52 protein-coding genes and 2 pseudogenes (1 of these 54 running past the window's edge) are annotated in these 57671 nt (G+C 43.3%); 33 read left to right on the top strand and 21 right to left on the bottom strand.

The annotated features are described in order from the left end of the window. The 3 genes from F6K57_RS11430 to F6K57_RS11420 form a co-directional block, all read left to right on the top strand. Positions 1 to 552: the 3' portion of a formylglycine-generating enzyme family protein gene (locus tag F6K57_RS11430; protein WP_293067562.1), read on the top strand. Its footprint begins 336 nt before the window's first position; 552 of the gene's 888 nt are visible here — the last part of the coding sequence; its start codon lies off the left edge, out of view; the stop codon is at positions 550 to 552. Between the two features lie 324 nt (positions 553 to 876). After that, positions 877 to 1983 carry an exostosin gene (locus tag F6K57_RS11425; protein WP_293067559.1) on the top strand — a complete coding sequence of 369 codons (1107 nt, stop codon included), beginning with the start codon at positions 877 to 879 and terminating at the stop codon, positions 1981 to 1983. A gap of 369 nt (positions 1984 to 2352) precedes the next feature. Then, positions 2353 to 2505 carry a helix-turn-helix transcriptional regulator gene (locus F6K57_RS11420; protein WP_293067556.1) on the top strand — a complete coding sequence of 51 codons (153 nt, stop codon included), beginning with the start codon at positions 2353 to 2355 and terminating at the stop codon, positions 2503 to 2505. Between the two features lie 125 nt (positions 2506 to 2630). Here the strand turns inward: F6K57_RS11420 and F6K57_RS11415 are convergent, their stop codons facing one another. The 4 genes from F6K57_RS11415 to F6K57_RS11400 form a co-directional block, all read right to left on the bottom strand. Next, a complete protein-coding gene (locus F6K57_RS11415; RefSeq protein ID WP_364302386.1) occupies positions 2631 to 3143 on the bottom strand; it encodes a DUF433 domain-containing protein in 513 nt (170 codons plus the stop codon). 268 nt (positions 3144 to 3411) lie between these two features. Beyond that, complete coding sequence (locus F6K57_RS11410; RefSeq protein WP_293067553.1) at positions 3412 to 5229, bottom strand: DUF262 domain-containing protein; 1818 nt, start codon at positions 5227 to 5229, stop codon at positions 3412 to 3414. Positions 5230 to 5402: 173 nt separating this feature from the next. Beyond that, positions 5403 to 5633 carry an addiction module protein gene (locus tag F6K57_RS11405; protein WP_293067550.1) on the bottom strand — a complete coding sequence of 77 codons (231 nt, stop codon included), beginning with the start codon at positions 5631 to 5633 and terminating at the stop codon, positions 5403 to 5405. A 212-nt stretch (positions 5634 to 5845) separates the two neighbouring features. Then, positions 5846 to 7090: an ATP-binding protein gene (locus F6K57_RS11400; protein WP_293067548.1), complete on the bottom strand. Its 1245-nt coding sequence runs from the start codon at positions 7088 to 7090 to the stop codon at positions 5846 to 5848. A 202-nt stretch (positions 7091 to 7292) separates the two neighbouring features. On the opposite strand from F6K57_RS11400, the gene F6K57_RS11395 reads away from it, so the two are divergent. The 9 genes from F6K57_RS11395 (at position 7293) to F6K57_RS11355 (ending at position 14381) form a co-directional block, all read left to right on the top strand. Beyond that, complete coding sequence (locus F6K57_RS11395; RefSeq protein ID WP_293067545.1) at positions 7293 to 7628, top strand: cation:proton antiporter subunit C; 336 nt, start codon at positions 7293 to 7295, stop codon at positions 7626 to 7628. After that, positions 7625 to 9061, top strand: coding sequence for a cation:proton antiporter (locus F6K57_RS11390; RefSeq protein WP_293067543.1), 1437 nt, complete (start codon positions 7625 to 7627; stop codon positions 9059 to 9061). The genes F6K57_RS11395 and F6K57_RS11390 overlap by 4 nt, the downstream gene beginning before the upstream one ends. Further along, positions 9058 to 9447: a Na+/H+ antiporter subunit E gene (locus F6K57_RS11385; protein WP_075900856.1), complete on the top strand. Its 390-nt coding sequence runs from the start codon at positions 9058 to 9060 to the stop codon at positions 9445 to 9447. Before F6K57_RS11390 ends, F6K57_RS11385 begins: the two co-directional genes overlap by 4 nt. Next, positions 9444 to 9695, top strand: coding sequence for a hypothetical protein (locus F6K57_RS11380; RefSeq protein ID WP_293022291.1), 252 nt, complete (start codon positions 9444 to 9446; stop codon positions 9693 to 9695). The genes F6K57_RS11385 and F6K57_RS11380 overlap by 4 nt, the downstream gene beginning before the upstream one ends. Then, positions 9692 to 9970, top strand: coding sequence for a monovalent cation/H(+) antiporter subunit G (locus F6K57_RS11375; RefSeq protein ID WP_293022292.1), 279 nt, complete (start codon positions 9692 to 9694; stop codon positions 9968 to 9970). The genes F6K57_RS11380 and F6K57_RS11375 overlap by 4 nt, the downstream gene beginning before the upstream one ends. Further along, a complete protein-coding gene (locus F6K57_RS11370; RefSeq protein WP_293067538.1) occupies positions 9963 to 10634 on the top strand; it encodes a DUF4040 domain-containing protein in 672 nt (223 codons plus the stop codon). Before F6K57_RS11375 ends, F6K57_RS11370 begins: the two co-directional genes overlap by 8 nt. Further along, positions 10635 to 11297: a Na(+)/H(+) antiporter subunit B gene (locus tag F6K57_RS11365; protein ID WP_293040820.1), complete on the top strand. Its 663-nt coding sequence runs from the start codon at positions 10635 to 10637 to the stop codon at positions 11295 to 11297. A 955-nt stretch (positions 11298 to 12252) separates the two neighbouring features. After that, complete coding sequence (locus F6K57_RS11360) at positions 12253 to 13617, top strand: mucoidy inhibitor MuiA family protein (RefSeq protein ID WP_293067536.1); 1365 nt, start codon at positions 12253 to 12255, stop codon at positions 13615 to 13617. Between the two features lie 137 nt (positions 13618 to 13754). Beyond that, positions 13755 to 14381, top strand: coding sequence for a DUF29 domain-containing protein (locus tag F6K57_RS11355; RefSeq protein WP_293067533.1), 627 nt, complete (start codon positions 13755 to 13757; stop codon positions 14379 to 14381). A 249-nt stretch (positions 14382 to 14630) separates the two neighbouring features. Here F6K57_RS11355 and F6K57_RS11350 read toward each other — a convergent pair whose 3' ends face one another. Next, positions 14631 to 14774 (bottom strand): hypothetical protein, encoded by a 144-nt coding sequence (locus F6K57_RS11350; protein WP_293067530.1) that lies wholly within the window; start codon positions 14772 to 14774, stop codon positions 14631 to 14633. On the opposite strand from F6K57_RS11350, the gene F6K57_RS11345 reads away from it, so the two are divergent. The 5 genes from F6K57_RS11345 (at position 14773) to F6K57_RS11325 (ending at position 21942) form a co-directional block, all read left to right on the top strand. Continuing rightward, positions 14773 to 14904: a hypothetical protein gene (locus F6K57_RS11345; RefSeq protein ID WP_293067528.1), complete on the top strand. Its 132-nt coding sequence runs from the start codon at positions 14773 to 14775 to the stop codon at positions 14902 to 14904. The genes F6K57_RS11350 and F6K57_RS11345 overlap by 2 nt on opposite strands. Positions 14905 to 15187: 283 nt before the next feature. Then, complete coding sequence (locus tag F6K57_RS11340) at positions 15188 to 16570, top strand: ATP-binding protein (RefSeq protein WP_293022305.1); 1383 nt, start codon at positions 15188 to 15190, stop codon at positions 16568 to 16570. A 174-nt stretch (positions 16571 to 16744) separates the two neighbouring features. Next, positions 16745 to 16945, top strand: coding sequence for a hypothetical protein (locus F6K57_RS11335; RefSeq protein ID WP_293067525.1), 201 nt, complete (start codon positions 16745 to 16747; stop codon positions 16943 to 16945). Between the two features lie 34 nt (positions 16946 to 16979). Further along, entirely contained in the window at positions 16980 to 21824 is a 4845-nt protein-coding gene (locus F6K57_RS11330; RefSeq protein ID WP_293067522.1) for a sugar-binding protein, read from the top strand. Beyond that, positions 21808 to 21942 (top strand): hypothetical protein, encoded by a 135-nt coding sequence (locus F6K57_RS11325; RefSeq protein WP_293022311.1) that lies wholly within the window; start codon positions 21808 to 21810, stop codon positions 21940 to 21942. Before F6K57_RS11330 ends, F6K57_RS11325 begins: the two co-directional genes overlap by 17 nt. A 39-nt stretch (positions 21943 to 21981) precedes the next feature. Here F6K57_RS11325 and F6K57_RS11320 read toward each other — a convergent pair whose 3' ends face one another. The 3 genes from F6K57_RS11320 to F6K57_RS11310 form a co-directional block, all read right to left on the bottom strand. After that, positions 21982 to 22233 carry a hypothetical protein gene (locus F6K57_RS11320; protein ID WP_293067519.1) on the bottom strand — a complete coding sequence of 84 codons (252 nt, stop codon included), beginning with the start codon at positions 22231 to 22233 and terminating at the stop codon, positions 21982 to 21984. Positions 22234 to 22464: 231 nt separating this feature from the next. Beyond that, positions 22465 to 22602, bottom strand: a complete 138-nt coding sequence (locus tag F6K57_RS11315) for a hypothetical protein (RefSeq protein WP_293067516.1) — start codon at positions 22600 to 22602, stop codon at positions 22465 to 22467. Between the two features lie 64 nt (positions 22603 to 22666). Further along, complete coding sequence (locus tag F6K57_RS11310) at positions 22667 to 23077, bottom strand: hypothetical protein (protein WP_364302369.1); 411 nt, start codon at positions 23075 to 23077, stop codon at positions 22667 to 22669. 696 nt (positions 23078 to 23773) lie between these two features. On the opposite strand from F6K57_RS11310, the gene F6K57_RS11305 reads away from it, so the two are divergent. Both F6K57_RS11305 and F6K57_RS11300 read left to right on the top strand, forming a co-directional pair. After that, positions 23774 to 24475, top strand: coding sequence for a hypothetical protein (locus tag F6K57_RS11305; protein ID WP_293022315.1), 702 nt, complete (start codon positions 23774 to 23776; stop codon positions 24473 to 24475). A gap of 254 nt (positions 24476 to 24729) precedes the next feature. Further along, positions 24730 to 24915: a hypothetical protein gene (locus tag F6K57_RS11300; RefSeq protein WP_293067513.1), complete on the top strand. Its 186-nt coding sequence runs from the start codon at positions 24730 to 24732 to the stop codon at positions 24913 to 24915. A gap of 61 nt (positions 24916 to 24976) precedes the next feature. Here the strand turns inward: F6K57_RS11300 and F6K57_RS11295 are convergent. Next, positions 24977 to 26119 (bottom strand): annotated as a pseudogene (locus F6K57_RS11295) (IS630 family transposase). Between the two features lie 147 nt (positions 26120 to 26266). Between F6K57_RS11295 and F6K57_RS11290 the strand changes: the two are divergent. The 5 genes and pseudogenes from F6K57_RS11290 to F6K57_RS11270 form a co-directional block, all read left to right on the top strand. After that, positions 26267 to 27151 carry a hypothetical protein gene (locus tag F6K57_RS11290; RefSeq protein WP_293024372.1) on the top strand — a complete coding sequence of 295 codons (885 nt, stop codon included), beginning with the start codon at positions 26267 to 26269 and terminating at the stop codon, positions 27149 to 27151. A gap of 121 nt (positions 27152 to 27272) precedes the next feature. Then, positions 27273 to 27422, top strand: a complete 150-nt coding sequence (locus tag F6K57_RS11285; protein ID WP_293024374.1) for a hypothetical protein — start codon at positions 27273 to 27275, stop codon at positions 27420 to 27422. A 26-nt stretch (positions 27423 to 27448) separates the two neighbouring features. Continuing rightward, entirely contained in the window at positions 27449 to 27613 is a 165-nt protein-coding gene (locus tag F6K57_RS11280) for a hypothetical protein (RefSeq protein ID WP_293024376.1), read from the top strand. Then, complete coding sequence (locus F6K57_RS11275; protein WP_293024378.1) at positions 27614 to 28501, top strand: hypothetical protein; 888 nt, start codon at positions 27614 to 27616, stop codon at positions 28499 to 28501. A 317-nt stretch (positions 28502 to 28818) separates the two neighbouring features. Next, positions 28819 to 29097 (top strand): annotated as a pseudogene (locus F6K57_RS11270) (Uma2 family endonuclease); the annotation flags it as partial. Between the two features lie 345 nt (positions 29098 to 29442). Here F6K57_RS11270 and F6K57_RS11265 read toward each other — a convergent pair. Beyond that, positions 29443 to 30495: a M42 family peptidase gene (locus F6K57_RS11265; RefSeq protein ID WP_293024380.1), complete on the bottom strand. Its 1053-nt coding sequence runs from the start codon at positions 30493 to 30495 to the stop codon at positions 29443 to 29445. Between F6K57_RS11265 and F6K57_RS11260 the strand changes: the two genes are divergently transcribed. Beyond that, positions 30475 to 30642, top strand: a complete 168-nt coding sequence (locus F6K57_RS11260; protein ID WP_293024381.1) for a hypothetical protein — start codon at positions 30475 to 30477, stop codon at positions 30640 to 30642. The two genes, F6K57_RS11265 and F6K57_RS11260, sit on opposite strands and share 21 nt — an antisense overlap. A 305-nt stretch (positions 30643 to 30947) precedes the next feature. Here F6K57_RS11260 and F6K57_RS11255 read toward each other — a convergent pair whose 3' ends face one another. Further along, positions 30948 to 32048 carry an SGNH/GDSL hydrolase family protein gene (locus F6K57_RS11255; protein ID WP_293024382.1) on the bottom strand — a complete coding sequence of 367 codons (1101 nt, stop codon included), beginning with the start codon at positions 32046 to 32048 and terminating at the stop codon, positions 30948 to 30950. A 425-nt stretch (positions 32049 to 32473) separates the two neighbouring features. Continuing rightward, positions 32474 to 33973, bottom strand: a complete 1500-nt coding sequence (locus tag F6K57_RS11250; protein ID WP_293067506.1) for an S-layer homology domain-containing protein — start codon at positions 33971 to 33973, stop codon at positions 32474 to 32476. A gap of 168 nt (positions 33974 to 34141) precedes the next feature. Between F6K57_RS11250 and lepB the strand changes: the two genes are divergently transcribed. Next, positions 34142 to 34774 (top strand): signal peptidase I, encoded by a 633-nt coding sequence (gene lepB, locus F6K57_RS11245; protein ID WP_293024385.1) that lies wholly within the window; start codon positions 34142 to 34144, stop codon positions 34772 to 34774. Between the two features lie 326 nt (positions 34775 to 35100). Here the strand turns inward: lepB and F6K57_RS11240 are convergent, their stop codons facing one another. After that, positions 35101 to 37812 carry a DUF3536 domain-containing protein gene (locus F6K57_RS11240; protein WP_293067502.1) on the bottom strand — a complete coding sequence of 904 codons (2712 nt, stop codon included), beginning with the start codon at positions 37810 to 37812 and terminating at the stop codon, positions 35101 to 35103. 727 nt (positions 37813 to 38539) lie between these two features. Between F6K57_RS11240 and cax the strand changes: the two genes are divergently transcribed. Together cax and F6K57_RS11230 are read left to right on the top strand one after the other, a co-directional pair. Beyond that, positions 38540 to 39658, top strand: a complete 1119-nt coding sequence (gene cax, locus F6K57_RS11235; RefSeq protein WP_293024387.1) for a calcium/proton exchanger — start codon at positions 38540 to 38542, stop codon at positions 39656 to 39658. Between the two features lie 295 nt (positions 39659 to 39953). Beyond that, positions 39954 to 41147, top strand: coding sequence for a serine/threonine-protein kinase (locus F6K57_RS11230; RefSeq protein WP_293067499.1), 1194 nt, complete (start codon positions 39954 to 39956; stop codon positions 41145 to 41147). A 114-nt stretch (positions 41148 to 41261) separates the two neighbouring features. On the opposite strand, the gene F6K57_RS11225 is transcribed toward F6K57_RS11230, so the two are convergent. Next, entirely contained in the window at positions 41262 to 43466 is a 2205-nt protein-coding gene (locus F6K57_RS11225; protein WP_293067496.1) for a recombinase family protein, read from the bottom strand. A 117-nt stretch (positions 43467 to 43583) separates the two neighbouring features. Here F6K57_RS11225 and F6K57_RS11220 point away from each other — a divergent pair, with 117 nt between their 5' ends. Further along, complete coding sequence (locus F6K57_RS11220; RefSeq protein WP_293067493.1) at positions 43584 to 44975, top strand: proton extrusion protein PcxA; 1392 nt, start codon at positions 43584 to 43586, stop codon at positions 44973 to 44975. Positions 44976 to 45079: 104 nt separating this feature from the next. Here the strand turns inward: F6K57_RS11220 and F6K57_RS11215 are convergent, their stop codons facing one another. The 3 genes from F6K57_RS11215 to F6K57_RS11205 all read right to left on the bottom strand — a co-directional run bounded on the left by F6K57_RS11215 (position 45080) and on the right by F6K57_RS11205 (position 48013). Then, the gene (locus F6K57_RS11215) at positions 45080 to 45637 is read right to left on the bottom strand and encodes an ElyC/SanA/YdcF family protein (RefSeq protein WP_293024394.1); all 558 of its coding nucleotides are present in this window, start codon (positions 45635 to 45637) and stop codon (positions 45080 to 45082) included. Between the two features lie 894 nt (positions 45638 to 46531). Further along, positions 46532 to 47185 carry a DUF2301 domain-containing membrane protein gene (locus F6K57_RS11210; RefSeq protein WP_293024395.1) on the bottom strand — a complete coding sequence of 218 codons (654 nt, stop codon included), beginning with the start codon at positions 47183 to 47185 and terminating at the stop codon, positions 46532 to 46534. 36 nt (positions 47186 to 47221) lie between these two features. Then, on the bottom strand, positions 47222 to 48013 hold the full coding sequence (locus tag F6K57_RS11205) for an SAM-dependent chlorinase/fluorinase (RefSeq protein ID WP_293067488.1): 792 nt from the start codon (positions 48011 to 48013) through the stop codon (positions 47222 to 47224). Between the two features lie 284 nt (positions 48014 to 48297). On the opposite strand from F6K57_RS11205, the gene F6K57_RS11200 reads away from it, so the two are divergent. Further along, on the top strand, positions 48298 to 48942 hold the full coding sequence (locus F6K57_RS11200; RefSeq protein WP_364302353.1) for a DUF1361 domain-containing protein: 645 nt from the start codon (positions 48298 to 48300) through the stop codon (positions 48940 to 48942). A 143-nt stretch (positions 48943 to 49085) separates the two neighbouring features. Here the strand turns inward: F6K57_RS11200 and F6K57_RS11195 are convergent, their stop codons facing one another. The 3 genes from F6K57_RS11195 to gmd form a co-directional block, all read right to left on the bottom strand. Further along, the gene (locus F6K57_RS11195) at positions 49086 to 51269 is read right to left on the bottom strand and encodes a polysaccharide biosynthesis tyrosine autokinase (protein ID WP_293067485.1); all 2184 of its coding nucleotides are present in this window, start codon (positions 51267 to 51269) and stop codon (positions 49086 to 49088) included. Between the two features lie 492 nt (positions 51270 to 51761). After that, positions 51762 to 52706: a GDP-L-fucose synthase gene (locus F6K57_RS11190; protein WP_293024400.1), complete on the bottom strand. Its 945-nt coding sequence runs from the start codon at positions 52704 to 52706 to the stop codon at positions 51762 to 51764. Between the two features lie 177 nt (positions 52707 to 52883). Beyond that, on the bottom strand, positions 52884 to 53963 hold the full coding sequence (gene gmd, locus F6K57_RS11185) for a GDP-mannose 4,6-dehydratase (RefSeq protein ID WP_293067481.1): 1080 nt from the start codon (positions 53961 to 53963) through the stop codon (positions 52884 to 52886). A gap of 794 nt (positions 53964 to 54757) precedes the next feature. Here gmd and F6K57_RS11180 point away from each other — a divergent pair. Both F6K57_RS11180 and hpsE read left to right on the top strand, forming a co-directional pair. Then, positions 54758 to 54991, top strand: coding sequence for a hypothetical protein (locus F6K57_RS11180; protein ID WP_293024404.1), 234 nt, complete (start codon positions 54758 to 54760; stop codon positions 54989 to 54991). A gap of 314 nt (positions 54992 to 55305) precedes the next feature. Next, a complete protein-coding gene (hpsE, locus tag F6K57_RS11175; RefSeq protein ID WP_293067477.1) occupies positions 55306 to 56268 on the top strand; it encodes a hormogonium polysaccharide biosynthesis glycosyltransferase HpsE in 963 nt (320 codons plus the stop codon). A gap of 244 nt (positions 56269 to 56512) precedes the next feature. Here hpsE and F6K57_RS11170 read toward each other — a convergent pair whose 3' ends face one another. Then, positions 56513 to 56860, bottom strand: coding sequence for a hypothetical protein (locus F6K57_RS11170; protein ID WP_229415186.1), 348 nt, complete (start codon positions 56858 to 56860; stop codon positions 56513 to 56515). A gap of 210 nt (positions 56861 to 57070) precedes the next feature. On the opposite strand from F6K57_RS11170, the gene F6K57_RS11165 reads away from it, so the two are divergent. Then, a partial coding sequence (locus F6K57_RS11165; protein WP_293067474.1) for a DUF3370 family protein occupies positions 57071 to 57671 on the top strand: 601 nt, incomplete at its 3' end.

The following is a 57671-nucleotide window of genomic DNA, read 5'->3' as shown; positions in this document are numbered from 1 at the left end:
GTCTCTTGGGATGATGCGGTGGAGTTTTGTGAGCGGCTGTCCCAGTATACGAAACGCCCTTATTGCTTGCCCAGTGAAGCCGAGTGGGAGTATGCCTGTAGAGCCGGAACAAGTACTCCGTTTCATTTTGGCGAGACGATTACTACAGAGTTTGCTAATTACAATGGAACAGATGATCAAGAGGGTCGTTGGAAAGGATCTTATGGTAATGGGCCATTAGGGATTTATCGTAGAAAAACCACCCCAGTAGGAAGTTTTGGACTAGGCAATGACTTTGGACTCTACGATATGCATGGGAATGTTTGGGAGTGGTGTGCAGACCATTGGCATGATAACTATGAAGATGCACCGACAGATGGCACTGCCTGGCAAGATGAACCGGATAGTAATAATGAAAATGATAATAAACATCGGCTGTGGCGGGGTGGTTCCTGCTACACCTTGCCTAAAAACTGCCGTTCTGGGTCTCGCGGCGTCTTTAATCCGGGCTTGAGGCACCTCGTCGGCAATATTGGTTTTCGTGTGGTGTGTGCCCAGGAGTGGACTCAGTAACCCTATGCCCTTTTCCCTCTGTAGAACAGGCTTCCAGCCTGTGATAGGCAGGCAAATTTTTTGGTATGGCAGTTGAAGTAACGGTTAAGACATATTTCTGCTGCGAAGCTCCGTATTCCCTAAGAACTTTCAAGACTAAATAATTTGGCAAAAAGGCATGGATATAGCCTAAAAGTGTGATTTAATGACGTCTAAAGTGTTAGAGGGGTTTTTTAGCTATTAGGTGAGCTTGACCTTGGCGAATTAAATTCACCACGGGTCGCACCTGAGGTACACAGGATTTTTTCCCTGTTCCCTATTCCCTGTTCCCTAGAGCCTAAAATTATGACGTTGAAAATTTTCTGTGACCAGAACTATCTCCCAGAGGGCATGACCTATGAGGCAATTCTATATCCCTTTTGGGGCAAACCTCCAGAAAATCCTGAGGATCCCATTAGTAGTTGTTTTGACCACTATGTAGAGATTGGAAAGTCTCTATTTAAGATGTCGTCTCTGGAGGAAGCAGATATTGCTATTGTACCAGTTAATTGGGCACTATGGAATTCTGAATTGGAAGATAAAGCCAGACAATTAGCAGAAAACGTTAAATTAGCAGGCAAGCCCTTAATCAGCTTTTTTGGTGGGGCTTCTTCCCATCTTAACTTACCGATTGAAAGTGATTTTGTATTCCGTCACTCCCTCTATCGCTCCCTGAGAAAAAACACCGATTTTACCCTACCTCACTGGAGCGAAGACTTTGTTGAAAACTATCTTGACAACAAAATCAATATCCGCCAAAAACGCTTAAAACCTGTAGTTGGTTTCTGTGGATATGCCGTCAAACCAAATACCAAAACCAATTTAAACGTTTTCTGCTCTAGAGTCAAAAAGAATGTCTTGAACTCGAAAACTAGTATCCCTCCCTATAATTGGGGACATGTGTTAAGACGTCGAGCCCTAGATATCTTAGGCAAAGACCCTAACATAATCACAAACTTTTTGATTAGAGAAAGCCCAGTTTTCTTAAATCAACCGGATTTCAAGTTGAAGCAAAAGCATCGGCTGGAATTTGTGTATAACTTAATAGACAGTGACTATATCTTCTGTTGCCGTGGCTCAGGAAACAATTCCTTTCGTTTCTATGAAGCATTGTGCTGTGGCAGAATTCCAGTTCTTGTAGATACCGATTGTGTGCTTCCCTACGACTTTGACATTGATTGGAAGAAATACTGTGTTTGGATAAAGGAGAATGAACTTCATTTAATTGGCGATAAAATTGCTGAGTTTCACGACAATCTATCATCCCGGGAATTTGTAGATTTACAGTATGAGTGTCGCCGGATTTGGAAAGAACGAGTATCTCCAGAAGGGTTCTTTAGTAATTTCCACCGTCATCTGCCTATAGCAAAGGGAACAGGGAATAGGAAACAGGCAACAGTAGGGTGCATCTGATATAGCGCTACGCGCAAGTCAGAAGTTAGAAGTCAGAAGTCAGAAGTCAAAAGTAAGCTAGGACTATGTTTCGGAGTTTAGGAGCGATGCAGCGCGGTCTTGGGGGTTTCCCCGGAGACAAAACCTTAGATAGTGGAGCCTTTATAGTTAGCAGGTTATGCAGAAAAGGGTTAAATATTTTTTAATAAGGCTCCACTATCTTACGGTAAATTCAAACCACTCGCGCTTTGCATCAAGACAATGTCAAACATCTAAATGCGTAGTGCTATTTTTGTAAAAAAGAAGGGAAGTGTGGGGCGGGGGCGCGGGAATTTTATTATAATTTTTGCCTAATTTCATAAAAGAGAAACTACTAGGTAAGTTTGCACCATGAAAGTCACAACTAAACTAGCACAATTAAGAGCTAATTACGGAAATATCAGTTACGAAGAAATTTCTGAATCTACGGGAATCGATCGGCAACAATTAAGGGAACTAGAAAATGGAGAAGCGAATGCGATGAAGCGAAGCGTTCGCTCTTAGCGGAAGCTTTCACTACCCTCGCTCAACTCTGTGCTTTCTTTCACTGTAGTCCCAACGATTTATTGATAGTAGACTGGGAGGGGGAAGAAATAGCCCCACCTACTGCTGAATAAATAGAGAAAGCTTCACAGATAATCAAACAGGCATTTGCCCGTGCTGAGGCGATGCAACCCCGTTCTCCGGAGGAAATTTGGGATAGTTTTGAAGGGACTATCGAGGGAATTTAATCGATAAAATTGACGCTTGATTTTCCAGGCTTTTAATTTAGCGCGAACCGCTTCTTGTCCAGGTAAGGGAGGTTTTTTAGCAATCTGCTCAAAACGCTCCCGATTTTTTTCTTCCCAATAGTCTCGAATCTCTTGAGCTATCTTCAAAACGGTTTGATACTCCGCTTCTACTTCCCTACGGTGATTATCAATATAGGATAAGGCTGCATCAAGTTGCTCATCAGTTATAGAGAGCCAGTTTCCTATTAATTTGGGTGTCCATCCGGCCTCAAGATGGCCGATGATATCATAAATTGTAATGCGCGTACCTGCTATTGTCAGTCCCCGTTCTGTACGAATAATGGCGGCTTCGCAATTTTGGTGATCGGATACTGGAGTCATGCTCACTTCAGGTGTAGGTTTTGCTTTCATTGTATCTGACAAATAATGTTTAAACCTTGCTGAATCAAGATATGAATATGAGTGGGGTGGGCATCCTGCCCGCCCGGAAAATGAAACGGGCAAGATGCCCGTTCCACAGCAAGATGCCTATTCCAGAAAACTATTAAAATTATCCTGCATTTATGCAACACCCAATTAATTTTTTCCTTACTGAAGAAGGGAAGCGCAATCACAGACTGAACCTATGATAGAAATAGTATCTGTAATTTATAATGTTTAATTGAGATTGCAAGTACTCTCAAGCTTTGTGGAATCGTCTAAATAAATCTGGGAATTCTGTAGGCATAACCTCTTCAACGTTTGACCCAATTCGCTGATAGTATTTGTCGCCATATATAACAGGGTCTCTGCTTGCGCTTAGGCTGAATATGATTACGTCTTTCTCGTAATAACGCACTAGTTTAATATTTCTACCAATATTATTTTGTAAAGACTCTTCAATAGGTTGAGATTTAACTTTTTGTACTAACCATTTGAAAAAGTTATCAAGATTGTCTTTCAGCCTTTCAGCTTCATGACCTATGCCAGTAATTTTGAAGTTTTTATAGTTTCTACTTTCAATACCATATAGTTCCTCAATTCTTCTGGCATCCCTATCAGTATCGGCTACACCAACACACACATAACCAGTTGCCTTAGGTAAGGAATTAGCCATTGCAGTGAGGGTTTTTATAATCTTTTTAAAATTATCGTGATCAAATTCTCCTTTTCCATCTAACTTTGTAAAGCCTTGCTTAAAATCATACAAAGTCTGCTCAGTTTTAGATTGTGTGAGTAATGTCTCAAACTCGATAAGCCAATTATCAGTAGCAGGATCAATCTTTTCTCTCTTCCTGAAAGCATCTCTAATGATGCCTTGCACTGCTCTTATGTTATGAGTCTTGTTAATCGCACTCCACGTACCACCTCTAGTTATATCGATATGTTTTCCGATATTCTTTAGCTTTTTTGCTAGTTTTGCATAGTCGGCAACTTCCATCTTATCAATAAACATTAATTCATACAAACTTAGAAAAATAGTTTGAAAGTATCGAGGAGAGGTTTGAGGACTTGGATCTAATATAAGTTCATTAAATTTTAGACCACATTCATCTAATATTTTGCGAATTTGATCGTAGACTTTAAGAAATTGTTCTTTGATACGTTCAGGATTTTTTTTCTGAATTGTAGTTTCTATATCATCCTTTCTATAACTTGGCTTTAATCCATAATATTGATCTAAAACTTCAGAGCTGCTTTTTGAAACATCTTTATCTTTATCTTTAAATAAGGCTATATATGCAATAAGATCAGCTACTATCTCTTCATCTTTCGATTCTCTAACCATTTCTTTGTTAATAATATTGTTTCTTACCCAAAAAATATCGTCAACTTTTATTCCGTAATCTAAGTTTTTATTTGTAATACTTATATATTTCATGTCATTGAGAAGCAAGATATCTGAAGCAGATGTATCACTTCTTATTTCACTAGATAAAGTTCTCACTAAATCAGGAAAATAAGCAGTTGCTCCAGCAGCTCTTAGCTCCTGTCTAGAAAGATATCTTCCGTTTGAGTTAATTCTTCTAAATATTTCATCAACTTTTTCTTCATCATCAAATGAGTAAACAGAGATAGGCAGTATATAGCTAGCAATTATTTCACAAAAACTCCTCTCTAGAATAGGTTCCTTCTGGTTTAATAAACCTTTGTCGAGACGAGATTTAGACTCCACCATTGTTGCCAGGTCAAAGTACTTGTCATCAATATCGAACTCGCCTTCGATGAAAGAAGTAATCGCATTTAGCCTTTGCATGCCATCTATAATTTCAAAGACAGCAGATTGTTCTCTTTCAGTCTCGGCCAGCAAAATGATAGGTACTGGAAAGCCTTTGAGAATCGAATCTATAAACGCTCTTTTTTCCTCGATTGTCCAAACAAGCTTTCTCTGATATCTTCTATTTACATAGAAAATCTTGTTTATGTAAAAGTTGTAAACTCTTTGAATACTTTCACTTCTTATAGAAAGTTCTCTTTGAACAGAAGAAGCAGGAATATTAATTGGCGAATTAGACATAGCCTAAAGTCCTACCTTGAAACTTGATTAAGTATATATGGCACGTGGCACAGGAAATACCCAACTCTAGGTTAGCTAGGGTTGATGATCGAAAGGACTACTGTTGTTATTTAGCTTTCAGCACCCTTGAACTCTGTTATAGCACTACCAGGCTGCTGGGTGAAAGACATATTTCATGGCTCCAGAAGTCGCCTCACTCTAGCTAACCCTTCCTCTCCAGGAATAGGCTGAAGCATACCACTTCGGATTTCATCTCGACGCTTCTTAGCTTCACCTACCCAAAGTGTTTGCAGTTTCTCGTCTACATCAAACTCAAGACTTTCAACCAGCTTCTCTGCCAACAATGCTCTCCATGCACTGGGCAAAGATAAAGCTTCTTTGATTACTTGCTCAACAGAGACCATAATTTATATCAACTCCGGTTGAATACTGATCATAAAAGTGTGGGGAGATCGGGAGATGGGGAGATTTTTATTAAGGGGAATTATCCTGACATGATATTACTAGAGCATAGATAATACCCAGAGTGTAGCAAAAAAGTAGTAAATATAACACAGAATAAAAATGCTATTGGCCGTAGGCCACGCTACTTGAGGTGCGTCTACTGAATTTGAGATCAACTTAAACGCTGGCAAAGCCATAAAGCAAACAAAGGTAAAGCCAGTCGGTAGCCTTGCTCAGAGCCATAAATTAAACCTTTGTGCTGCAACCCAGCGATCGCTCCTTGGAGAGAACCCCCTCTTGATAGGTAATGCTTCTGAATATAATCTCGACTTTGTGGCTTGTCGGTAGGGTCTAGAGCCAGGGATTCTAAAAGATGGGCTTGATTAGCTGGAAGCAGCATCAGTAATGACTCGAAGACCATGGATAAGTCCGCTAGCAGTTCTTGGATGGCCTGCTGAACATGGCCATCACGAATTAGCCCATCAGACACTCGTACGGACTTGAGGCGTCGCACCAGTGCCGAAGCATCACCGAAGTGCCCTTGCACCGCATTGACAAAGATTTCCAGTGCTTGCGATCGCGGATCGAAGGTCAGCCGTTGGGTATGCAAAACTTCAGTTACCCAAGCCGCAACGACATCATCAGCTAAAGGAGCCAGCTGCACAATTTCCAAATTATTCCTCGGTTCATGGGGATAAATGCTGGTTTCTGCGATTGTTGCCACCAACACATAACTTACCTGAGTCTGACCCTCGATCTGTTTCCGCAAACATTTTTCCCACACCCCATGACGATCCCAAGAGCGAATGTGGGGGAAGCTTTCCAAAATCAACACTACCCGTTCCCCCTCAGATTCAGCTAACTTTTGCAGGAGATCGAGTAATACTTCAAATGCTTTCCGTTGCAGCTCTTTGCTCTGGATCCGAACTGGTTTAAGTTCCTCTGTGCCACTGCCTTCATCTTTCAGGACAAATAATTCCGCTGCCTTACCTTCAATCCAATCTGTCATTACAGCTTGAATCGTCGCCATTGGAAAGGTCTGGTTTATGCTCTCCCACAGCAGTTGCACAAAGCGCTGACCATCGGTAACCCGAATGCAGTCAACCTCCAGGATTTTAACTCCAACTTCCCGTGCCGCCCGCCTTACCAAAGTGCGCCGTCCGCTTCCGGGCACTCCCACAATCAGCAGATTGCCATCACGGGCTAAAACATGAGTGATGCGCTGGAATTGTGCTTGCCGCCCAACCAATTGAAATGGTACTGATAAATCCAAAAGATTCACGGCTAATGCATCCCGATCCCAAGTGTAGACATCCTTCGGCGGCACACCTTCAGTAGTTGGCAAGCCCCCAACTGTATCGCTGGCATCCTCAGGGCTGAGGTTAACCATTGATTTGCCATCAGTCGATTCTGTCATTTGCTATTGCCCGTGTTTTTCCCAATCCCAAGCTCAAAGCAAAACCTTGGTGTGGGATGAGTCTATGGTGTACCTTGGAACTTATCAATAGTGTCAATCGTTCCTAGCACTATTAAAACGTGCTATATATTTTATAGCACTGTTCGACAGTATCATTGTATAAAGATAATTACCACCAACCCTTACCCAATAGGCAATTCCCGTGTTAGAAGCATTCATATTTGCCACAATATTGTGCGGATTTTTCGGCATCATCCTTAAAAAGAACCTGGTTATGAAAATCATCTCTATGGATATCATGAGCACGGGGGTGATTGCCTATTACGTGTTGGTTGCATCCCGAGATGGTTTATTCACACCTATTCTTTCAAAGGTCGAAAATAGGGCTTACGCAGATCCAGTTCCCCAGGCAGTGATCTTAACAGCGATTGTGATCGGCTTTTCGATTCAAGCCTTAATGCTAGTAGGTGTTATGAAACTGGCACGGGACAATCCCACCCTGGAAAGCAACCAGATCGAGAAGAATAATACGCCATGAGTACCATTACCATTGCCTGGATTGCCCTACCGCTATTTGTGGGATTCAGCATTTATCTCCTCCCCAAACTTGACCGATACCTAGCCCTAGGGGTTGCCATTCTTTCGGTTGAATATGGGACACAGCTATTTCTCACAAAATCGCCATTAACCCTACAGCTGCTGGATAGTTTCGGTGTCACATTACTAGTTGATCAATTAAGCGCCTTTTTTATCTTGACCAATGGGCTAGTAACCGCAGCAGTAATCCTTTACTGTTGGCAAAGTGGTAAAACAGCTTTTTTTTATACCCAGACCATTATCTTACATGGCAGTGTCAATGCCGTATTTATCTGTGCAGATTTCATCAGTTTATACGTAGCATTAGAGGTCATCAGTATTGCTGCGTTTCTGTTGATTGCCTATCCCCGAACCGACCGATCAATTTGGGTAGCCTTGCGCTATCTTTTTGTCAGCAATACAGCCATGCTGTTTTATCTAGTTGGCGCGGTTCTAGTCTATCAGGCACATCATTCCTTTGCTTTTGAAGGGTTGCGCGGAGCACCTCCAGAAGCCCTTGCCCTGATCTTTGTGGCACTGTTAGTCAAGGGGGGAATATTTGTATCAGGATTGTGGTTACCCTTGACCCACTCCGAATCTGAGAGCCCAGTGTCGGCATTGCTATCGGGAGCTGTGGTCAAAACGGGAGTCTTTCCACTGTTGCGTTGTGCTCTAATTGTCGAGGAACTTGCTCCCATCGTCATGATATTTGGAGTGGGGACAGCACTTCTGGGAGTAGGCTATGCCGTCTTTGAAAAGGATACCAAGCGTATGCTGGCGTTTCATACCATTTCCCAGTTAGGCTTTATCCTTGCCGCACCTGAAGTCGGTGGCTTTTATGCCCTGACTCACGGCCTGGTGAAAGGGGCGCTTTTTTTAATCGCCGGTGTTTTGCCCAGCCGTAACCTCAAGGAATTGCAACATCAACCGATTAATACCCAAATCTGGATTGCTCTGGCTATCGCTAGCTTCTCAATTTCCGGCTTTCCCTTGTTGTCAGGCTTTGGGGCAAAGGTGTTGACCATGAAGAATCTAGTGCCCTGGCAAGTTATCGGTATGAATATTGCTGCCCTAGGAACAGCCATATCCTTTGCAAAATTCATCTTTCTGCCCCATGGGGATACCAGCCAAGGGAAGGTAAAGCTCGATTTTTGGTTAGCGATGATACTGTTGCTCGGTGGACTGATTGCTGCCAATGGTGTGTACTACCAGGCATACAACTTTGCCAATATTACTAAACCCCTGGTAACTATTGCCCTGGGATGGTTGGCATATTTTTTGATTTTCAAACGATCTGTAATCAAGCTGCCCCGTGTGCTTGAGGAATTTGATCATCTAATTGGGGTGATGAGTCTGATGTTAGTATTACTATTCTGGATGGTGTTTCAACCATGATTGGGCATCTAAATCTAATTTTACGACTGGTTATCTGGTTTTTGCTGACTGCTAATCTAAGTCTGCCAAATATCATCATTGGGATTGCGATCGCATTTTTATTACCAGGACGCCCCAAAACCCCAGAAGCCTTAAAGGATTGGCTGCGGGTGCTTGGTGAAGTGATAGTAGCGATTCCCCAGGCATATATTGAGGCATTTGAAATCATGCTTCGTCCCCATAAGCACGAAGATGTGATCATGGAAGGAGTCAAACCCCAACGGACCCCTGGGCTGATATTCCTAGATATATTCCTGATCACCTTTACACCAAAAACCATTGTGTTGAAATACCACCAAGATGGCAGGTACGAAGTACACCGGGTTAGACGGAGGAAACAACGATGACGCTGATCCTGATTGCCATGATTCTGGCTCTGCTCATCCCCATTTATGAGGCTTGGCAAGATGATGATATTTGGCAAAAAATGTTGGCATTTGCGAGTATTGCCACCAAGACATCCATCATGATCCTGATGGTATCTGTCTTGCGCGATGATTGGATGATTGGTGTTGTCGGAGTCATCATCCTGAGTGTGGGGAATGCTGGATTAATGTTACTGGCACACGTAATTAAACGAATGAGTGATGTATGATTAATGCACTGAGTTACACTTGCATAGGTGTCGGAATCGTCTTCTGGTTTTGGGGAACCATTCCCCTGATCGGTCACCGATCAGTATTATTCAAGCTGCATAGTCTTTCAGTGGCAGATACCCTCGGCTCGATGAGTATCATCGTCGGGCTGCTGCTGAAGATACCCAGTGAATGGCCGCTGCTGATTCTCGCCATTATCTCCTTGGCGATCTGGAATACAGTGCTGGGATATGTGTTGGCTTACTGTTCCAGTAGTGGGGGTGATAATGACTGATAACTATATCTATGTCATAACCGCTCTGCTGCCTTTGTCCGCGTGCATGCTGGTATTTCAGGTCAATCCATACCATGCTCTGGTGATCCGAGGCATACTGGGAGCGGTGGCGGCTTTGGTCTATGCAATGTTTGGGGCAGCCGATGTGGCTTTGACCGAAGCATTGGTGGGTACAATGCTAGCCATTACCCTCTATGCGGTTGCGGTGCGTTCATCCTTAACCATGCGTCTTGGAGTAATCCCAGACAGGCCAGTGGAGGCAGATGGAGAGTCTTTAGCAGACAGCAAGACCAAACCGGATTTTGGGGAACTGATGGATGACTTACGCACAATCCTGAGCAAACACTATATGCGCCTTGAGCTGGTAACCTACACAGATAGGCAGAGCTTGCACCGGGCGCTGTTGGCAAAAGAAGTCCATGGGACCTGTACCGAAGATGAGAGATGGCTCTTTGAGCAAGACCAGAGGGGATTAGCTCCAGGATCTACCCAGAAGGCATCACCACAGGATGATCAAGACCAGGTAGCGCAAGAGTATGAAACCCTACCTTATCACACCCAGACCAGGGTTCAACGCCTCTATGAAATCATGCAAAGTGAACTTTCATTATCGGCGACAAGCCTAACTTATGTAAATATACCAGAGGCAGGGAAAGATCATTAAATGAAATGGATTTACATTGCAGCAGGGATAGCGCTGTACGTCAAATTTATGGTTTTGCCGAATCCGGCGGCAGACTTATCAGATCTCTCTATCGTCGAATCCGTTGTCCAAGATACTGGGGTGCCCAATGCCGTTTCGGGTATCATTTTCCGGAATCGGCTTTATGACACCATCTTTGAAGTGGTGGTATTTACCATCGCGATCATGGGAGCTAAATTTCTACTGGCCGATGAAAAGCCCTTCTGCACGATCTATCAATTTACCGATAAACCATCCATTGTTCTAGCGCGTCTGGGAGCGACGATTGCTGCGTTGGTAGGTATCGAGCTGGCGATTCGGGGGCATCTGAGTCCAGGAGGTGGCTTTGCGGCTGGGGTGGCGGGGGGAACCGCAATCGGTCTGGTTGCCATTACCTCATCATTCCAGTGGATGCAGGCAGTCTACAAGCGCTGGCAAGCTGCTAGGTGGGAAAAGGTTTCAGTTCTGATTTTTATTGTACTGGCAGTTATAACGTTGACGGGAGTAGAATTACCCCACGGGGAGTTGCAGACACTTGTCAGCGCTGCCATCATCCCCATACTCAATATCCTGGTTGCAGTAAAAGTTGCTTTGGGTTCGTGGGCAGTTATTTTGGTTTTTATTCATCATCGGGGATTGCTGTGATCGATTATTTCTCCCTACACCCGTTCGGGCGTTGCTGAATCTTCTTTTGAATATAAGTAGAGTGGGCATCCTGCCCGCGCGAAAATATAGCAGAAGTCAGAAGTCAGAAGTCAGAAGTCAGAAGTCAAACTCTTGCGCTTACTTAGGTTTGAGACTTTTGTCATGTCCGCGCCTGCCCTGGCGACTGCTATATATTGAAACTGGCAAGATGCCAGTTCCACGCCTGATGCCCATTCTACAAAACTCTTACAATCATTCCATTATTAAGCAACCCCCCCCGTTCCCCCACACCCAGTAAGGCTAAGAATTCTGCTTGTCACCCCCTTAGGATCACTACTATAGTACATATGATCATGGTTAAAACTCCAATAGCTGAACCGCGAGAAGCCCCGCACTTTACCTTCATTGGGTAAGTGTCCTATGGGAAGCGCGGGGCAAGGGTCGGAACGTCGAAATGCCAATGTGATATATTAAGAATGGTAGGGAAAACAAATTAAGAGCTAATCGCCACCTACCAACTGAACCTTGAAAACCTGGAATATAAGGTTCCATTCAGAAAAAAACTTGATAGTTTGAGTTATCTGTGGATGGGTAAAATTCCAGCAGTACAAAGGAAATAGAACTTTTTTGTATTGTTCCGGCGCGGAGGGGCATCCCGGAGACGAAACCTTAGAATAGGGTTTGAAGTTACCGTAAGGAGAGGGTCGCCTTAATCAAACAGTTTTAACCCTTTACCCATAACCGACTAACCATAAAGGCGACCCTCTCCTAAGGTTTCGTCTCTGGCCTTAATCATAAAGTTTTAACCCTTTACGCATAACCGACTAACCATAAAGGCTGCCCTATTCTTGCGGTAACTTCTGACCGTGTCGTTAATAAAGCTTATCGAGTATCCAAAGCAGTAGCCGGAGTTGGTAAGAAGCCCGCGCTGTCCCGTTAGGGCAGCGTCGGGAATATGTCACAAAAACAAAAACGCCACCTCCAAGACCAGCTGGCGTCAAAGGAGCTAGCACAGAATTTTGTCAAGGCTTTGAGTGATAAAGCTGTCCAACACTTTTCCCGCAGTCTTGCCCAACAACAGATTGGCGTGCAGGAAACAGGTGAATTTCTGAACTTTCTGGAGCAGCGTTACCATGCAGATGCGAGCGCGATCGCTCAACAACAAGAACAACAGCAAGAGTTAGAAAAGCAATTAAATGCTCTTAAAGCTAAGCTACAACAGTTGAAAACTCCCCGTCCCCAGGAGAGTTTGAGCATTATTGTCACCTTAGCAGCAGAGGGGGCGGTGGATTTTGACCTAGAAGTATCCTATGTAGTGAATCGTGCCAGTTGGATACCACTTTACGACTTGCGCACCAACAGCAGTAGCGATCGCATAAATCTGAGCTACCTTGCACAAGTCAAACAAAGCACTGGGGAAGATTGGTCCAACGTTAGCCTTACTCTTTCCACTGCTAAGCCTGGACTGGGAACCCTACCCCCTAAGCTGGAACCATGGTACATTCAGGCACTAGACCAACAACCTATCCGAGCTTTGCGAAGGCTAAAGAGTAGGGCAATGTCTAACTCAATGTCAGAATTATCTCCAGATCAAGACTATGAGGATGAGTCGGAAGCATTGAAAACTCGTAGTGCTCCCCAAGCCATGTTAGCAACAGCAAAAGTTGCTGCCCAAACAGTGGTAGCAGTAGTATCGACAGAAGGAGGTGTGGTTACCTTTGAGTTAGATGGTAACAGCAATATTCCCAGTGATGGTTCCCCTCACAAAGTGACTATTTTTAGTGATGAATATCCTAGCAATCCTGAGTATCTTGCCATTCCTCGGCTAGTTAGTTTCGCCTACCTACAAACTGTTGTTACCAATCCGACTACTGGTGCAACCTTGTTACCAGGCAAAGCGAATATCTTTCGTGATCAAACCTTTGTTGGTACAACTAAGTTGGAGAATATTTCACCAGGACAAGAATTCAGGCTGAACTTAGGCATAGATGAGGGAGTGAAAATTGAGCGGGATTTAGTGGAGCGTCAAGTTGATAAGAAATTAATTGGCAATCAGCGCCGCACGACTTATGCCTATCGACTGGTAATTACTAATTTGCAAAGTGTGCAAAAGACTTTGGTAGTAAAAGAACAGTTGCCAGTGAGCCGTGATGAGAGAATCAAAGTGCGGCTGACTCAGACTAATCCCAAAATACAGACTGGTGAGATGGGATTGCTAGAATGGAAAATTGATTTATCACCCCAGGATAAGCAAGAGCTATATTATCAGTTTATCATTGAGCATTCCCCTGAGTTGAAAGTGATTGGTTTGGATATTTAGGGCTCTACGGTACTTGTTATGCTAAATAAACAGTTTGGAAGAGGGAACAGGGAACAGCGGATCTGGGAACAGGGAACAGTGGGAAGAGGCTGTCTTCAGAATTTTTGTTAGTTGAACATCCTCATTTTCCTGTCTTGATGATTTTTAACGACAATAATGGTAAATTTTCTTATACTCCACACCCCACACCCCACACCCCACACCCCACACCTGAGGTCTTTGTTAAAAACCTACCCTTATCAGCTACTCCCTACTCCCTACTCCCTACTCCCTACTCCCTACTCCCTACTCCCTACTCCCTATTCCCTTTGCTGATGAAATCTCAGATACGTGACTTAAAACAACTTTATGAAACTGAGTACGATCAGTGGTTAACTGAAACAGTTAAGCTACTGAAAAATCGTCAATTAGAAGAATTAGATTATGACAACTTAATCGAGGAATTAGAAGCCTTGGGACGCAGCGAACGAAATGCTGTTAAAAGTTTACTATTACAGATAATTATTCATCTACTGTTGTACCAATTTTGGGAAGCAGAGAGGGGGAGAAATGCTAATCACTGGGCGGGGGAAATTATTACCTTTCGAGTTCAACTAGAGGATAAACTTACCACTAATTTACGAAATTACTTAGCTGATGAATTACCCAAAATATACCAAAACGCTTTATTGATTGTCCAGAATAAAACTCAGCTTAAGTCTCTACCTGAACAATGTCCTTATTCCTTTGAGCAATTACTGGATAAGGATTGGTTTCCCAAGTGATATAGCATTTTTATTTGAGATGTAAACATAAAATTGATAAAAGAAGGGAACAGGGAACAGCTGATCTGGGAACAGGGAAGATTGTTAAGATATCCGAGGAGTTTTTGGTGTTTTGATAAAGCGATGCAGAGGTGCGACCCGTGGCGAATTTAATTACGGGTCAAGCGCACCTAAGCGGTCTTGGGGGTTCCCCCCACTCGCGCTTTGCATCAAGACACAGGATTGGTTTTCATGAGCTATTTAGAAATGCTATAGCAGTTTCCAATCTTGTTCCTCAACGACGGAAGTGACCAAATCCCCCAAAGTTCTACCTTTACCCGCAATCGACGCAGGGGGAGTCGGGCGCAATACTTTTGGTTCAGTATCGGAAAGATCGCGTTTTCTATCTATCATGAGGTACACAAGATTTTTTCTGTGTTCCCAGATCCGCTGTTCCCTGCTCCGCTGTTCCCTGCTCCGAAGTCCCTATTCCCTGTTCCCTAAAACCAAGGTACCCCATCGGGTACTGCTAAAGTCTGACTGAGGAGGCAGACTAGGAGTAGTAATTTTGAAGGGAGTATACCATTAGTGAGATTTCAGGCAACTTTCTGCGCAGCTACTGCATCATATACCATCAGGATTAGGAATAATGTTACGTTTTGTTGCAGTGAAGGGAAAATGTCAATTTCATAATGTGTAGCTATTAAGTCGATAAATTATATAGAGGCTGTATATCCTATAGAGCCTCAAGTTGTCAGCTATGTCGATCTGGCAGATATCGGGGTGCAATCTGAGAACAGTCAATTCGTCTACCGGGGGGAATTTTAATGACAGTCAATTTCGGCAGATTTTTTCGGGTCTGTAATCCTAGTAAAACCCTGAATCTGGGCAAGGCTGAAGACCAACAATATTACATTGATTTTTCCAAGGTGCGGGGCAGCAATATTATTCGAGAACTCAGACGCACCATTACCTTCTCAGAAGACGAACCCACCTGTCAGTTGTTTACGGGACACATGGGCTGTGGCAAGTCTACCGAGTTATCGCGATTGAAAAGGAAATTAGAAGAACAGGGATTTCATGTCGTTTATTTTGAGTCCTCTAATGACTTGGACCTGGCCGATGTAGAGATCAGTGATATTTTGCTGACCATTGCTCGTCAGGTGATTCAAAGTCTGGAGGAAGCTAAAATTAGACTCCAACCCACCCGCTTCCAAGGGTTAGTGCAAGGGGCGGCTAAGTTGTTAAACTCCGAGGTGACCGGGTTGAAATTCAAAGTTCCTGAGTTTCAGGCCGGTGGTGTAGGGGTTAACATACCTGATGAGATTGGCATCAGCTCAGAAGAGGGCGAGTATTCCCTAGCCTTTGGGATTGGAGAAATTACTACGAAAGCTAAGAATTCTAAGGACATTCGCTCCCTATTGCGACAACATCTAGAGCCACGGGTCAACAATATTTTAGAAGCAATTAATACAGAACTGATTGAACCAGCTCAACAGCAGCTGCAACAGCAGGGTAAAGCTGGACTAGTGGTGATTGTGGATAATCTTGACCGGATCCATAATAAACCTAAGTCAGGGCAACGGAATCAGCCAGAATATTTGTTTGTAGACCAGGGGGAGTATCTTAATCAACTCAAATGCCATGTGGTCTACACCATTCCCTTGATTTTGGCATTTTCCAATGACCAAGAAAACCTCAGGAATCGCTTTGGTTCTGAGTACCTACTGTTACCGATGGTACAGGTAAAAGAACCAGATGGTAGTCCCAGTGATGCCGGAATTGCTTTGCTGCGACAGATGATCTTAGCCAGAGCATTCCCAGATGTGGAGCTAGAGCAACGGCTCAGTTTAATTACAAAAGTGTTTGATAGCCCACAGACATTGGATCGGCTATGTCTAGTCAGTGGGGGTCATGTCAGGAACTTGCTGGTGCTGCTCCGTAACTGCCTCAGCAAAGATGAGCTGCCTTTATCTCGTAACTTGGTAGAAAGGGTGATTAGTCAGCGTCGCAATGAATTGAGCAGGGCAATTACACCGGATGAGTGGAAATTGCTCAGACATGTGGCTGAACACAAAACTGTCAGGGGTGAGGAGGAATACCAAATCCTGTTGAAGAGTTTGTTTGTGTTTGAGTATTGTAATGGTCAGGGATGCTGGTATGATATCAATCCGGTGTTAGCTGATGCCAAGGAGTTGAATGGAAACTAGACTTCTTGCAGAAGTAGGGAACAGGGAACAGCGGATCTGGGAACAGGGAACAGCGGATCTGGGAACAGAGAGTAGGGAACAGGGAGTAGGGAACAAGGAACAAAAATTCTCACAATTCCTACACGGATTGCTATATCAGCGATCAGCGAATGCGCTACGCGCACGCTACTTGAGGTGCTATCAGCCACTCCCTGTCCGGTTAAAGGGCGTGAATCAATTCATAAAAATTATCATGCTCATGAGGTACACATAGTTTTTTACCAATCCCTCCCTTACCCGCGCCCAGTTTACTCCCTAATCCCTGCTCCCTGCTCCCTGCTCCCTGCTCCCTGCTCCCTACTCCCTGCTCCCTACTCCCTGCTCCCTACTCCCTAAAATTTACCTCACCCAATTAAAAACCGCTATTATAATGCTAGAGACAACCGCAAATCACAACCAAGATTCCTTGAGAGAACTAATCCGACTGATTACTTTTTCTCAGGGAGAATTTTCTTTGATTTTGGCGGTTGGTAACTATGGGGTATTGAGGAGACAAATTATTGAGCAGTTGCAGGAGCAATGTTCTATTCCGATCAGGGAGCTGGTCTTAAAGCAATCGGTTAAAACTCTCTATACCACTATTGTGGAAGAGCTAGGTCCGGAACAGCCAGAGGCGTTGATGGTATCTGGGATAGACTCAGTAAGTTGCATTGAGGAAGTGCTGACAGCAACCAACCAGATCCGGGAAGAGTTTCGGAACTTTCGGTTTCCACTGGTGTTGTGGGTGACGGATAAGTTGCTGCAAATGCTAATTCGCTCAGTGCCAGATTTCCACAGTTGGTCAAGCTGTGTTGATTTTGTGATTAGCAGCGGTCAATTAATTCAGTTTATTGAGCAAACCACTGATCAGGTGTTTGCCAAGGTGGTAGCCTCCCGTGAAACTGAGTTTGTGCACAGTTGTACTCTGAATTTAAACAAAGACTCTGGATCCTATGTGGAATTACACTCAGCACGACAGGAGCTGGAAAAGCGGGGAGTGGCCTTAGCCCCAGAGTTAGAAGCCAGTTTGGAATTTGTGCTTGGTCGAGTGGCTGATAATTGTCAAGAAGAGTCTCGACAGCATTATGAGCGCAGTTTAGCTCTGTGGAAACAAACCGATAACCTGGAACGCCGTGGACATGTACTATTCTGTTTAGGCTTGTGGTGGGCTGGTTATGCACAGTGGCATCAAGCTGAGAAGGAGCAAGCTTGTGAACAAGCAAAAGTTTATTTTCAGGAATCGGTTGAGGTTCTTGAGCAGGCTAATCGCCCAGACTTAGCTGCCAAATTTATTAATTTTTGGGGAGAGGCACTTCAGCGACAGTCAGATTGGGAGCAGTTAGAGAAAGTGGCCAACAAAGCCTTGGCGCTCCATCAAACCTATTCTGATCCGTTCAGAATGGCACGAGGTTATGGCTTTTTGGCTGAAGTAGCCCTAGCAAAATCAGCCTTTAAGAAAGCACAAAAGTCTTCCAAAAAAGCGCTTTTTCTGCAATCAACGGCATCAGCTAAGATAGTCAATCCCTCACCAGAACAACAAGCTTTATTAGACTGGGAAAAGTCTTTTGTCAAGGGTTGGTATTTATTTTCCTTGGGGCGAGCACTGCTTGGGACTATGCGATCGCAAAAACATGTTCCTCAATTACAAGCAGCACTTTATAACTTGGAAACCGCTAGAGCAGAAACCAAACCCCACTATGATCCAGAACTTTATATTGGTATCCTGAGGGAATTACACCAGGCCTATTGCCAACAAGGGGACTATCTCACTGCCTTTGAGATTAAACAAGACCAACAGGGGATTGAGAGCCGGTTTGGGTTTCGGGCATTCATTGGTGCTGGTCGATTGCAGCCCAAGCAGCAGGTAACTAACCCAGTTTTAGCAACAGTTGAGTGTTCAGAAAGGATAGCGCCAGAAATTGCCGCTTCTGGCAGGGAACGCCATGTTAATCGCCTGATTGAGCGCATGGAACAGGTGGGCTCTAGACTAACTGTGATTCATGGACAGTCCGGGGCGGGGAAAAGTTCGATGATTGAGGCGGGATTAATACCAGCATTAGAACGCAAAACCATTAATACCCGTCGGGTATTACCGGTTTTGCAGCGAGTTTATAGTAATTGGATTCAAGAATTAGGCAAATCCTTAACAAACACGCTGGAGAAGAGAGTACATTTACCATCTGTGCCTGCTAAGCTTGATTCAACCGCCCTCATTCTTGAGCAGTTGCGCAAAAATGCTAGGCAAAATTTGCTTACTGTTTTAATTTTTGACCAGTTTGAAGAGTTTTTAGCAGTTTGCTCAGACCCCAAGCAGAGGCGAGGTTTTTATTATTTTTTGCGAGACTGTCTGAATATTCCTTTTGTGAAGGTAATCTTGTCTGTGCGCGAGGATTATTTACATTGCCTGTTGGAATTTAATAAGTTCAAAATCGATTTAGAGGTTATTAATAATAATATTTTAGATAAGAGGATTCTGTTTCACTTGGGGAATCTTACCCCAGCAGATGCCAAATTATATCTTCAACGGTTAACGGAGCAAGCTCAGTTTCCCTTAGAGCAAGCACTGATTGATAAATTAGTGGAGGATTTAGGGAAAGAATTAGGAGAGATTATACCAATTGAGTTGCAAGTGGTAGGGGCGCAACTGGAACGAAACAAAATTACCACCCTACAACAGTATCAACACCTAGGGCATAACCCAAAAGCTGAATTAGTCAACCAATACTTAGAAGAAGTAGTGGAAGCCTGTGGTGCTGATAACAAACGGGCGGCTGAATTAGTGTTGTACTTGCTAACGGATGAAAACAACACCCGCCCTCTCAAAACTCGTCATGATTTAGAAAAAGAATTAAAAGCCTTGGCCGCTGATGTAGACACAGAGCTAGAACGATTAGATGTAGTGTTGGAAATTTTTGTGAAATCTGGCTTAGTGCTGCTGTTGCCAGAGATTTATAGCGATCGCTATCAATTAGTCCATGATTATCTGGTAGATTTCATTCGACAACGACAAGGGGCTGACATGAGAGCAGAACTTGAAAAAGAGCGAGAGACACGACAACGGCTTCGGAAACGGTTGGTGATGGGGTTAGGGGGATTTAGCGTAGCCATGACTATACTAGCGGTGATTGCAATCGGGCTGTGGCAATCGGCAAAATTCCACGAAAGAGAGGCGATCCTTACTAAACTCAACGCTAAATATAAGCTTTCTTTTCTTGTAGATGAAAATCAGCTTGATGCCCTTTTAAGCATCATCAAGGCAGGGAAACGATTAAACTCTAAAATAGCAAAATCAGACCTTGAAAAAGAGACTGTATCTAACCTCTGGCAAGCAGTCAACTTAATCCAAGAACACCATCGTTTAGAGGGACATCAAGGTAATGTCTTGAGTGTCAGTGTCAGTCCTGATAATCAGCTAATTGCCTCAGCTAGCTCTGATCAAACCATCAAACTGTGGAGTCGTGATGGCAAATTGATTAAAGACTTAAAAGGACATCAGGAGACAGTGTGGTGCGTTAGTTTTAGCCCTGATAATCAAATCATTGCCTCTGCCAGTAAAGACAAAACCATTAAACTCTGGCATCGCGATGGCACCTTAATTAACACCTTAACAGGACATGGTAAGGGGGTGAAGTGGGTAAGTTTTAGCCCGGATGGTCAGACCATTGCGTCAGCCAGTAGTGATAAAACTATTAAACTCTGGAACCGTGATGGGACTTTGATCAAAACCTTGACAGGACATAAGGATGCTGTGTTGAGTGTTAGTTTTAGCAATGACGGAGAGTTAATTGCTTCCGCCAGTAAGGACAAAACGGTCAAACTCTGGAGTAGTGATGGTACATTCATCAAAACTCTAGAAGGGCATGACAAGGCTGTTTGGAGTGTAATTTTTAGCCCGGATAGTCAGACCATTGCTTCAGCTAGTGATGATCGGACCGTTAAACTTTGGAACCGTGATGGAACCTTAGCGAAAACCTTGCCAGGATATGATCATCCTATCAACAGCGTCAGCTTTAGTCCGGATGGTAAGTGGATTGCTTCAGGGAGTAGTGACGGAAAAATCCAACTCTGGACTGGTAAGGGTACACTAATTTCAACCCTTCCTGGTCATAAAGATATTGTCAATCAGGTTAGTTTCACTCCTGACAGTAAGATGCTAGCCTCAGCTAGTGTTGATTTCACTGTCAAACTTTGGAGTCTTGACCAAACCTGGCCTAAGGTTTTCCAACCTACCACCTATACAGTCTATGGTTATGGTGCTAGTTTTAGCCCGGATGGTGAGATAATTGCCTCTGGTAGTCGAGATGATAACACGGTCAAACTCTGGAACCCGGAGAAGCAGATTCGGGAACTCACCCTCCAGGGACATCAGGATTTTGTGAATGGGGTTGATTTCAGCCCCGATGGTCAGTTAATTGCCACCGCCAGTAATGACAGGACGGTCAAACTCTGGAATGGCCAGGGGAAACTGCTACATACTCTAGAGGGGCATAGCGCTCCAGTTTATAGCGTTAGTTTCAGTCCTGATAGCCAAATTATTGCCTCTGCTAGTGAGGATAGCACAGTAAAACTCTGGAGCAGGGAAGGGAAATTGCTACGTACTTTAGCGGGACATACAGATGCCATTAATCGGGTCACTTTCAGTCCCAATGGTCAGTTAATTGCCTCTGCTAGTAATGACAATACGGTGAAACTCTGGAACCAGAACGGAACTCTAATTACTACCCTGACTGGGGATAGGAAGTTGTCCTCCCTTAGTTTCAGCCCCGATGGTAAGCGGATTGTGGCAGGTGCGGCCCGTGGTTCTATAGTAATCTGGAGTCGTAAAGACATCTCCTGGCAGCAATTCGCATCTAAAAAAGGAGTAGGGCATACAAAAACTGTTTATGATGTTAGTTTCCACCCCAATCGAGACATTATTGCTTCTGCTAGTGCGGATGGAACAGTTAAACTATGGAACCCCAATGGACTTTTAATCGGAACGTTAAGCGAGGGTTCTGAACCTGTGGAGTCTGTGAATTTCAGTCCAGACGGTGAAACCCTAGTCTCGATTAACGCAGCGAATCGGGTGAGTATTTGGAATTTAGATTACAGTCAATATTTAGATTACAGTCAATCAAACGATGTGAATTACTTACTGAAGCGTGGTTGTGATCAGCTTGGTAATTATCTTAAAAATAATCTGAACGTCAAGAAAGAAGACAGAACACTCTGTGAGGGAATTGAGGAGCAAGAGTAAATTAGCTGGAATATATAGCAGTTCTCACAGTCATGAGATACAAAAGATTTTTTCCCGACTCCCGACTCCCGACTCCCGACTCCCATTAACCCACAACTTGTGTAACTCACCCAATTAAGAACTGCTATATATGATCAATCTCTAGCTGAAGCGGACTCTACTGAAGTCCCGATTGTGGAATGTCGTAGCGTGGCGGTCTAGGATCTGGATCTTGGGGCTCTCTTGCGCCAGCAGCGGTATCAAATATAGTGTATTTAAGGAATGAAACATCCTCCAATAGACTATTCTCACTAGAGTCAGGTTCGGTGGTTAAGTTCCAGGAAGCTGTCTCCATAGCCAAAACCTGAGTAGCAGTGATTGTAGATATTGCTGTCATCCCTAGTAGGGAAAGAATTTTATAACATTTCATAACTGGACTCCGTGGGTTCTCTGCTAATTCCAACTCTACTCATATATACATTTATCCCAGATTGATGGCTCAGATCAGGAAAGTCTCTGAGTGTAGAATATTGTAGCTTTAGCGGTTTAGACGAATCTGCCGAGGGAAAGTTCCCCATGAAGAATGTAGAATTAAGAATTAAGAAGGAAGAATTAAGAATTAAGAAGGAAGAATTGAGAATTAAGAATTAAGAATTGAGAATTAAGAATTAAGAAGGAAGAATTGAGAAGTCTGGCTGCTGGCTGCTGGCTGCTGGCTTTTGGCTTCTGGCTTTTGGCTTCTGGCTTCTGGCTTCTGGCTTCTGGCTTCTGGCTTCTGGCTTCTACCTCCTACATTCATTCTACATTATCCATTGTTAATTATCCATTGTTAATTCTACATTCTTAATTCTACATTCTTAATTCTAATAACCTTTAACCTTAGAGCAAAGCTGATTCAGTAACTCCTTTGGAATGACCTCAAAATTTTCTAACAGGAAATCCATTAAGGCCAGATGATACAAGGAATCGGAAGAGGGAGTTTTATAGCGAGGACCTTGGGCCAGCCAGCTGTTGACAGCGTAACTTGAGCGGCAGCAGATGTTACCGATGTCTTCTTGCTTCACTTGCCATTTTTGGTAAAACTCCTGGGGGGTCATGGATAGTCGGCAGTAGCTGTATAGGTAGATCAAGATTTCTTCTCGCTCGGTTATGGGACGAGGATAAGCATGTTCCCATGTGGATTGGCTCCTGGCAATTTGGGCAAGGCGGTTTAGGGCTCGCTGACAGTGAATCAGATGATTGAGATGATCATTAGATCGTTTATCTGGCATCATGGAATTACCTCACACATAGCTTGTGACTGAGGACATAAGCCGCGCTTCTTAGTTGACGTGGAAAGCGCGGCTTTTTGTCCATAAATATTATCGAAATATCGGACATTTTTATTATTACTAATATCTCGGTAAATGTCAAGGGGTATTTTTTAAATTTTAAACATTTTTTTACAAAGTTAAAAAAATGAGTAGTTTGGGGGTTTATCTAGAGATAAAATCAATTTGGTAATGTAATTTTACATTAGGTATCAGGGAGCATGGAGTAGGGAGTAGGGAGCAGGGAGCAGGTAAAATAAATATGTCCTAAGCTTTGCTTATACTGCTATATAGTAAACTTTTGAATGCATGACTTTTTCATAAAAACTTGTGTTTAAAACCCAGATATAAACGCGCTTATATGTGTCAACTGCATTGTCAACTGCATTGTCAACAAGCACAATTCACTCCAAGATTCCGGAATCCTGTTTTTTGTGGCTGTAGTATAAATCAAGCAGGATTTACCCGATTCAAGGAGCATTGCTGATTCGGGAAAGCTGAAGCTGCGCGAACGGTATAATATTAGACCAGTGGATGGAAATTATCCTTAGATCATAAATGGAGTAAATTCGGTTTTACCGAACCTACCTTATTTTTACTGCTGTTGTTTATAGTCAACCTTTTCTATGGAGCAAATATGTAATGAACAAGCTTAATACGATGAAATTTATACTTGCATTATTCACACTTATTGGGTTATTTACTACTCCCATAAATGCTCTGGAGCGTCGCCCGATTGAATCAATACCTACCGAAGAATTGGCCAAAGAGACAATGGGGATGAAAAGAAATGGTGATTCTCTCAACATAGCATGGTATTTATTACCGGAAGTCTATGGCTTACCTTCACAACCAGTAGTGCTAATTGCAGTTGTCAAAGGGAAGATTAGTCCTTTTGGTGTTCCTACATTTTCCTCTGAGATTGAAACCCAGAAAGTCCTAAAAGTTACCTATACTAATTCTAAGGGCATACCTAGAGAATTAGTGCCAGTCCCGAAAACGGCTGATATTAGTTATTTGGTAACGGTATTAAAACCATTATTATCGAAATTTGTGGGGCCATTTGGCGAAGGAATGTGGTTTTTTACCTATAAAAACGTTGATATCTTTGGGAATCAGATTGTGTCCCCTTATGAAACTGGAGAATTAAAAATTGATATGGATATTCCAGACGAACCGTCAAATTATGAAGCTGGAGAATTAAAAATTGACCTTGGTATTCCAGAAGAACCGTCAAATATTGCTTTGATAAACTTTCCCCTGAATTCCCTCTTTGTTCCAAGACTATGTCCTGGCGGTAAACCTGCCCATGTATCGTGGAAATATTGCCCATGGGATGGTACACTACTCCCAGAAGATTGATCCCGCCTCCCCGCCCCACACTTCCCGGGTGCATCTCAATGCATGCTGTTTGACGAGGTGGGTGGAATGGGCATCTTGCCCGTTACAATTGGACGGACTGTCCCAATACTGGCTACCGCGAAAATCAGGGCGAGTCCGTCCCGATGCTGCTGGCGAAATATAAGTTAACATCAGCCGTGGTGAGTATGCCGTTAATCGCGTTATACAACTAATGACATTTTCAGGGCTGATAACGGAATACCTTGTCAATAAGCATGTTTTGTCAAGTAACGCCTTTTGCTTCCGTTGCCTCAACCCAACCTACCCCATGTACTCAAGTCAGTCAACCAGGGCTATTTGCCTGTGCCACCTATTACCTATTACCTATTACCTATTACCTATTACCCATTACCTATTACAAGCGTGTTAAGAAATGTTTCGCCAGCCGCATCCGTCCCTAACGCACCCTACTGGAGTGACCACTCTTAAAAAGTGCATTATACAGAAAAATCTTGATCAGTCTCAAAAACAGCGGTTTTGGTGTTTGAGTTTGACTCGTGCATCTTCTGTGGTAAATTGCCACACTACTTTGGCACAGGCATTGTTCCGCTCCTGCTGCCAAGCCTCTATCTCATGCATGAAGTTCTTCGGCTGTAGCCAGGCGACGGTCAAGACATTGTTTGGACAGAACACACAACTCTGTTTCCGCCACATTGAGCCAACTGCCATTACGTGGGGTGTGAATCATCTCTAACCGCCGTGCTAAACGGTGAGCTTCGGGGGCGGGAAAAGTTTTGTACAAAGAGGTGATGGTGTGGGTGTTGAGATTATCTGAGAGTAAGCGAATTTTGGGGGCATCTGGATAGTCAACATCCAATAGATGCTTAATTTCATCGGCCCAGTCTTCACAGGTGCGATGGTCTCGACAACTCACCCGTCGCCAACCTCGATTGGGGTCAAAGAACATAAACAGGGCTTGGACTCCTTCGCGGGTGTAGTGATAGTCTTCCTTCACATCAAGCCCCGGCTGCATCGGAATGGGTTCATATAGATGCCCATGCAGTTCTTTACTCGCTTCATCCATACAAATTAACGGCATCTCTGGATTGGCTGGACGGGTGTACTCGTCTAGAACCACTTCCATCTCGGCGACGAATCTGGGCAAGTCCCGCTCAGGGATGCAGAATCTCTCGGTTTTCCAAGGGCGCAATTGGTTTTTTTGAGTGTTTTTCTCACGGTTTCTCTGCCGATTTGCGTGACAATTCTGCGTTTTTTCAGTTCATTGGTTAACAAGCGAATGCTCCAGTTCCCTCTTCCTGCTGGTGGTTGTGAGCAGCACAGAGCAATAATTTGAGCTTCGGTCTCTCCATCCACGATTGGGTCTACCGGGGGCTTTCTTCTCGCTTTTCTTTCCAATGCTGGCGCTTCCCCTTTCTCTAGAAATCGCTGGCGGATTCGACCCACTGTGTTGCGATGCAGATTCAGAGCTTGAGCGATTTCGTTATCTGTCCATGTTCTCGTTGCCAGCTCTCCTTCATCGGACATCAACAAGATTTGTGCATGAAGGATTTTTTTGGCTGGTGCGTGTCCATTCCGGCTAATTGCTTCGAGTCTTTGCCTTTGCTCTGTACTCAGTGCAATCTTGTCCCGTCTTCCTCTACCCATGGTTCTCACCGCTCCCTGGCTTTATTACACTATTTTAACATGGTCACTCCACTACAGAACTTTTACAAAGATGAGCTGCACCCGATGGGGAGTGGTGGCGCGATCGCGTTTTTAATGGTGTTATCGAACTTATGGAGATAGTCAAGTATGCAATTTTTAAAGCCTAAGTCTAGCAGAAAAGATACAAATCAACTTATCTTTGACATTGCCGAGTATAACAGAGATAGGGACAGAAATGAAATCTATCGTAGATTAAGCTCTTTGAATTTGTATTCACCAGTTGTGAGTAGCAAGGTTGAGATGAAACCTGGTGAGAAGTACACTATTACTGAGGGCATGAACCTAGAGCTTCCTTCCGTAACTATTCAATCGCTTCAGTTAGTCCTGTTTTTTATCAATAAGAATGATAGGAGGCTTGGGGATCGTTTCATCATGGTGAGTGTTGCTGAAGCCTTCGACATGATTGAGAAAACCAATGACTTCCAAGGTCTTTTATTTTACAATGACCAAGAATCCTATTTTGGAATTTTGCGCCAATACTTTAATCGGATCAGAAGGGATTTTTTTCCGAAAGAGCCGGAAAAGTTCATGGTTCCTCCAGGTCATAAAATTGTAATGGTTGTTCCTGTAAAGCAGGCAACCATTCAGGCGTTGGAATCAGGCATTTACATTGTAGATTTTGGACAGTACTGCAATAGTGTTCAAGTTTTCGCGGAAATTGACAAACTTAATGAGTCCTCAAAACCTGTAAGTATTATTTGGATTATTCAATATGATTTCATTGCCTATTTGGAATCTACTGGAGGTATTGCCAGTTTTCTAGTAAATCTCAGTAAACTGATCAGTTATAACCCTCATTCCAGAACTATTGTTATTCCAAAAAACGCAATTTTTAAAGCATCTTTTCGGGATTCGCTTATTCAGTTAGGAGCGCACATATTTTCATCAGGATATAATGATAGTTGTTTCGTGGAAGTACATAAGCCTGATGGCTCAATTACAGTTGGGATGGGCGGAAAACCATTCAGTTAAATGAAAACCTATGGGTTTAGTCAGAGATAGGAAAGTTAAGTCAATTGTTATGGTCTTAAGTCGAATATGGATGGGGTGAGGCGGGGTGAGGAATGGAATGGAATTCTCCTAGGTCGCCGCTATGGGATTGACCGTTCGCGAAGCGTTGGGCTTTGCCCGAAAGGTCACGCTACGCGATCGCATTTCCCTAGGTTTAAATTCTCAATTGATTATAAATAGTCAGTTTACCGACCTGGGACTATGGCCTGTTGTCAAACTCGTTGTATCCTAAACAATAAGCGATGGCAGGGTGCATTAATGAATCGAGTCAACTTAAGTAATCAGCAATGGGAGAGGTTACCAGAACACTATCGAAAGTGGGTGCATCGTGGCAACATGGTTTTATCGGTGGCAAAAAGCCGGGATAGCGATCGCTCCAGCGTAACGCACCGAACCTGTAAAGACACCCACAGCAAAGGATAGATGACTGAATTCCAGATTCGCTTAGCTAAAATTTCAGATGTAGAACCTATCTTGGCTTTCTGCCAATATACGTGGGAAAATCAAAAAGATTACATGCACTTAGTATTGGAGAAACGGATTAACAATCCTGAAAATAAAGTTTTTGTAGTTACTCTTGATGATATCCCTGTGGCGATGCAGCAAGTCGTTATTTTGTCAAAACAGGAAGCTTGGCGAAGTTCTTTGAGAGTAGATCGTCGCTATCGACGGCGAGGTTTATCTAAATTATTAGATTCCCATACAAATAAGTATTTATCTAAAATAAATGTTCCTATATTACGTTACTGTGTCTTGTCTGAGAATGAACTAATGTTGAAAATTATCTCTCGCCGAGGAGATAAAAAACTAGATAGTTATAGTGTTTATAAAGCTGATGCTGATACTGTTACTTCATATACCAACCAATTAATTCAATTAGATCTGAAACATTTTGATGATATTTGGTCTTTAATGATTAGAAAAAAAATATTATATAAAAAAAAAAGTTTTTACACACAATTAATTCCTAAATGTCAAACTATTACTCCTGAGTTAGTAAAAGACTGTCTGCTTGGGGGAAAAGTTTTCGGATTAATACAAAATGAAAGATTACGAGGTATAGCTATTCAAAGTTACTCGGAACTTTCAGAGGAAGAGTTTTATATTGGTTATCTTCATGGAGAGCCAGAAATCTTGACAGTGCTTCTGTGTGAATTATGCAAATTAGCCTATTCTTTAGGTAAGTCAGTGGTTAGAGGTATTTTTCCGTTGAATGATATTTTCGGCGATGCTCTTTCCCAAGCTGCTTTTCAAAGAATAGATCAAGCTGAAGCAGGGATATATCGCTCTTCTTTAAAAATTAAGAATTAAGAATTAAGAATTAAGAATTAAGAATTAAGAATTAAGAATTAAGAATGCATCAGGGCTGTTTCATTCTAAATTGCCATATTTTATGCATTGACGAGGATAGGTCGTTTCAACATTCGATAATTCAGGTATGCGATGACTGAAAGCCTGTAAAATCCTTACCTATATCCAGAATAAAATAACCCTAGTGAATGCATAATTAAGAATTAATAATGTAGAAGGTAGAAGACAAAAGGTAGAATTAAATTATAAATTATAATTTATAAATTATTAATTAGTAGGATAGAATAGGGTTATCAGCTCTGGTAACAGTTTTTCCTATGGTTCAGCAGCTTCAGCCCACCACCGATGACATCTTCTATCCCGAAAGTGACGGCAAACCCTTGGCGGACAATACCCTTCAATTTGAACTAATTACCACCATTAAGTATGGCCTGGAAGCCCTATTCAAAGATGACCCTAATGTGTTCGTTGCCGGGGATTTGTTGTGGTATCCAGAACAAGGACAACCCAAAATCAACCAAGCCCCGGATGTGATGGTGGTTGTGGGTAGACCGAAAGGGCATCGGCGTTCCTACAAAACCTGGGTTGAAGATAACACTAAGAATGAAGAATGAAGAATGAAGAATGGTGAATGAAGAATGGTGAATGAAGAATGGTGAATGAAGAATGAAGAATGAAGAATGAAGAATGGTGAATGAAGAATGAAGAATGGTGAATGAAGAATGAAGAATGAAGAATGAAGAATGAAGAATGAAGAATGAAGAATGAAGAATGAAGAATGAAGAATGAAGAATGAAGAATGAAGAATGAAGAATGAAGAATGAAGAATGAAGAATGGTGAATGGTGAATGGTGAATGGTTAATGGTTAATGGTTAATGGTGAATGGTGAAGGCAGAATGGTGAATTCAATTCTCAATTCTTAATTCTCAATTCTTAATTCTTAATTCTTAATTCTTAATGAACTATAAGTCTCAAGAATCTCGATACAATTTGCGATCGCACCCAAATGAGCAATTTCATAACCATGGGTATTTTGAGTAGGAAAACTCAAGCAAGCAGCACGAGCAACATGACCAAACTTCATGGCGATCGAAGCATCAGAGCCAAAACCATCAATAACCGCCAACTGAATCGGTACCTCACAACTTTCTGCCGCTTGTTGCAATTCCCGATTTAACCCTTCATCGTACATGCCATAATTATCTTGAGAGAGCAACACTGGTGCTGGTCCATCTTCGATGGGATACTCCGCAGACAACGGACAAATTTCCAGAGCAATCAACGCATCTAGAGATTGATTTTGGGTAAAATACAAAGCCCCAATTGCCCCGACTTCCTCCTTTGCTGATGCCACCAAATAGGTATCAACTGCTGGAGTTTTCAACCGTTGGGCTAAGCTTAGCAAAATCGCCACGGATGCCTTATTATCCAGGGTATAGCTAGCAATATAATCCTTAAGGCGCACAGGTCTCTTACGATGTTTACCAACCACCATACGAGTGCCTGGACGCACCCCAGCCTCTGCCAATTCTGTAGCACTACATTTAGTTTCAATCCAGGCATCTTGCCAACGTAGAGGAGCATCATCCTGCAACGCTTTTTGGGGAGATTCATGGGAAACATGACGTGAGCCAAAGGAGAGAATACCGCTAATGGTATAGTTATCCCCCAACAGCTCCACCACACCCTCACCATAAACCCAAGGAAAAGAACCCCCCAACCGGCGCACTTCCACCCGTCCTGCGTCACCAATCCGTTTAACAATCGCACCAATTTCATCTTTATGAGCAGTAATCGCAATGGGACTGGCACCAGCATCCTTACCAGGGATTTTAGCAATTACATTTCCCGCCCGATCCTGCCAAGTTTCCACCCCTAAAGCTTGAAACCGATGCAGTAACAATTGGTCAATTTCCCCTTCCGCACCACTAGGGGAATGGTGCATAACTAACTCTTCTATGGTTTTGAACAGTTGGTTGTAATTGTTAGTCATTGTTGGGAAGAGGGAGTAGGGAGTAGGGAGTCGGGAGTAGGGAGTCGGGAGTCGGGAGTAGGGAGTCGGAACCCACCCCTAACCCCTCCCAGGAGGGGAACGGGAGTCGGGAATCGGGAGTCGGGAATAGTAGGAAAGAAAACCTAGGATTTTTTGATGTTATGATAACTCAGAATTGGGTTTCATGATCTAATTGAAAACGGTATCTAGAGGGAGCTTCGGAACAGGTAATAGTAGGAAAAAACTCCTAGTATTTTTTGATGATAGTGGTAAAGATGTAGTGATTTAGGCGTTGGTCTGGTCAAGGTTTCGGGAGCTAAAGTCAGGAATTGTATAGCACTACCAGGATTTTTACCGATTCCCGACTCCCGACTCCCGATTCCCGATTCCCAATTCCCGATTCCCGATTCCCGATTCCCGATTCCCGATTCGCGCATTCTAAATTCTAAATTCTAAATTCCCGATCCCCTCTTCCCTATTCTCTTAGAACCTATTCCTAAAGCCCCCAAAGCAAATAGACCTAAAGCCATTGCTGGTTCAGGAACATTAGTTGGGTGTGGATGGTTATTAGCTGGGTGTGGATGGTTATTATCTGGGTGTGGATCGTTCAATGCTGATAGGGCTAAATCCGCAATGATTCGATAAACACCAGTGGTTGGATGTTGTAAATCCCAGAATAAAAACTCTTCGGGATTCTCACATACAAATTGTGCTGGTATATTCAGACAAGGAGTAGTGACATTGGTGAAACCAAATTCCTTCGGCTGAGCCAGAATTTCCTTAAATATAGAATTAACATCAACCGGGATGATATTGACATCTGAGTCGGCAGTCTGACTGAATTGATCCAGTAGTTCAGACAAACCAGAATTATGGTCTTCTATCAAGGTGTTGAGGGCATCGGTAGTACCAGGAACACGTCCATCAACTCCCAGAGCAATGGGCGTATTGCCCAAATCTGGCAAGTTAACGACCATAATAGTCTTAGCCCCAACATCAGTCAGGTCTTGGAGTGCATCTGACAAATTTGCCAAGGTGGTGTCAGTTTCTGTAAATGGTTCAAAAGTGCCTTGGTTGGGTAGATAATCATTAGCACCAGCCCACACTATATACAGAGCATCTGGGTCAGCAGACTGACCGGCTTGTATTAGGGGAACAGTAAAGGCATCAATCTGCGGTTGCAATCCTGGTAAAACTTCCAATCCAGAGAAGGGAACAGGGGCAGTTTGTACAGTGCCTGTAGTAGAACCACCAAAAGCGAAGTTAATGCCTTCAGTAGGGATAGCACCTGAGCCAAGAGTGGTAAACAGAGTAGGGTTTAATTCCAAATCCCCTGCAAGATAATCCACCCAGTTGGGACCATTGGAAAAACGTCCCTCAAAATAGGGTGGACTGGGGGGAATTCGCTCTACGGTGGCATTAAACAGATTGCCTTGATCAGAGAGGCTGTCTCCAAAGATATACATCTTGCTAAACAACTCGACAGCATTTGCCCTCAGGGGCAACATTAAAGAGAAAAAGACTAATCCTGTAGCGGCAATTTGTGTCTTCATGATGTTATTTAACTTAATTGCAGATAATTATCTCAGCTCATGTCCGATTTAATACTTATCCTTCTTGGTTGATAGTAAATTGAACCTTGAAAATTAACTAACCATAAGCAATTAGCAATTCAAAATTCAAAATTCAAAATTCAAAATTCAAAATTCACAGGCATCAGATCAACCATTTTAGACGTGATTAACCGGACTTGATATAGCAGTCGCCAGGGCAGGCGCGGACATGACAAAAGTCTCAAACCTAAGTAAGCGCAAGAGTTTGACTTCTGACTTCTGACTTCTGACTTCTGACTTGTGCTATATCATGTCTGCCATTGACACACTTGACCAATCACCACTAATTACTAACCCATGACAATAGCTATTCGTAATTGTGCTTAAGCACAATTAAAAGCTGTTTTCAGCTGTTTTGTATGCACCTAATTCGATGGTTTAGCTTTTGGTGCCCCTGATGGCTGACTGGTTTGAGGTTTAAGAAACAGTGCTTCTTTTGCAGATTGCCCTTCACCCTGAGAACCGAAATACCAAAGCGCTGCTCCTGCTTCAGCACGGGTGACTGGTTTTTTAGGCTGAAACAATATTGTATAACCAAAGACTCGGCGAATATTTGCCAAATCGCCATTTCGGAAATCAGCTAAGACGGCTCGCAATGCTTTCGGGTCAATTTCGGCGGTATCTTTGAAGCCCCAAGTTTCTTTCACTGCTTCAATAGAGGCTTTGGGCAAGGCTTTACGAGTATCGAGAGGCACTTTCCACACCATCAGATTTTCCCTAGTCAATGGTGCATCTGGACGAAACAATACTGCCGTAGAATCGCCACTGAGGGGACTAGGAATTAATCCAGCATCAGCTAATCCCTGAATATAGGGAAAATCAGGATCCGTACGAGGCACATCCTGAAATGCAGGTTGAGTAGTTTTGGATGCTAAACGGATTTGCAATCCTGGACGATTGGCATAGATCCGATTATTCGCATCCATCAGCCAACGGGCATACTGACGGCGGCTTATGGTTTGATTGGGGGCAAACTGAGTACCTTGACTATCAGCATTGGTCTTTGGATTAGCTGTGCCTGGGGTTAAGACTCCCAATTTTGCCAAATCTGCCACATACTTACGCAAATCTCGGGGGACTTTATCCAAGTCAGTAAATTTCTCAGGTTCTCCTGACCTGACCTGAGCTGGCTTACTCGCAACCTCAGAGGGTTGTGTTGGTTTCTGGGGTTGTGTTGGTTTCTGAGGTTGTGTTGGTTTCTGAGGTTGTGTTGGTTTTTGAGCTTGTGTTGGTTTCTGGGATGGTTGTGGTTTCTCAGCTTGTGTTGGTTTCTCAGCTTTGGTATCCTTACCATCCCGGACGTACTGAATATCAAATGTGGTCACACTGCTGTTGGTAGCAACCGCTGGGGGCTTTGATGAGGAGGCAGCGCTCGATTTGCCAGTAGTGGCACGAGAAGGAATCGAAAGGGTAACATCCAAGTCATTACGACGGACGATGAATGTGCCACCATCTTGCTCTTCTGGCTGGTCGAGGACTTCCCAGCCTCCCGACTCAAAGGTCTTTTGGTAAAAGTTCTGAATTAAATTAATTGGGTCAGGGGATGACCAAATCGTCAGCTTACCTGGAGCAGCAGCATCTTTGAGGGGTTCCACTTGTTCCAAGGTTGCTTGTTGATAACGGGGAATCTCAGTGGGGAAGTCTTCTGGCAACGGTACTGACTTCTGTTTCTGGGGAGTACTTTGAGGCTTGTTCGGAGATGGCCGACCCAAGTTTTTGGGTGGGTTATCTTTCAGTGTGGGGTCTGCTCCCAAAGACCGCTGCAAAGCGTCACCTAGGTTAGTGTTGGCGCAGGCACTCAACACACCCAGAAGACAAACCGCTAAACTCGCACGTAGGACAGAGTGTGGAAACAGCACGGGCATTGTCCAACAACAGTACTCACTTCCTAAACTAACGCAAATTCACAAAAGGGCAATCAAGCGTGTTATCCTGGCTGAGTTGCCAAACTAGTAAAGATGTTTAGGGCTAGGGGGGCGGTCATACCCATAAATCTGCCTTACCGTCAATTTAAATGTCAATTTAAATCTTGTATGGATGCACAGAAAAAGAAATTAGCAGCACCGAGTGAATCTTCTGAATCTGTTCAGGAGCAGCAAGCAGATGCTCAGGGTCAACAACAGGCCAAGGGTGGCACGCCATTCTGGAAGCAAGTACAGGAAAATTTCCAAATTATTGCGATCGCACTAGCCTTAGCTCTATTGATTCGAGTATTTGTCGCAGAACCTCGCTACATTCCCTCGGATTCCATGTACCCGACTTTGGGAATAGGCGATCGCTTAGTGGTGGAAAAAATCTCTTACCGTTTCCATACCCCTAGAGTCGGTGACATTATAGTGTTTGAACTACCGCCACAATTACAAATTTTGGGTTACTCAAAAGACCAAGCTTTCATCAAGCGGGTGATTGGCACATCCGGTGATACGGTTCAAGTCAAAGATGGCAAAGTTTATCGCAACGGTACTCCTATAGACGAGGACTACATTGCCCAACCTCCCCATTATCAGATGGGACTGGTGCAGGTGCCAGAAGATCAGCTATTTGTCATGGGAGACAACCGCAACAATAGCAACGATTCCCATGTTTGGGGTTTTCTAGGTAAAGACAAAGTCATTGGTCGTGCCTGTTTCCGTTTTTGGCCACTTAGTGAACTTGGTTCGATCTGAACTATAGCAGTTTTCAATGAGGTTAGTAAACAGCTATAGAAAATGTCGCAGAGTCTACCAAAAACTCTTATTATTTGTTAAAATTAAATTAGGGTAACACCGACCGGGATTATTATGTAACTTAAATTAAAGCCGAAAACCAAGGGTTTAATAGTTGCGCTGTAATCCCGGTGTTATAACTTTTTTGAGATTTTTATGGTCAGTGGTCAGTGGTCAGTGGTCAGTGGTCAGTGGTCAGTGGTCAGCTTATTTTATTCAAAAGCTGATAGCTGATAGCTGATAGCTGATAGCTGATAGCTGATAGCTGATAGCTGATAGCTGAATGCTTACAGGTTGGTGACCCAACCACTGAGATCCACTGCTAAGGTTTGACCCAACTTGAGTAGGGGGCTTGGGGAAAGTGAAGCACTGAGGGCAGTGCTACAGGTACACATTTTACATAGCCAGGGATAGCTGCCATTGCTATCACTATCTTTGTTTTGACTATCTTTCTTTAAATCTTGGCTTTGGATCAGCTGAGGCAAAATTTGGTTATGGAAGTACTGCAAGTAAAGTTCTTGGCAACGATCTAAGGATAAGCTTAGATTGAGCTGATTCCCAACATCAATCATTTTGTCTAGCCGTTGAATATCGACTTCCACTTCCTCTGGGTTGCTATCGTAAAGAATTTGCCAGAGCGTACGCAAAATTAACTTTTCTAAGGTTTGCTTGACTTCTAGGGTATTCAACTGACAGTGGAGATGATTCGCTGCTGTTGCGATCGCTTCTAACTCTGCCAACCTACTCCATACCACCTGCTGATCACTGCTATCACTATCTAATGCCCTAATCACAGTAATACACTGATTGGATATAGCAATTTCTGCTGCTACTTGCAATTCCTTGGGAATAGATAACCCATCTCTCTGGAAAGCCATCAAGGCTCTATAGTTATCCCGATAAACCTGGGTATAGAGCTGATCCAAACGGGTCAAGGTTTCCTGGCTCAACAGCTGCATAATCCGGTGTCGCTCTTCAGGAAACAGATGCTGCAAATTAAAATTTTGCTGCCCAAACAGCTGATTCATTACCAAAATTGTGTGGGCTGCACTGGCTTGCTCGAGGGCATTAAATAATCTTTCCAACCGCTGGCGGTAGGCTCGACATTCAGCAAGGGGTTGAATACAGCAGTGGAAGTCCCAACCACCTAGGTATAGCAAGGCAAACACAAAATCACCACTTTCCCTAGTTATCTCAGAAACCAATTGTAACTGTCCCACAGCTAGGGTTAATGCCCCGATTCGTTTTAGCTGGTAATATTGCTGATGGGCATAGTAACAGTAGATTTTGTCTTCTTGGGAATAGTTTTTAAATAGGGAACTAATGGCATAGTCTGCTACTACTTGCTTGCAGCTAACCTGGGCTGACACCACTAGTTGCCGATAAATCTGGTCACCAGTTTTAAAGCATTCCACATTACTGGGTGCTAGAGCAAGGCGTTGGATAAATTCTTCTTCCAGTTGGACTTTAGCAACATTAGCAGCTAACTCCATAGCACGGGCAGCATAGCGTAAAATCTGAACCCCTTCTAGACGGGAGATTTCCTCAAAAAACCAACCACAACTGGTATACATCAGCAGAGCATGACGCTGCATTTCCAGCAGTCGTAAGCCATCCACGTGTTCGGCGGTCGTCAGTGGGTGAGTACTATGACGCTCCAGAAAACTGTCCACATTGGCTGGGGAACGGTTCCGAATCACTTCGATATACTCATCCCGCGCTAGCCAAGGGTCATGGAAGAATTGGCTACCAGTCTCTTGATATACCTCAATCAATTGATCCCGTAACCAATCCAGGGCATTCCGCAGGGGACGACGCCACATTTGGTGCCACTTCCCGTCACCACCACAGCCACAATCATCTTGCCAACGGTCAACCCCATGGGAGCAACTCCAGGCTGTTACTGGCTTCAGTACCACCTCCCAGGTGGGTGGATTAAAGCTAAGGTAGTGGGCAAAGTTGGTTACTGTCCAGTTACGCTCGGGAAACTCATGGGTAAAAGCGTAGGCAATACACTTCTCAGTGCCTGTTTTGTGATGGCCAAAGGTTTCTCCATCCGTTGCCACAGCAATCAACTGGGCACTGCGATGATTCCCACGTACTGCTTGACCCAAACGCTTGGCAAAGTGTTCAGTGCTGCTGAGTAAATCATTGAAGCCCATATCTCTGGAGATTGGGCCATCATAGAAAAAGATATCAATAAATTTGCCATTTTTGAGGAAGCAACGGTAAGGGCGAGTAGGGTCAATCTGAGCACCTCCCACTTCCTGCCATGGAGAATTACTATTGTGTTCACTGGTGTGTTCACTGGTGTGTTCACTGGGAATTGGGCGGCAACGTTGAGCTTGGGAAGGGGCTAGGATAATAAACCGAATATCTTCTGCTACCAGTGCTTCCAAGGTGGGATAGTCTACTGCCGTTTCCGCCAGCCACATCCCTTCGGGTTCACGACCAAAGCGGGAACGGAAGTCCGCTTTTCCCCAACGGATTTGGGTGTATTTGTCCCGTTCATTGGCTAAGGGAAGGATGATGTGGTTGTAAACTTGAGCGATCGCATTCCCATGACCATTTAAGCGTACGCAACTCTTCTTGTCCGCTTCCAGAATCCGCTGATACACTTCGAGATCGTAATCTTCCAGCCATGACATTAAGGTTGGACCAATATTGAAGCTCAAATAGTCATAGTTGTTGACAATATCTATCACTTCCCCTTGGTCATTTAATACCCTAGCAAAGGCATTGGGGCGGTAGCACTCATAGTAAATCCGTTCGTTCCAGTCATGAAACGGAGCAGCAGTAGGCTGACGCTCAATAGTATCTAGATCAGGGTTTTCCCGAGGCGGTTGGTAGAAATGACCGTGGATAGTAATATAGACACCTGTGGCCGTATCTAGGGAGTCATTGTTGAGCGTCGAGTAGTGTTTGATCTTGGCAGTGGACTTAGCAGTGGACTTTATTTCCTCAGCTTGTAACACTAGCAGTTCAGCTACTGAAGTCATGGGAATATGCATTCAAAAAACAGCAACACAGCTCACCCAACCCGATAACTTCATGTTTGGGACTCGGAGCGCGAATACCCTTGAGCAAACTTATACTGGTTTGGCAGTAACGAACAAAAGTAGCGGATAGTTGGGACAGCGGATAGTTGGGACAAACGTTAAATGCTTAACACAATGATTAATTCAACCGCAAGGTTTAATTCAAGTAACTCCAATCAGTTTATGCAAATTGCGGTAATCTTATCAATCTTCACCAGATCATAGCAAATTTCTATGGTTAAAAAATATATCCTAAGACTGATGCGCTTGAGGAATGGTTGAGTATCCAAAAGCAATATTGCAGCACAACAGTTACAGAGTAAGGTACTTGACTATCTAATTTGGCTATCTAAGTTCAGGACTTACGCACAGACACCATGGGTAGGGTGGGCAAGGTTTTGCCCACCCTACAGGTAGCTTGACTATCTAATTGGCCTATCTAAGTTGATTAGCTAACACCAGTCTAAATTTAATCTGTTCATGTTATGAAACAAACCGTCAAACCATCCCCCCACCTCCCTATCTCCCCATCAGTCTCAACCCAAAAATTAACTGCGTGACAGCTTAGGGGCGTGACAGCTTAGGGAGACGGGGGGATGGGAAGAGGGATTGACCAAGTCCCTTTCGATACTGCCCTAGTCCCCGAGAGTAACTAGAATAGTAATTCTTTTGAGGTAAAGAAACCTAAATGCTCACCAAAAACCAAATTTTGTCAATTTTGCTACTGTTTATTCCCATTTCAGTAGCCGCTGAATTTCTAGAGTGGAACTCGGCAGTTATCTTCATTACCTCTTGCTTAGCAATTATTCCTTTAGCAGCATGGATGGGAACAGCCACAGAAGAAATTGCTGTGGTGCTCGGTCCAAACCTAGGAGGGTTATTAAATGCCACCTTTGGCAACGCTACAGAATTAATCATTGCCCTAATTGCCCTGAATGCTGGGTTAGTAGAAGTGGTTAAAGCCACCATCACTGGCTCCATCATCGGTAACCTACTCCTAGTGATGGGATTTGCGATGCTGCTGGGTGGATTGCGTTACAAAGAACAGGAGTTTCAGCCCATTGTGGCGCGGGTGAATGCCTCTTCAATGAACCTAGCGGTGATTGCCATGTTGCTACCGACAGCAATGGATACCACATCCATTGGTATTCCTCAATCTACATTACAACAGCTTTCGGTGGCAGTTGCCCTGGTTTTAATTCTGGTTTATGGGCTAACTCTATTATTTTCCATGAAAACCCACACCTATCTGTTTGATGTGGGAATGGCAGAAATGGAGTCAGAAGAAACAGGGGAGGGTGAAATTGCCAGTTCCGAATCTCAACATCTGCCTAATATCTGGTTGTGGGTAGGAGTCTTGGTAGTGGTTACCCTGCTGGTGGCACTAGAGTCAGAACTTTTGGTGGATAGCTTGGAATCTGCCACATCACAGTTAGGACTAACAGCGCTGTTTACCGGAGTAATTTTACTGCCCGTAATTGGTAATGCAGCAGAACACGCCACTGCGGTAACTGTGGCGATGAAGAATAAGATGGATCTCTCAGTTTCCGTAGCCGTGGGGTCTAGTCTGCAAATTGCCCTATTTGTTGCCCCAGTGTTAGTGCTGGCTGGGTGGTTTATGGGTCAGCCCATGGATTTGGATTTTAATCCCTTTGAATTGGTAGCAGTAGCCGTAGCTGTTTTGATTACTAATTCGATTAGTTCTGATGGTAAGTCAAACTGGCTCGAAGGGGTTTTGCTATTGGCAGCTTATGTGGTATTAGGACTAGCGTTTTACTTCCATCCAGTGGTTGAGGGATTGGGTTGATTTAACACCTAGTGTGTAGAGTCTGACAGATGAAGGTGATGATGAACAAAGAATTTCAAGTCAATAAACTGTCAACATCCCTGTCATCCCAAAAAAATCTGGCTATATTAGAGCTAGAGGGGTCAAATGTCAATGATAAATCGGTTTGATTCGTAAGACAAATTGATTGGTAAGAAAAATCATCATCTAATCCACCCCTTTAGCCTTTGCCCTTTGCCCTGTATCCACCCATCTAGCTTGAGATTAACCGAGCACGCTGATGGGATGGATGAGCCACTGAGGACATTAAGCCGAGATGCTGGAAGCCGAACAGATATTACATGAGCGCTATCAACTGAAGCAACAACTGGGACATAATGCTGGACGACAAACTTGGCTAGCTGAAGACATAAGAGTGTCACCTCCAGAATTGGTAGTTGTTAAACTGCTGGCATTTGGTGGTGACGTTAATTGGGACGATTTAAAACTCTTTGAGCGAGAAGCACAGGTGCTTAAACAGCTCAATCATCCCCGGATTCCCAAGTATCTTGATTATTTTAACATTGATGACCGAGTACTCTGGTTTTGCTTGGTACACAACTATATTCCTGGCTCCTCCCTCAAGGAAAAACTAAATCAAGGTAAACGATTTACAGAAGGGGAAGTGCGCCAAATAGCTGTGGATGTGCTGAAAATTCTTGAATTTCTCCATCAGCTGAATCCAGCCGTACTACACCGAGATATTAAGCCTAGCAATCTAATTTTAGGAGATGATGGGCAGATTTATGTCATCGATTTCGGGTCAGTACAGGATCGGGCTTCCCAAGAGGGCGCGACATTTACGGTAGTGGGAACCTATGGTTACGCGCCCATGGAACAGTTTGGTGGTAGGGCAGTACCAGCCTCGGATTTGTATGGCTTAGGAGCGACGTTGATTCATTTGCTCACCGGGACTGCACCTGCTGACTTGCCCCAGCGGAATTTGCGCATTTGCTTTAAAGACCAAGTCAACCTCAGTGCTAACCTGATTAGCTGGATTCAGAAGCTGACCGAACCGGCTCCAGAGCAACGCTTCAAAAGTGCGTCTGAAGCAATTCTAGCCCTAGAATTGGGCATGACACTAAATACTCGCAAAAGCAACAAACTGAGCAGACCCACCCGAGCCACCTTTGTGAATAATTCAGGTCAAGGGGGTTTAGGTGATCCTCGAATACCGATACCAGATGAAATCAAAGGCTGGAACTGGGGAGCTTTTTTGATACCTTGGTTTTGGCCTATGACAAATAATGTTTGGATTGGACTGATAGCATGGGTGCCTCAATTGGGTTGGTTAATGGCGATCGCGCTCGGTGCCAAGGGCAATGAATGGGCTTGGAAAAGTCGTCGCTGGCGGAGTATTGAACACTTCAAAGCTCACCAAAGAGGCTGGGCAATCGTGGGGATTCTCTTTGGCGCACCACTGAGCGTGATGTTGTGGATACTTGTCTTGGGCTTGGTCTCTGGTTTTTAATACGAAAAGGATCTAGCTTGCTGCTTCACCCTGGGCAAACTTCAACTCAAACATGCCAATACTTCTAACAGAAATATCCCAGGAACTTCCAGTAGAATTGTCAAGAAACAGTATTTACGCAGTATTTATCAAAGATAATAACGGACCATTCTGCTCTGTGCCACTAACCGCTAATTCGCTATGACACAAGTAAACCCGCTCTGTAACTCTACCGAATAAATCTCGCAAAATTCGCTCTAATCGCTGTTGATCAGCTTGGACTTTATCTTCCTCTGTCCAAGGACGTCCAGACCATTCCTTTAGAAATAGATGAGCTCCGAAAAGGGTAGCTGCACCACCACTGAGCCAGAGGGAAGAACCGGCATCTAACCAAAAGTGCCAACGGTGGCAGCGGCGAGCGGCACGGTATTGGAAAATAGTAGCGAGGGTGACGGCATTGGTAGCTGTGGGTAGGCGGCGGACGGGATAGGGATTAGCAGTAACGGTGCCACGACGTAGCATCAGAATGAATTGGGCGATAATTTGGGTGGAACGCTGACGGTTAGACGGTTGTTGCTTGGTTTGGCTGGAATCATCCACCTTCAACTCTTTCCCCAGGCGTCCATTCACTTCCCAGTAGTGTTGAGCGGTTTCCATCAGTTCCCGCAGTGCTGCTAGCTGTTCATAGGCGAGATTAGAACCATGCCACAAAAATTTCTGAATGGCGCGGTCGAAAACTACCAGGCACGAAGGAATCAAACCCTGTTGTTGTTGCTCCCGCTGTAGTTCTAACCATTGGAAAATCTCTGAGTAGGCAGTTGTTGCCTGATGCCCTAACCTATCCCAACGAGGAAACGACTCCACTGGTAATAGGCGAGGTTGCTCAGGATCAGGAGCATAACAGTGATCCGCTAATAAACCAGCACGGACAGGGTCAATTAGGGTTGCCGGTTGCAGATTTGAACTCTCAACCTTCAACCTTTCAACATTCAACCTTTCAACCTTCAACCTTTCACCCTTCAACTCCTGCACTTGTGGTTGGCTACTGAGTACTACCAGCATTTGTGCGATCGCATCTCGATTCACTAACCGTCCCAAGCCAGGATACACTAGCGCTAGTAGGGTTAGTAATCCCTGAACCATCGGTGAGCTAATTAATGGGCGCTGGTCATTGAGGGGTTCGACAGCAATGCCTTGGTTAGTCAGGATTTCCGTTAAGGTGTAGCGTGCGATCGCATCTAGACCTGGAGCAATGATTGCTATTTCACCAGGCTGCACTTGCCCAGACTTGACCGCTTGACTAATCACCCCAGCCGTTTGCTGCAACAGTTGAGCGCGGGAGGTGGTTTGAATCGATTGGATAGACTCAGGTATATCATCAATAAACATGGAATTAGTAATTAATTCCACTACTGTGTTTGCCAATTCAACCGGCATTGCATCGATCGATAAATCCGGTAAGATTTCCACCAAGCAACGGGATGCCAAATCCGCTAGATAATTGGGGTCAGCATTAAGGCCCAAGCGTACCTGTCCATTAGGATTAAAGCTAAAAGCTCCCACAGCCCCTTGATTGAGTAGAGTCTCAAATAAATCCCGAGCGATCGCAGGATAGTCATCCACATCATCCGCCAGCACTGCCTGATACCGCTGCTGCAAATACTGCTGATAAGTGGGGTCTGCCAACAAATACCGCCAATACAGTTCAGCAATAATCCCGTAGGTTAATAATCCCCTCTCTAGACACCAGCTTCGCCACTCTAGCAACAGCTTTCCCACCGTTGACCAAAGTTCCGGGTTTCCTTCCTCCTCTGGAATCCCGACCGTTAACATGTGGGGAATGTCTTCAACAGGTATCCCACTCACTGCTGCTAATTGTAACAAGTCCAGGAGCCGACGAACTCTAGTGTAATCATTCCCCCCTGGCAGTTGTAGTAGATCATTATCCAGGTCAGTACGCCAGTGCTGGGTGGCTAAGTCCTGCTCAGTCTCAGGACGCAATCGCAACGGAAACTGTGCCTTGATATCCAATCGCCCAATTAACAAGGGCCAAAATAGCATTACCTCATCTTGGAAAAAACCTAAAGGTGTCTTGGAAAGTACTGGATACCGTCCCCGGATCACCTCTGTGAGCCGATCCGCCAGCTCACGCCGATTATCGTCATTAGCCGCAAACACTAAAATTCCTGGGGCTTTTGAGGGAGTTCTTTGATATCTTGAACTCGAATTTGGGTTTGACCAATCCAGTCCTCCTTCAACCCATTGGTAAAACTGACTCACAAGGCGAGTTGTTTTGCCAGTGCGAGTTGAGCCAATGATCCACAGTGAATTTTGAGCCACAAAATTTTTCTTTAGGTAATTTGCTATTATAGCACAACTAGGATGTAAGAGTTCTAGGAATAATTAGGTGTAAGAATGCACCCCTTAGATGTTGAGAGTATGATCCTAGAGAATTGAATGAATCTTCAAACTATCTTACGCACAGCTAGACAATGGTTCTTCAATACACCAGAGAGAGCCTTGGATCAGGCATACAAAGCGGCACTAAAAATTAAAGCGATTGAAGATGAATATTTTGGAGGTCAAAAAATCTCCGCCGATACCAGTCAATATAGTAACAGCGTTATTGCCTATTTTGAGGCAGAAATTAATAAATATATCAAGACTATCAACGTTAGACTAGCAGAATTTAAAACCAGTCGTTCTGTTATAATAAATTCTGAATTAACTGGATCTAATCCTCTCGAAACTAGTCAACAACAAGCTAGGGAAAATTCTCGGTTATCTGAGTCAATCGACCTCAGCGATCAGCAGTCAATACTTATTGAAAAATTAAATTTTATTGATGAAATTATCAACAAGTATGCGGCCCCAAAACCGGAAAAATCCACCGCAGCATTGATTCCCATAGACCAAAAGCCAGATAATCAGATTACTAACTCCAGTCCAAGACAGGTTATCAACCAAAATTCCAATCTTCGAGAAGCCCCTTATTCGGAATCAGACAACAATTCATCGGTCAATAATCAAGGAGCTAACTCCAAGAAAGTAACGGATAAAACCGGTGTATTACCTAGGTCAATTGTAGGGACGGTCAAAAGAATTCAGCAGGAACTCGATCCACGAGCTGAAGATAAAGTTGTCAAAACCTTTCGTCGGTCTCAACGTAAAACCGTAATCTCTATTAAGTTTATCCTAATTTTAACTATTGTTCCTATTTTAACCCATCAAATTTCTAAAACGTTTCTAGTTAGTCCCATAGTTGAGCACTTTAGAAGTAACCATGAATCAGCTATTTTTTTAAATTATGAGATGGAAGAAGAAGCTCTGATAGAGTTAAAAAAATTTGAAGAAGAACTCCACTTTAAAAGCTTACTGGGGTTTACTCCTAAACTATCTGAGGAGGAGATGGAAGAAGAGATTAAGCATAAAGCTAACGAACTGGCAGAAGACTATTATAATCAAGGATCTAATGCCATTAAAAATATTTTTGCTGACATTATAGCTCTAGTTGCTTTTGCCTTAGTTATCATGAACAGCAAGCGAGATGTAATTATTTTAAAATCTTTTATGGATGATATTATCTATGGACTGAGTGATAGTGCCAAAGCCTTTATCATTATTTTGTTTACCGATATGTTTGTAGGATTCCACTCTCCCCACGGTTGGGAAGTAATCCTAGAAGCCGTATCCCGACATTTAGGAATACCAGAAAGTCGAGAGTTTATATTTTTGTTCATTGCCACATTTCCAGTTATCTTGGATTCGGTTATCAAATATTGGATTTTCCGCTATCTGAATCGGATATCTCCTTCAGCAGTAGCTACCTATCGCACGATGAATGAATAATAATATACCAGTCGAAGTAAAGGTTAAGACATGTTTCTGTTCCCTACTCCCTACTCCCTACTCCCTCACCCAATTAATAATTGCTATAGCAGTTTTGGCAATATTCAAACTTTCAAACTTACAACTTGAGCATAGAGATAAGCGATTGTTTCAGACATGATTGACCGCACTCCTTGACTAGAAACCCACCACTGTTTTGGTTCATAGTCAAGGGAATTAGCAGCTATTGCTCCAACTTTAATCTCAGGACCAAGAACTTGCTTAAATAGCATCCAACTTCTGCGAGTATGAACATCAAATGAATAAAGATTAATAGACTTGATTGATTCATCTGAGGTTAATAGCCACTCCCGTAACGCCTGAGCCGATGCTAACGTACGATTTACATTAACATCTGGTGCTGGAACAGCAACTAGTTTATCTGGCTCAAAACCCAGTGCGATAAACGTTGCCGCAGTCAATTCAGCATAGCTTTTATACTCTGACAGATAATATCCTTTACGCAGAGGAAGGCCAGTGGTGATTATTTTTTGATAATTACCCCGATCAAATTCTTCCATGGCACCTTTTAAGGCATAGTCCGGTAGCCATCCTTCTACTACTAATGCATCAGCGTTAATGGGAGAAGTAATCGATAAAAATGGGTGGATATGAGTTAACATAAAGAGACTACAGGTAATAATCAAAAAAGTATTCACAAACCATCCTTGAACCGTTAAACCCCACTGTTTTCGCCTACATACTAAACGCATGATTGGGACTTTTAATGAAAAATTATCTCGTCAATAGTCACTAGTCATTAGTAACCACAAATAAATGATATTGTGGTCACTAATGTACGGTATAGTCTACGGTAGAGAAAACCGTGGTCACCTAATCACTGATGACTAATAATCACTGATGACTAATAAGGTCTATAGCGCTTTTTAAGCTAGTAAGGTACAATTTTTTGGGTTTATAGGGAGCAGGGACTGAGGCCGTGGGCCACGCGGGGCGCGTTCGGAGCAGGGAGCAGTAAAGTCAGAAGAAAGAAAAGGTAAAAAATCCGGTGTACCTCATTAGGCTAAAAACCGCTATAGAGCATCTCACTTTTCTAGTACTTACCAATCAAAGTCCCATCTGTCCGGATTATTTTAAAAAGGATGATCGTCAGTCCCCTTGCTTCCTTCGTTTATAGTCTTGTTTTTTGGTAATTCGTAAAATCACTAGCAGCTTATTAATTTCCTACACGTTTGTAAGCATTCAGCCGTCAGCTGTCAGCTATCATGCTTAAAATAAACCTCGTTCCCGTAGCGTGCCCATCGCGCAAACAGGAGATTTAATAGTTCGAGATTAATGAAAATTGGAGTAAGCATTCAGCAGTCAGCGGTCAGTGGTCAGCTTATTTGATGCAAAAGCACCGATTAGTAGCCTGAGCACAGACCTTTGGCTGATAACTGATAACTGATAGCTTATAGCTGATAACTGATAGCTGATAACTGATAGCTGATAACTGATAGCTAATAGCTGATAACTGATAGCTGATAGCTGATAGCTGATAGCTGATAGCTTATAGCTTACACACGCTTCTTTTTGAGATACTCAAAAACCGACTTATCACCAATATCATCTGGAATCGGTTGCAATACTTTACGCAGGGCAAACACCATAAACAAAACCGCCCAGAGTCCTAGCAGAATCATCTCCCAATCTGTAGACCAAAATCCAACTATATGTCCCAGTAACAGCATGGGTACTAGGGGAGTTAGGAATTTAGTTTCCAAGCGATTAAAGCAAAATGCTTCCTTGAAATAAATTCCGGTTAACGCTGCAAAGGTAAAACCAATTCCGAATAGAGAAATAGGATGGTTATAAATGTATAGAGCAAGGGGCTCATTGCTGGAAAATGCCAGTGCAATTGAGGCAATGCAACCGATGCCCCAAAAGATTTGTAGTAGGCGGTGCAGGGGAGCTAGATAAATATGAATGGTGACTAAGCTAACCCCTAGGGCAAGGCAGAATAAGCCATAAAGAGGAGTCAGGACATTTAAAATACTTGGGCTAGCTCCTCGCAATAGAATTAAATTACTGGCGATCGCAAAGCTCAAGGCTGCTACCACTAAGCCAGCGCGGTAGATAACTACGCCAATGCGATCGCTTTCGGTAATGGTAAATTCGCCAAACTGACCTTGGTAAACTACCGGTTCAGATGGTTGTAGTGATGTGGTCATAATATCCTGGAAAGGAACTCGGTACTAATTATTATTCTAATTTTTAATGCTTAATTCCACTTTATCTCCCCAATCCAGCTGTAATTGAGACTTAGCACTCCCACCGTTAACAGCGATTTCCACCCAACCATGACTACCAATTAGGGCAACGAACTCTCCAAGTTGGCAATTGCTATAGGTTTGAGTATGGGGGATAATGCGATCGCTTATCTTAACAGACCAAGTTTTGCCATCAACCTCAGCCCCTGGGATATTAGTGATTAAATTGCCAAAATGGTCAACATATTGGATAGAACCAATAATCCCATCATCGGTTAGTGTTTTTGTTAGTATATCTAGCGTTACCAAAGTGTTTGGCTCAATTACCTCTCCCAAGCTTTCGATTGGTAAGCCACTAGCCAAGTGAGCTCCAACACTAGCAAAGATATCTCGACCATGAAACGTAGTGCTAGGATTTATAGTGCGCCAGTAGGCTGAGTTGGTTAGCTCAACTGCTGCCATGACTGGGTATTGCTCCAAAATTCCACTGAATAGCCCATTATCTGGACCGACCAAGAAACCCTGTGAAAGTTGGATAGCGATCGCTCTTCGGTGACTGCCGACTCCTGGATCAACCACCGCCACATGAACTGTCCCCGCTGGAAAGTAGGGATAAGCATTGATCAAATTAAACCGAGCAGCGGCTAGGTTTTGAGGGGGGATGTGGTGAGTCAGGTCTACTATAGTCAAAGTTGGGTTAACTTGGGCAATGACACCCTTCATCACACCCACATAAACATCTTGTAAGCCAAAATCACTCAGCAGAGTAATAATCCGATTCTGAGGCATGGTTATCTCAAATCCAGTTGACTGATGATCATATCCCTTCTCGGGTAATCGGTAATGGGTAATGAGCCAGAATTGTTATGAGCTTCAAAGGCTTCCAACTTTAAACCTTAAACTTTCAACTTTCAACTTTCAACTTTCAACCGTCAACTTAAGGCTTAAGTATGAAGTATGACCTATGAAAGCTCAAGCTCAAAACTCAAAGCTGAACGGATGAGTTAGGATAAGGATTAAATTCAATACCACTTAACAAGGCTAATCTACCCTAGAGCAAAGGTTCACTAATCATGTCTATGGACACATTACTGACAGAGGTATGGAAAGCTTGGCATAGCCACAATGGCTGGATGGCTTGGAATTTGTTTCTAGCATCAATACCATTAGCTCTAAGTTTTTGGCTATTCCGGAGTAAATCTGGCTTACACTCCGGATTATGGTGGATAGGTTTAGCAGTTTTTATCCTATTTTTGCCCAATGCGCCCTATCTGCTCACCGATGTGATTCATCTAATTCAAGCCATTCGCAGGAATTACTCAGTATGGACAATTACTCTAGTTGTTATTCCCCAACATCTGCTAGTTATCCTAACCGGTTTTGAAGCTTACGTTCTATCTGTGATTAACCTAGGTGAGTATTTGCAGCAGCGAAGGTTAGGAAAGTTGATATTTTTAGCTGAGTTAATTACTCATGCTCTGTGCGCCTTTGGTATTTATTTAGGACGATTCCAACGGTTCAACAGCTGGGACTTAGTTGCTCAACCCAGTAGCTTAGCCAAGAGTATGATTCATGATTTAACCTCTAAAGGTCCACTACTAGTAATGGCCGTAACATTCGTGGTGCTGACAGTATTTTACTGGATGATGAAGCAAATAACCTTAGGAATTATGATCAGAATGCGCCACCAAAGTTCTGGCAGCGCAGCTTCTGGATAATAGATTCACAGCGTGCAAGGTTTTACGGCTGATTACATTCAGCCTTTTCCTGACTGATACCAAATCCGGTTCATATAGGTTACTTAACTAAATCATCAAATCAAGTCTAGGCAAGGACTTTGATTGTTTTGAATATAGTCTTATTAAACCGGATTTGGAATGACATCTGGCGTAGTATAGTTTTCCCTGTTGCGGTAGATATAGCCGTCAGGTTCGTTCTTGAAGATGACACCATTGGTAACTAACCCCAGAACATTTTGACCTGAGCTGTTGAGAATTTCCATAGCAGCATTAGCCCTGGCAGAATCTGTTTTTTCAGGTCGGGCTACCAGTAAAATGCCATCAGCCATTTTGCCCAAAATTGGGGCATCAGCCATACCAGCTAATGCTGGAGTATCTATGATAACGCAGTCATACTCTCGTGAGAACTTCTGCATCAGTAAAGCCATCTTCTGAGAGTCCAAAATAGCCACAGGATTTGGAGGAATTACCCCAGCCATCAGAACATCAAGACCAGTCATTACTTCCCGTTTAGCCTGATGAAATTGAGCCTCACCCACCAGAATATCACTTAAACCCAAGGAGTTAGTTAGTTCCCACAGATGATGTTGAGATGGATAACGCAGATCAGCATCGATTAGTAACACCCGGCGTCCTACTTGAGCCATAGCCGCAGCTAAATTAGCACAGACATGGGACTTGCCTTCCTTAGGAACAGAACTGGTTACTACAATCGATTGCAGTGGTCGATCAGAACTGATAAATTTCAGATTCGCTTGCAGAATTTGATAGGCTTCACCGACGACAGAGCGGGGCAAATCTCTTGGAAAAATGGGGAAAACATTCTGTTGAGACGATCCAGCAAAATAGCTGGTACTGACCAGCTTGCCGTAATCTGGAATCACCCCTAACAAGGTATATCTAAACAACTCTTTTAATTCTTTGAGAGTATGAACCGATTTGTCTAAGAGGTCGATCAAGAAAGCCGTAGCGATCGCAACTAAGATACCAGCAAAAGCTCCCCCTGCCAGGATCAGGTTGATGGGGATTTGAATCGGCTCTTCAGGAACGATCGCCTCTGAAATCACAAGGGCATTACCGACATTTTGATTTTCCGCAACTCTAGTTTCTTGTAGCTTGCTTAACAAAATTTGGTAAGTTGCTTGTGCAGCAGCTACCCGTCGCTCCAGTTCCCGCTGATTCTGCTCTAATTTCGGTAGGACTCTAGACCGCTCTTTGTAAGACGACTGAGTATTCCTCAGAACAGCTAGTTGGCTAGTCAGCCCTAAACGCTGTACCTCGGACTGAACCAGTTCTGCAGTCAGTTGTTGCTGGATTGGTCCAAACTCTAACAAACTCTTAACCGGTGGCGCTGATTGTTGGCTACCAATGACTTGTGCTATTCGCTCTTTTAGTAATTTTAATAGTGCAGCTTCCTGAAAAGCCAACTGAGCCACTGTTGGGTATTCATCGTTGAAGCGGGTGCGCTCCACTGCTAACTGAGCTTGTATCTCTTGGAGTTGTTTCAGTGCATCCTGCACCCCAGTAGATTGCCTTAAAGACGTAGCTGCCACAGCTTGCTGTGTATCCAGACCGATCTTATTGCGCAAGCCCTTAGACTCAGCATTTATCTGTGCTAACTGAGCCTGAAGTTGAGAAATTTCGTCCTCTAATTTGGCAATCGACTCGACTGCAATGTTAGCTTCTTGTTGCAGGTCTAGTACTTTATTAGCTTCTTTGAATTTACGTAAATCCGCTTCTGATTGGCTGACAGTAGCTTCAACTTTTGGGAGTTGTTTCTCAATAAAGTCACGAGCAGCGACAGCTTCCGCTCGGTTAGTTTGGAGATCATTCTCTATGTAAACCTTAATCAGTGTGTTAACGATCCTTTCTGCCCAAGTAGGATCAAAGGATTCATAGGAAATAGTTAAGATGTCTGTCCCCGGAATTGGTTTGACACTGAGTTCTTTTAAAATGAACTCAGGAGAGATAAATTCACCGTTTTTATCCCTGAGGTTGAGAGTTTTGATGGTTTTTTCTATAATTGGTCTGGAAATAATAATTTCTACTTCCGTAGATAAAGGGTCCCTCTTGCGAGCCACATTATCAATAGTGCCAGTTGAATTATCAACCCCGGTCAAAGAAGAATTATCTGTCTTTAACAACAGTTGAGCTGCTGCTAAATAAACAGTTTTTTGAGAGAATGCATACCATGCTGCAAGACCAAAAAAACCAGCAAAGGCTAGGGTTGCTGGCAAAAAACGCCGTTTGAAAACTAGCCAGTATTTATGAAAATCTATTTCTTCTGAATAATCTATAGCTTCCATAATAATTGCTCAGGAAAAAATTTTAATAGTCACCGACAAAAAATTAGTAGATTACTCACCCTTTTTTCACCGTTAGAAGCTAGGTATTTTTTTTATAAATCTATCTATAGTTAGATGCTCTATAAATTAAAATAAATTATAATATTGATTGATTATACTTGATTAAGTTATTGTTATTAACAATCATCAAAAAAATACTATCATGTATATTTAGTTTTAGTGTTAATTTACCAAGTTTTTTTCGGTAAGGGGTAATGGGTTGGGAGTAATCACAATTCATCGTTGCCCTTTACTAATTACTAAACCTTACACTCTTAATGCTTCCAGACAGGATATAAATTGTATTTTGATTACTATTCTACTAAAGTCTGTCTGGCTTTAGCCTTCGAGGGCGAAGCATTTGTATACAAACTGGAACTGTTAGAGCTACTGTTTAAGCTACATATCCAGGTACAAATACTTCGCCCCTACCGACAATGGGTTTGGGTAGATTTAGCTAGCGTGTTGTCGATACCAGTCGATAGTATTCTTCAACCCCTGCTTAAACTCCATCTCAGCAGTGAAGTTAAACTCCTGCTTGGCTCGTTCAATATCCAGACAACGGCGAGGCTGACCATTGGGTTGATCAGTTTCCCAGACAATTTCTCCCTTAAATTCCATCAATTCGCAAATCAACTCAACTAAATCGCGAATTGAGATTTCATAGCCTGTACCCAAATTAACTGGCTCTGGCTGATTGTAATCCGTGGTAGCCATCACAATACCCCGTGCTGCATCGGTTGAGTAGAGAAACTCACGGGTAGGACTGCCATCACCCCACGCAGGCAATGTCATTTCTCCCTTTTGTTGGGCTTCATAGACTTTACGGATTAGAGCAGGGATTACGTGGGAACTGCTGGGGTCGAAATTATCTTCCGGACCATACAAGTTCACCGGTAACAGATAGATGCCATTGAATCCGTACTGTTGCCGATAGGCTTGTAGCTGGACTAAAAGAGCTTTCTTAGCAACCCCATAAGGGGCATTGGTTTCTTCGGGATAACCATCCCACAGGTTATCCTCTTTAAAGGGTACTGGTGTGAATTTGGGATAGGCACAGATGGTACCAACACAGACAAATTTTTCCACACCAGCTTCATAGGCGGCATGAATTAGCTGAGTACCCATCATTAAATTGTCATAGAATAGCTCAGCTGGCTTTTCTCGATTAAGACCAATGCCACCAACGTGAGCAGCAAGATGAATGATGATATCCTGCTGATCCACAGCTCTTTGACAGTTCTCTAAAGAACGCAGGTCATAATCAAGCGATCGCGGAATAGTAATCTTCTGTGCATCCGCTCCAGCTTTACACAACTGATCTACTACCTGACGTCCTAGAAATCCAGCTCCACCAGTAACTAGAATCCTCTTATTACTAAGATCTAAACTTTCCATTTATTTGTCATCCTTGCCTAGCTTTTGGAGAACTATCACCGTCTGGTGCATCGCAATGCAAGCAGGAATATACTAAGTCATTATTCAACACAAATCCTATCGATCCGGATTTGTGGTTGCTGATGTATTCGCTTGCACCAACGATGCTACCTTCACAGTCAGTCATAGACTAACGGATTAGTCAACCATTGTAGCTACACCTTGACGGATATAGGCTTGATCATTCAACGGTTTAGTACTCTTGCCGTTAGCGCTCGACAGACCCAAAGCTTGTAAATCCGCTTCTACCATTAAGGCTACCAACTCCTCAAAGGTTACAGATGGCTCCCAACCTAGTGCCTTTTTTGCCTTGGTGGGGTCACCAATCAGTATATCTACCTCAGCAGGGCGCAAATAACGCTCGTCAAACTCCACATAATTATTCCAATCCAGATTTACATATTTGAAGGCAATCTCTAAAAACTCCTTAACTGAGTGGGTTTCACCAGTAGCTACCACATAATCATCTGGTTTGTCTTGCTGGAGCATCAGCCACATGGCCTTGACATAGTCCTTCGCGTAACCCCAGTCTCGCTTAGAATCAAGATTACCCAGGTAGAGTTTTTTCTGCTGACCTCCGACAATTCGGGCAATTGCTCGGGTAATCTTGCGGGTGACAAAGGTTTCCCCTCGACGGGGTGATTCGTGGTTAAACAGTATACCATTGCAGGCAAACATGCCGTAGGATTCACGATAGTTTATAGTTTGCCAGTGAGCATACACCTTAGCACAGGCATAGGGAGAGCGGGGATAAAATGGAGTGGTTTCCTTTTGGGGTATGTCCTGTACCTTGCCAAACATCTCAGAAGAACCAGCTTGATAGAAACGCACGTCGATACCGGTGCGCTGACGATAGTCCCGAATCGCTTCCAAAAGTCGGAGAGTACCCATTCCCACCGAGTCAACGGTATATTCTGGGGAGTCAAAACTGACCCGAACATGGGATTGAGCCCCTAAGTTATAAATTTCCGATGGCTTAACCGCCTCTAAGATCCGGCGTAGGGTCACACCATCAGTCAAATCACCGTAGTGTAAGAAGAACCGTGCGTTTTGATTGTGGGGGTCTACATAGATATGGTCAATGCGATCTGTGTTGAAGGTGGAGGTCCTTCGGATAATACCGTGAACCTCATAGCCCTTTTCTAGCAACAACTCACTCAAGTAGGAACCGTCTTGACCTGTAATTCCAGTGATTAGCGCTCTCTTTGGTTCCGTCATTTTTTACTTTTCCTGTAACGTAATGTGGGCAATTTTGGTAGATATTGCTTCCCCAGAAAATCTCCCATGCAAACTGGGAAGTTTGCATAGGAGTTAATCATCACCAGCTTAACTCAAAAAATCATTTGTGGCTGTAGTGAATTTACCGTAAATAAACTCTCATCAAAAATTTCACATATTCTCCACAGAAAGTTTAAAATTATATATTCATAGAATTATTGAAATACTAAAATAGTGTTGACATGAATAAATTGTTGGGTTAAAAATTTGCTATTGTGTTTTTGATTTTAAACGATCAGGATATTTTTGTTTTTTTTAAGTTAAATTATGTTTTTTTTCCATGATAAGTAGTCGGACAAAAGTTTTTGGTGCTGTATAAAGTTTTGTAAATAGATCCAAAACCTTTTGGGGTAAAGGTTACACTGATTTTACAGTTTTTGAAACACTACCGTTTATTTATGTCCGACTACTTATAGAGCATATTAGTTTAATAAACGCTTCGCAAATAAGGCAGTATTATTGCCTATATTTCAGTAAAAAATATACCATATATGATGGTATATTGAAGGTTTAAAATTGACAAAAATATCTTTTTTTTGCAGGTGATAAGTTCTAAGTTATTATGATTATGTTCAGGTTAATCATAAAGATATATAAGCTCGTAATGAAATAAAATATGGTGTATAGTTTTTTAAACAAAATTAATAATTGATCAAAAATATACCGTTATAGCCTAGATTAAATTCACAAAATACTTAACGTTATTTTTTAAAAAAAAAATTTATTTTAGATAATTGCCAATCATAGATGTCAATAAATTATCTGAACACCACTTTATACGTCATGCAGTTTTACCAGGAATAACGGGACTTTTGCAAGTGTCCGGTCGTTCCGATATTACGTCTTGTCTTGATGCAGTCGCTCATGGCGCATGGGTCTGTGTGCGGAACCTGCGTCCGCACCGCTGTTTGCCCCGTGGAAACCCCCTGTTCCCTTGCTGCATCGCTTTGAAGAAGTGGTACATCTAGATACTTTGTACATGTAAAATTGGTCATTATGGCTAGATTTGAAGATTTTAGTAAAAACTGCCATAGTACTTTTCCAAAAAAAAAGGCGCTGACTAGTAACATCAGTTCGATATAACTAACTTTGTCCAGGAGTCAGGAGTGGGTAAAGGGTAGCATGGGCGCGCCTAGTGGATAAGCACCGTTTAAAGTATCGGTTAAATTTCCTAAAACAATAACAATTTCTATCCTCAGAGAGAGATAATTTTGTTCAACACTTGGGAATATTCACAATAATAATTAGTTAGGGTTATTTTTCTACACTGGAAAAAAAAACTATGGTTATGGAGTTAACTGTTGCCATCCCAACATACAATGGTCAGAAGCGTTTACCAGAAGTCTTAGACCGACTGCGAGACTGTTGCCAGCAAGACCAACTCAGCTGGGAAGTTATTGTTATTGACAACAACAGCACTGACGGCACTGCTAAGCTTGTTCAGGCTTATCAAGCCAATTGGCCACAGCAATATCCCTTGAGGTATTGTTTTGAACCGAAACAAGGGGCAGCTTATGCCAGATGCCGTGCCATTCAGGAAGCCAGAGGTGAACTAGTGGGTTTCCTAGACGATGACACGATTCCATCAATGTCTTGGATAGCTGCTGCTTACGCCTTTGGCAAATCTAACCCTACTTGTGGTGCTTATGGTAGTCAAATTCATGGTGTTTTTGAAGTCACTCCTCCACCAAATTTTGATAAACTTGCGCCATTTTTAGCAATCACTGAACGTGGCTGTGAGCCATTACTTTATGAACCTCACAAAAAATTACTACCGCCTTCAGCTGGGTTGGTTGTGCGAAAACAAGCTTGGTTAGAGAGTATGCCCTCTCGGCCTATTTTGACTGGGCGTACTAAGAGCAGTATGTTAACTGGGGAAGATTTAGAGATGTTGTCTCGTATCCAAGCTAAGGGCTGGGAAATCTGGTACAATCCTGCTATGGAAATTGAGCACAAAATCCCTAGCTGGCGTCTGAGACGTGAGTATTTAATTCCATTTTTCCGTGGGATTGGTTTAAGTCGTCATGTCACCCGGATGTTGAGTGTAAAACCTTGGCTAAGACCGTTGGCAACTCTGGCTTACATGACCAACGATTTGCGCAAAATTACCTTTCACTGGCTCAAACATGGTGGTGCTATCCAGTCTGATTTAATTGCAGCTTGCCAAATGGAGTTGTTTCTTAGTAGTCTATGGAGTCCTTTTTACCTCCTTAAACATGGGTATTTTGCTGACTATGATAACTAGTTAAAATAACTAGTTATTTTAACTTCAAAATGCTTAACAGGGGGAAGGAACTGGAAGAGGGAATTCATAAATTGCTCATAAATTGCTCATAAATTGTGATATCATACCGCAAATAGGCAATACCTAAAAATGCGATTATGGCCCGGTCGCTGCTACGCGATTGGCCGTAGGCCACGCTACGCGAACGCGAACGGAACATCGCGTTTTGCTGCTGACGTGGGATTTTCTTGAAATACTCACTGGTTTAAGCCGATTGTCTACTTATGACTAGCTCTGATAACTGATTTGAGTAGCGAGGGTGGAGCAACCCGAGTACCTCCTGTTTTTTGTAAGTGAGAGTCAAAGCATCCATAATCCCTTCCAGCCATCCTTCCCGATTTCTAAACAGCCAACGCTGTAGTTCTTTTAGGGGCATTCCAGCAACCGCCTCAGTGGGCAAAGCAGTTAGAATTTCCAGAGGGACAATAAAACCAAGAGACACTTCCCCATAGGTAACCATAGCTAATTCAGTTCCTGACTGCCAGCGTGTGCGATCAGAACGTGCCTTGGTGGAAAGTTGGGCAAGGGAAACTTGGTGGTAAAGAAAAGTCATAGTTATAGATTCAATATATTCCCATGCCATACTGGAAAATTCCAGCTGACATCACTAAAACTCAGAATTCCCAGTTAGCCAACACCTGTGACTAAAAACCTGTAACTAACAGAGTTTCTGAACTTAGCAGATGGCACCCTGATCCAAATCTTGGCCTGTTCGCGTCTTTATGGTTTAACCACTTTTGGTTTAACTAAAACCCCATTATCCATGCTGCCATTTTTACTAAATTTCACCCTGGCTCAAGCCACCCCAGCACCAACACCTCAAGTAGAAATCGTGCAACTCCAAGAAATACGCCCTCTACCAGGACAACTAGATAATGTACCCGTATTCAACAGCAACAGTCCCGAACTAGTACAGACTGAAGGAATTTTACTGTCCACATTTCCCCCTTCTGACAAAGGCAACCCAGGGGCTCACTTAAACTTTCCATTTCAAGGGCGCTTTGATATCTTTGCCCACCATGTTGCCAAAGCACCCACCCTAGAGGATTTGCGCACCCTTTATCTGGGGATTATCCTCTACAATCCGGGCAAAGAACCAGTAACAGTAGATATTATTGAGGCAGCTAGTTACCTGAGTCAGCCTGATGCACCATTTATCGAATTACCCTCCCAATTAGATAATTCGTCCGGTAGAGTTTATGCTGGGCCTGGTAGCCGAGTGATGAGTGATATCCTGCGTGGAGGTAGGCAAGACGGATTTCCTGCCCAATTGGTGATTCAGGCTCAGCAAAGCCGCATGTTGCTGAATCTGCCAATTCCAGTGCGAACCTTGACACCACCGATTAATGGTCGCTCAACGTTGA

Source organism: Moorena sp. SIO4A5, from assembly GCF_010672005.1.
Classification (GTDB): domain Bacteria; phylum Cyanobacteriota; class Cyanobacteriia; order Cyanobacteriales; family Coleofasciculaceae; genus Moorena.
This window is presented reverse-complemented; position numbering and strand designations above follow the sequence as displayed.

Excerpts from the sequence above, each read along its gene's own strand:
- F6K57_RS11365 (WP_293040820.1), top strand. The coding sequence starts at position 10,635 with ATGAAATGGATTTACATTGCAGCAGGGATAGCGCTGTACGTCAAATTT.
- F6K57_RS11275 (WP_293024378.1), top strand. The coding sequence starts at position 27,614 with ATGACTGAATTCCAGATTCGCTTAGCTAAAATTTCAGATGTAGAACCT.
- F6K57_RS11390 (WP_293067543.1), top strand. The coding sequence starts at position 7,625 with ATGAGTACCATTACCATTGCCTGGATTGCCCTACCGCTATTTGTGGGA.
- F6K57_RS11190 (WP_293024400.1), bottom strand. The coding sequence starts at position 52,706 with ATGGAAAGTTTAGATCTTAGTAATAAGAGGATTCTAGTTACTGGTGGA.
- F6K57_RS11195 (WP_293067485.1), bottom strand. The coding sequence starts at position 51,269 with ATGGAAGCTATAGATTATTCAGAAGAAATAGATTTTCATAAATACTGG.
- F6K57_RS11320 (WP_293067519.1), bottom strand. The coding sequence starts at position 22,233 with ATGAAATGTTATAAAATTCTTTCCCTACTAGGGATGACAGCAATATCT.
- F6K57_RS11310 (WP_364302369.1), bottom strand. The coding sequence starts at position 23,077 with ATGATGCCAGATAAACGATCTAATGATCATCTCAATCATCTGATTCAC.
- F6K57_RS11385 (WP_075900856.1), top strand. The coding sequence starts at position 9,058 with ATGATTGGGCATCTAAATCTAATTTTACGACTGGTTATCTGGTTTTTG.
- F6K57_RS11250 (WP_293067506.1), bottom strand. The coding sequence starts at position 33,973 with ATGCCCGTGCTGTTTCCACACTCTGTCCTACGTGCGAGTTTAGCGGTT.
- F6K57_RS11305 (WP_293022315.1), top strand. The coding sequence starts at position 23,774 with ATGAAATTTATACTTGCATTATTCACACTTATTGGGTTATTTACTACT.
- F6K57_RS11210 (WP_293024395.1), bottom strand. The coding sequence starts at position 47,185 with ATGACCACATCACTACAACCATCTGAACCGGTAGTTTACCAAGGTCAG.
- gmd (WP_293067481.1), bottom strand. The coding sequence starts at position 53,963 with ATGACGGAACCAAAGAGAGCGCTAATCACTGGAATTACAGGTCAAGAC.
- F6K57_RS11355 (WP_293067533.1), top strand. The coding sequence starts at position 13,755 with ATGATTTTTAACGACAATAATGGTAAATTTTCTTATACTCCACACCCC.
- F6K57_RS11200 (WP_364302353.1), top strand. The coding sequence starts at position 48,298 with ATGTCTATGGACACATTACTGACAGAGGTATGGAAAGCTTGGCATAGC.
- F6K57_RS11220 (WP_293067493.1), top strand. The coding sequence starts at position 43,584 with ATGAATCTTCAAACTATCTTACGCACAGCTAGACAATGGTTCTTCAAT.
- F6K57_RS11170 (WP_229415186.1), bottom strand. The coding sequence starts at position 56,860 with ATGACTTTTCTTTACCACCAAGTTTCCCTTGCCCAACTTTCCACCAAG.
- F6K57_RS11400 (WP_293067548.1), bottom strand. The coding sequence starts at position 7,090 with ATGACAGAATCGACTGATGGCAAATCAATGGTTAACCTCAGCCCTGAG.
- F6K57_RS11340 (WP_293022305.1), top strand. The coding sequence starts at position 15,188 with ATGACAGTCAATTTCGGCAGATTTTTTCGGGTCTGTAATCCTAGTAAA.
- F6K57_RS11360 (WP_293067536.1), top strand. The coding sequence starts at position 12,253 with ATGTCACAAAAACAAAAACGCCACCTCCAAGACCAGCTGGCGTCAAAG.
- F6K57_RS11425 (WP_293067559.1), top strand. The coding sequence starts at position 877 with ATGACGTTGAAAATTTTCTGTGACCAGAACTATCTCCCAGAGGGCATG.
- F6K57_RS11255 (WP_293024382.1), bottom strand. The coding sequence starts at position 32,048 with ATGAAGACACAAATTGCCGCTACAGGATTAGTCTTTTTCTCTTTAATG.
- F6K57_RS11315 (WP_293067516.1), bottom strand. The coding sequence starts at position 22,602 with ATGAATGTAGGAGGTAGAAGCCAGAAGCCAGAAGCCAGAAGCCAGAAG.
- F6K57_RS11370 (WP_293067538.1), top strand. The coding sequence starts at position 9,963 with ATGACTGATAACTATATCTATGTCATAACCGCTCTGCTGCCTTTGTCC.
- F6K57_RS11300 (WP_293067513.1), top strand. The coding sequence starts at position 24,730 with ATGTTTTGTCAAGTAACGCCTTTTGCTTCCGTTGCCTCAACCCAACCT.
- F6K57_RS11265 (WP_293024380.1), bottom strand. The coding sequence starts at position 30,495 with ATGACTAACAATTACAACCAACTGTTCAAAACCATAGAAGAGTTAGTT.
- F6K57_RS11405 (WP_293067550.1), bottom strand. The coding sequence starts at position 5,633 with ATGGTCTCTGTTGAGCAAGTAATCAAAGAAGCTTTATCTTTGCCCAGT.
- hpsE (WP_293067477.1), top strand. The coding sequence starts at position 55,306 with ATGGTTATGGAGTTAACTGTTGCCATCCCAACATACAATGGTCAGAAG.
- F6K57_RS11290 (WP_293024372.1), top strand. The coding sequence starts at position 26,267 with ATGCAATTTTTAAAGCCTAAGTCTAGCAGAAAAGATACAAATCAACTT.
- F6K57_RS11240 (WP_293067502.1), bottom strand. The coding sequence starts at position 37,812 with ATGACTTCAGTAGCTGAACTGCTAGTGTTACAAGCTGAGGAAATAAAG.
- F6K57_RS11410 (WP_293067553.1), bottom strand. The coding sequence starts at position 5,229 with ATGTCTAATTCGCCAATTAATATTCCTGCTTCTTCTGTTCAAAGAGAA.
- F6K57_RS11345 (WP_293067528.1), top strand. The coding sequence starts at position 14,773 with ATGAGGTACACAAGATTTTTTCTGTGTTCCCAGATCCGCTGTTCCCTG.
- lepB (WP_293024385.1), top strand. The coding sequence starts at position 34,142 with ATGGATGCACAGAAAAAGAAATTAGCAGCACCGAGTGAATCTTCTGAA.
- cax (WP_293024387.1), top strand. The coding sequence starts at position 38,540 with ATGCTCACCAAAAACCAAATTTTGTCAATTTTGCTACTGTTTATTCCC.
- F6K57_RS11415 (WP_364302386.1), bottom strand. The coding sequence starts at position 3,143 with ATGAAAGCAAAACCTACACCTGAAGTGAGCATGACTCCAGTATCCGAT.
- F6K57_RS11285 (WP_293024374.1), top strand. The coding sequence starts at position 27,273 with ATGGGATTGACCGTTCGCGAAGCGTTGGGCTTTGCCCGAAAGGTCACG.
- F6K57_RS11380 (WP_293022291.1), top strand. The coding sequence starts at position 9,444 with ATGACGCTGATCCTGATTGCCATGATTCTGGCTCTGCTCATCCCCATT.
- F6K57_RS11215 (WP_293024394.1), bottom strand. The coding sequence starts at position 45,637 with ATGTTAACTCATATCCACCCATTTTTATCGATTACTTCTCCCATTAAC.
- F6K57_RS11375 (WP_293022292.1), top strand. The coding sequence starts at position 9,692 with ATGATTAATGCACTGAGTTACACTTGCATAGGTGTCGGAATCGTCTTC.
- F6K57_RS11350 (WP_293067530.1), bottom strand. The coding sequence starts at position 14,774 with ATGATAGATAGAAAACGCGATCTTTCCGATACTGAACCAAAAGTATTG.
- F6K57_RS11205 (WP_293067488.1), bottom strand. The coding sequence starts at position 48,013 with ATGCCTCAGAATCGGATTATTACTCTGCTGAGTGATTTTGGCTTACAA.
- F6K57_RS11330 (WP_293067522.1), top strand. The coding sequence starts at position 16,980 with ATGCTAGAGACAACCGCAAATCACAACCAAGATTCCTTGAGAGAACTA.
- F6K57_RS11280 (WP_293024376.1), top strand. The coding sequence starts at position 27,449 with ATGAATCGAGTCAACTTAAGTAATCAGCAATGGGAGAGGTTACCAGAA.
- F6K57_RS11420 (WP_293067556.1), top strand. The coding sequence starts at position 2,353 with ATGAAAGTCACAACTAAACTAGCACAATTAAGAGCTAATTACGGAAAT.
- F6K57_RS11230 (WP_293067499.1), top strand. The coding sequence starts at position 39,954 with ATGCTGGAAGCCGAACAGATATTACATGAGCGCTATCAACTGAAGCAA.